The 50,823-nt window shown below is 68.7% G+C and carries 41 protein-coding genes and 1 riboswitch (1 of these 42 cut by a window edge); of the genes, 25 read left to right on the plus strand and 16 right to left on the minus strand.

Annotation, left to right across the window (positions count from 1 at the left end; all coding sequences use genetic code 11):
- From JWP54_RS04375 to JWP54_RS04405, 7 genes are all read left to right on the plus strand, one after another.
- Positions 1 to 614, plus strand: partial view of an ABC transporter substrate-binding protein gene (locus JWP54_RS04375; RefSeq protein WP_297367792.1) — the end only. It extends 907 nt beyond the left edge of the window; the window shows 614 of its 1,521 coding nt (coding positions 908-1,521); its start codon lies beyond the left edge, outside the window; the stop codon is at positions 612 to 614.
- Between the two features lie 101 nt (positions 615 to 715).
- Positions 716 to 1,657: an ABC transporter permease gene (locus tag JWP54_RS04380; RefSeq protein WP_297367795.1), complete on the plus strand. Its 942-nt coding sequence runs from the start codon at positions 716 to 718 to the stop codon at positions 1,655 to 1,657.
- A complete protein-coding gene (locus JWP54_RS04385) occupies positions 1,654 to 3,513 on the plus strand; it encodes a dipeptide/oligopeptide/nickel ABC transporter permease/ATP-binding protein (protein WP_297367798.1) in 1,860 nt (619 codons plus the stop codon). The genes JWP54_RS04380 and JWP54_RS04385 overlap by 4 nt, the downstream gene beginning before the upstream one ends.
- Positions 3,510 to 4,364 carry an ABC transporter ATP-binding protein gene (locus tag JWP54_RS04390; protein ID WP_297367801.1) on the plus strand — a complete coding sequence of 285 codons (855 nt, stop codon included), beginning with the start codon at positions 3,510 to 3,512 and terminating at the stop codon, positions 4,362 to 4,364. The genes JWP54_RS04385 and JWP54_RS04390 overlap by 4 nt, the downstream gene beginning before the upstream one ends.
- 154 nt (positions 4,365 to 4,518) lie before the next feature.
- Positions 4,519 to 6,993, plus strand: coding sequence for a beta-glucosidase (locus tag JWP54_RS04395; protein WP_297367804.1), 2,475 nt, complete (start codon positions 4,519 to 4,521; stop codon positions 6,991 to 6,993).
- Between the two features lie 8 nt (positions 6,994 to 7,001).
- Complete coding sequence (locus tag JWP54_RS04400) at positions 7,002 to 8,570, plus strand: glycoside hydrolase family 43 protein (protein ID WP_297367807.1); 1,569 nt, start codon at positions 7,002 to 7,004, stop codon at positions 8,568 to 8,570.
- 164 nt (positions 8,571 to 8,734) lie between these two features.
- Positions 8,735 to 10,075 (plus strand): APC family permease, encoded by a 1,341-nt coding sequence (locus JWP54_RS04405; protein ID WP_297367810.1) that lies wholly within the window; start codon positions 8,735 to 8,737, stop codon positions 10,073 to 10,075.
- Between the two features lie 99 nt (positions 10,076 to 10,174).
- On the opposite strand, the gene JWP54_RS04410 is transcribed toward JWP54_RS04405, so the two are convergent.
- Both JWP54_RS04410 and JWP54_RS04415 read right to left on the minus strand, forming a co-directional pair.
- Entirely contained in the window at positions 10,175 to 10,642 is a 468-nt protein-coding gene (locus JWP54_RS04410; RefSeq protein ID WP_297367812.1) for a GNAT family N-acetyltransferase, read from the minus strand.
- 6 nt (positions 10,643 to 10,648) lie between these two features.
- Positions 10,649 to 11,461 carry an aldo/keto reductase gene (locus JWP54_RS04415; protein ID WP_297367929.1) on the minus strand — a complete coding sequence of 271 codons (813 nt, stop codon included), beginning with the start codon at positions 11,459 to 11,461 and terminating at the stop codon, positions 10,649 to 10,651.
- A gap of 197 nt (positions 11,462 to 11,658) precedes the next feature.
- On the opposite strand from JWP54_RS04415, the gene JWP54_RS04420 reads away from it, so the two are divergent.
- Complete coding sequence (locus JWP54_RS04420) at positions 11,659 to 12,261, plus strand: NADPH-dependent FMN reductase (RefSeq protein ID WP_297367815.1); 603 nt, start codon at positions 11,659 to 11,661, stop codon at positions 12,259 to 12,261.
- A 152-nt stretch (positions 12,262 to 12,413) separates the two neighbouring features.
- Here the strand turns inward: JWP54_RS04420 and JWP54_RS04425 are convergent, their stop codons facing one another.
- Positions 12,414 to 13,424: a LacI family DNA-binding transcriptional regulator gene (locus JWP54_RS04425; protein WP_297367818.1), complete on the minus strand. Its 1,011-nt coding sequence runs from the start codon at positions 13,422 to 13,424 to the stop codon at positions 12,414 to 12,416.
- 258 nt (positions 13,425 to 13,682) lie between these two features.
- Here JWP54_RS04425 and JWP54_RS04430 point away from each other — a divergent pair, with 258 nt between their 5' ends.
- From JWP54_RS04430 to JWP54_RS04455, 6 genes are all read left to right on the plus strand, one after another.
- Positions 13,683 to 14,990, plus strand: coding sequence for an ABC transporter substrate-binding protein (locus JWP54_RS04430; RefSeq protein ID WP_297367821.1), 1,308 nt, complete (start codon positions 13,683 to 13,685; stop codon positions 14,988 to 14,990).
- A 74-nt stretch (positions 14,991 to 15,064) separates the two neighbouring features.
- A complete protein-coding gene (locus tag JWP54_RS04435) occupies positions 15,065 to 15,949 on the plus strand; it encodes a carbohydrate ABC transporter permease (protein WP_297367825.1) in 885 nt (294 codons plus the stop codon).
- A gap of 3 nt (positions 15,950 to 15,952) precedes the next feature.
- Entirely contained in the window at positions 15,953 to 16,864 is a 912-nt protein-coding gene (locus tag JWP54_RS04440) for a carbohydrate ABC transporter permease (protein WP_297367828.1), read from the plus strand.
- 6 nt (positions 16,865 to 16,870) lie between these two features.
- Positions 16,871 to 19,537 carry a family 78 glycoside hydrolase catalytic domain gene (locus tag JWP54_RS04445; RefSeq protein WP_297367830.1) on the plus strand — a complete coding sequence of 889 codons (2,667 nt, stop codon included), beginning with the start codon at positions 16,871 to 16,873 and terminating at the stop codon, positions 19,535 to 19,537.
- Positions 19,538 to 19,572: 35 nt separating this feature from the next.
- Positions 19,573 to 20,613, plus strand: coding sequence for a family 43 glycosylhydrolase (locus tag JWP54_RS04450; protein ID WP_297367833.1), 1,041 nt, complete (start codon positions 19,573 to 19,575; stop codon positions 20,611 to 20,613).
- A 120-nt stretch (positions 20,614 to 20,733) separates the two neighbouring features.
- The gene (locus JWP54_RS04455; RefSeq protein ID WP_297367835.1) at positions 20,734 to 21,663 is read left to right on the plus strand and encodes an aldo/keto reductase family oxidoreductase; all 930 of its coding nucleotides are present in this window, start codon (positions 20,734 to 20,736) and stop codon (positions 21,661 to 21,663) included.
- 11 nt (positions 21,664 to 21,674) lie between these two features.
- Here JWP54_RS04455 and JWP54_RS04460 read toward each other — a convergent pair whose 3' ends face one another.
- The 3 genes from JWP54_RS04460 to JWP54_RS04470 form a co-directional block, all read right to left on the minus strand.
- On the minus strand, positions 21,675 to 22,388 hold the full coding sequence (locus tag JWP54_RS04460) for a GAF and ANTAR domain-containing protein (RefSeq protein WP_297367838.1): 714 nt from the start codon (positions 22,386 to 22,388) through the stop codon (positions 21,675 to 21,677).
- Entirely contained in the window at positions 22,385 to 23,080 is a 696-nt protein-coding gene (locus JWP54_RS04465; protein WP_297367841.1) for a GAF and ANTAR domain-containing protein, read from the minus strand. The genes JWP54_RS04460 and JWP54_RS04465 overlap by 4 nt, the downstream gene beginning before the upstream one ends.
- Positions 23,081 to 23,201: 121 nt before the next feature.
- Positions 23,202 to 24,095: a DUF808 domain-containing protein gene (locus JWP54_RS04470; RefSeq protein ID WP_297367844.1), complete on the minus strand. Its 894-nt coding sequence runs from the start codon at positions 24,093 to 24,095 to the stop codon at positions 23,202 to 23,204.
- A 270-nt stretch (positions 24,096 to 24,365) separates the two neighbouring features.
- Here JWP54_RS04470 and JWP54_RS04475 point away from each other — a divergent pair, with 270 nt between their 5' ends.
- A complete protein-coding gene (locus JWP54_RS04475) occupies positions 24,366 to 25,175 on the plus strand; it encodes a nucleoside hydrolase (protein WP_297367847.1) in 810 nt (269 codons plus the stop codon).
- A 29-nt stretch (positions 25,176 to 25,204) separates the two neighbouring features.
- Here JWP54_RS04475 and JWP54_RS04480 read toward each other — a convergent pair whose 3' ends face one another.
- Positions 25,205 to 26,647, minus strand: coding sequence for a helix-turn-helix domain-containing protein (locus JWP54_RS04480; RefSeq protein WP_297367850.1), 1,443 nt, complete (start codon positions 26,645 to 26,647; stop codon positions 25,205 to 25,207).
- Positions 26,648 to 26,829: 182 nt separating this feature from the next.
- Here JWP54_RS04480 and JWP54_RS04485 point away from each other — a divergent pair, with 182 nt between their 5' ends.
- The 6 genes from JWP54_RS04485 (at position 26,830) to JWP54_RS04510 (ending at position 36,575) form a co-directional block, all read left to right on the plus strand.
- Positions 26,830 to 28,716, plus strand: coding sequence for a phosphoenolpyruvate carboxykinase (GTP) (locus tag JWP54_RS04485; protein WP_297367854.1), 1,887 nt, complete (start codon positions 26,830 to 26,832; stop codon positions 28,714 to 28,716).
- Between the two features lie 264 nt (positions 28,717 to 28,980).
- The gene (locus JWP54_RS04490; protein WP_297367857.1) at positions 28,981 to 30,180 is read left to right on the plus strand and encodes an ROK family protein; all 1,200 of its coding nucleotides are present in this window, start codon (positions 28,981 to 28,983) and stop codon (positions 30,178 to 30,180) included.
- Between the two features lie 131 nt (positions 30,181 to 30,311).
- A complete protein-coding gene (locus tag JWP54_RS04495) occupies positions 30,312 to 31,673 on the plus strand; it encodes an extracellular solute-binding protein (RefSeq protein ID WP_297367860.1) in 1,362 nt (453 codons plus the stop codon).
- Positions 31,674 to 31,781: 108 nt separating this feature from the next.
- The gene (locus JWP54_RS04500) at positions 31,782 to 32,627 is read left to right on the plus strand and encodes a carbohydrate ABC transporter permease (RefSeq protein ID WP_297367863.1); all 846 of its coding nucleotides are present in this window, start codon (positions 31,782 to 31,784) and stop codon (positions 32,625 to 32,627) included.
- A 4-nt stretch (positions 32,628 to 32,631) separates the two neighbouring features.
- Complete coding sequence (locus JWP54_RS04505; protein ID WP_297367884.1) at positions 32,632 to 33,492, plus strand: carbohydrate ABC transporter permease; 861 nt, start codon at positions 32,632 to 32,634, stop codon at positions 33,490 to 33,492.
- 14 nt (positions 33,493 to 33,506) lie between these two features.
- Positions 33,507 to 36,575, plus strand: coding sequence for a glycoside hydrolase family 38 C-terminal domain-containing protein (locus tag JWP54_RS04510; protein WP_297367887.1), 3,069 nt, complete (start codon positions 33,507 to 33,509; stop codon positions 36,573 to 36,575).
- 76 nt (positions 36,576 to 36,651) lie between these two features.
- On the opposite strand, the gene JWP54_RS04515 is transcribed toward JWP54_RS04510, so the two are convergent.
- The 4 genes from JWP54_RS04515 to JWP54_RS04530 all read right to left on the minus strand — a co-directional run bounded on the left by JWP54_RS04515 (position 36,652) and on the right by JWP54_RS04530 (position 42,209).
- A complete protein-coding gene (locus JWP54_RS04515) occupies positions 36,652 to 38,502 on the minus strand; it encodes an ABC transporter ATP-binding protein (protein WP_297367932.1) in 1,851 nt (616 codons plus the stop codon).
- 143 nt (positions 38,503 to 38,645) lie between these two features.
- Positions 38,646 to 38,873, minus strand: a complete 228-nt coding sequence (locus JWP54_RS04520; protein ID WP_297367889.1) for a hypothetical protein — start codon at positions 38,871 to 38,873, stop codon at positions 38,646 to 38,648.
- A gap of 191 nt (positions 38,874 to 39,064) precedes the next feature.
- Complete coding sequence (locus tag JWP54_RS04525; protein WP_297367891.1) at positions 39,065 to 40,420, minus strand: MFS transporter; 1,356 nt, start codon at positions 40,418 to 40,420, stop codon at positions 39,065 to 39,067.
- A gap of 127 nt (positions 40,421 to 40,547) precedes the next feature.
- Positions 40,548 to 42,209 (minus strand): ATP-binding protein, encoded by a 1,662-nt coding sequence (locus JWP54_RS04530; RefSeq protein ID WP_297367892.1) that lies wholly within the window; start codon positions 42,207 to 42,209, stop codon positions 40,548 to 40,550.
- Between the two features lie 125 nt (positions 42,210 to 42,334).
- Here JWP54_RS04530 and JWP54_RS04535 point away from each other — a divergent pair, with 125 nt between their 5' ends.
- The gene (locus JWP54_RS04535; protein WP_297367895.1) at positions 42,335 to 42,721 is read left to right on the plus strand and encodes a response regulator transcription factor; all 387 of its coding nucleotides are present in this window, start codon (positions 42,335 to 42,337) and stop codon (positions 42,719 to 42,721) included.
- Here the strand turns inward: JWP54_RS04535 and ribH are convergent.
- From ribH to JWP54_RS04560, 5 genes are all read right to left on the minus strand, one after another.
- Positions 42,699 to 43,172 (minus strand): 6,7-dimethyl-8-ribityllumazine synthase, encoded by a 474-nt coding sequence (ribH, locus tag JWP54_RS04540; protein WP_297367897.1) that lies wholly within the window; start codon positions 43,170 to 43,172, stop codon positions 42,699 to 42,701. The two genes, JWP54_RS04535 and ribH, sit on opposite strands and share 23 nt — an antisense overlap.
- Positions 43,169 to 44,431, minus strand: a complete 1,263-nt coding sequence (gene ribA / locus JWP54_RS04545; protein ID WP_297367899.1) for a GTP cyclohydrolase II — start codon at positions 44,429 to 44,431, stop codon at positions 43,169 to 43,171. The genes ribH and ribA overlap by 4 nt, the downstream gene beginning before the upstream one ends.
- Positions 44,428 to 45,099, minus strand: coding sequence for a riboflavin synthase (locus tag JWP54_RS04550; RefSeq protein WP_297367902.1), 672 nt, complete (start codon positions 45,097 to 45,099; stop codon positions 44,428 to 44,430). The genes ribA and JWP54_RS04550 overlap by 4 nt, the downstream gene beginning before the upstream one ends.
- Positions 45,080 to 46,177, minus strand: a complete 1,098-nt coding sequence (gene ribD, locus JWP54_RS04555) for a bifunctional diaminohydroxyphosphoribosylaminopyrimidine deaminase/5-amino-6-(5-phosphoribosylamino)uracil reductase RibD (protein ID WP_297367904.1) — start codon at positions 46,175 to 46,177, stop codon at positions 45,080 to 45,082. The genes JWP54_RS04550 and ribD overlap by 20 nt, the downstream gene beginning before the upstream one ends.
- Before the next feature lie 114 nt (positions 46,178 to 46,291).
- A riboswitch (FMN riboswitch) is annotated at positions 46,292 to 46,423 on the minus strand.
- A 73-nt stretch (positions 46,424 to 46,496) separates the two neighbouring features.
- Positions 46,497 to 47,471 (minus strand): sugar-binding transcriptional regulator, encoded by a 975-nt coding sequence (locus JWP54_RS04560; RefSeq protein ID WP_297367907.1) that lies wholly within the window; start codon positions 47,469 to 47,471, stop codon positions 46,497 to 46,499.
- A gap of 173 nt (positions 47,472 to 47,644) precedes the next feature.
- Here JWP54_RS04560 and JWP54_RS04565 point away from each other — a divergent pair, with 173 nt between their 5' ends.
- The 3 genes from JWP54_RS04565 to JWP54_RS04575 all read left to right on the plus strand — a co-directional run.
- Positions 47,645 to 49,381 (plus strand): glycerol-3-phosphate dehydrogenase/oxidase, encoded by a 1,737-nt coding sequence (locus tag JWP54_RS04565; protein WP_297367910.1) that lies wholly within the window; start codon positions 47,645 to 47,647, stop codon positions 49,379 to 49,381.
- Positions 49,382 to 49,491: 110 nt separating this feature from the next.
- Positions 49,492 to 50,256 (plus strand): MIP/aquaporin family protein, encoded by a 765-nt coding sequence (locus JWP54_RS04570; protein ID WP_297367914.1) that lies wholly within the window; start codon positions 49,492 to 49,494, stop codon positions 50,254 to 50,256.
- 50 nt (positions 50,257 to 50,306) lie between these two features.
- Positions 50,307 to 50,823: FGGY family carbohydrate kinase (locus JWP54_RS04575; protein WP_297367918.1), on the plus strand; the 517-nt coding region annotated here is incomplete at its 3' end.

A 50,823-nucleotide genomic window follows, 5' to 3' on the forward strand; every position in this document is an offset into this window, starting at 1 on the left:
CAATGCTCACGGCCGTCGGCGAAGGACTCGGCACTCCCACCAGCCAAATCTTCCCGGACTCCTCGGCCGCCTACGACGCGGACCTCGACGACCGCTACGCCTACGACCCCGACGAAGCCATCAAGCTGCTGGACGAAGCCGGTTACGGCGACGGCCTCACCCTGGAAATGCCCAGTACCTCGCTCGGCAACCCGGCCGTCTTCACGCTCATCGAGCAGCAGCTGAAGGATGTCGGCATCACGGTGAACTACACCGACGCCGGCAACAACTTCATCGCCGACATCCTCGCCCCCAAGTACGGGGTCACCTGGATGCAGCTGCAGCAGGACAACGACTGGGCGCTGATCAACTTCGAGCTCACCCCGAACGCGTCCTTCAACCCCACCAAGTACCAGGATCCGACCGTCGACGCACTGGTCGCGACCATCGGCACCTCCACCGGTGACGAGGCGGATGCGGCGCTCAAGGAACTCAACGCCTACATCGTCGAGCAGGCCTGGTTCGCCCCGTGGTACCGCGTGCAGTCCAACTACGCGACGGATGCCCAGACCGAGGTCGAGACCCAGGTCGGCAACGCCTACCCCTACCTCTGGAACTTCACCCCCGCCTCCTAGGTAGTCCGGCCGGGCCGCGCGAACCTGCGCGGCCCGGCCCACCGGCCCACCCCACGGGCCGGTTCCCTCTCACACGGGTTGAACAACAGTCAGGAACAACGGTGTTCAGATTCATTCTCCGGCGGCTACTCTCGGGCGTCGTCCTCCTCTTCGTCATCTCCACGATCGCCTTCGCCTTGCTCTACATCGGTGGGGGTGACATCGCCCGCCGCATTCTGGGCCAGTCGGCGACCCCCGAAACTGTGGCGCAAAAGGCGGAGGAGCTCGGTCTCAACCGGCCGCTCTACGAGCAGTACTTCGACTGGCTCGCCGGCGCCGTGCAGGGCGACCTCGGCGCCTCCTGGTTCACCGGGCAGCTCGTCACCGAAGGCATCAGCTCCCGACTGGCCGTCACGCTTTCCCTGGTGATCGGCGCGACCCTCCTCACCGCGATCGTTGCCGTCACGCTGGGCGTCTGGGCCGCGATCCGCGGCGGCTGGGCCGACAAGGTGGTGCAGGGCGTGTCCATTCTCGGCTTCGCCATCCCGGGGTTCCTCATCGCGCTCGGCCTGGTGACCCTCTTCGCCCTCAACCTCAAATGGTTCAAGCCCACCGGTTACACCCCGTTCACCGACTCGCCCGTCGGATGGCTGTCCACCGTCACGCTGCCGATTATCGCGTTGGCCATCGGCGCTATCGCCGGTGTCGCCCAGCAGGTGCGCGGGTCGGTCGTCGACGCGCTCCGCCAGGACTACGTGCGCACCCTGCGCAGCCGTGGCCTCTCGTTCAACCGGGTGGTCTTCAAGCACGTGCTGCGCAACGCCGGCGGCCCCGCCCTGGCGGTGCTGGCCGTCGGGTTCGTCGGACTCTTCGGCGGCGCGGTCATCGTTGAACAGATCTTCGCAATCCCGGGCCTTGGGCAGGTGGGCGTCCAGGCCACCACCCAGGGCGACATCCCCATGGTGATGGGACTGGTCGTGGCTACCGCCATCATCGTCGTTGTCGTCAACCTGCTCATCGACCTGCTCCAGGGCTGGCTGAACCCGAAGGTGCGCCTCTCATGATCGATCTCACTCCCACCACGGTCGCTCCCGCATTGCCGCCGGCCGCCCGCCGGTCGCTGCTCTCCCGGCTGCTGCGCAACCCCGTCGGCCTGGCCACCATCGGGTTCCTGGTGCTGCTGGTGCTCAGCGCCGTCTTCGCGCACCTGATCGCCCCGCAGGACCCCAACGACGCGTCGATCCAGGACGTGCTCGGACCGCCCGCTGAGGGGCATCCGCTCGGTTTCGACAGCTCAGGCCGTGACGTGCTGTCGCGGCTCATCTTCGCCGGCCGGTTCAGTCTCGCCGGCGCGGCCCTGGCCCTGGTCATCGCCCTCGCAATCGGTGTCATCGGCGGCCTGATCGCCGGCTACTACGGCAAGTGGTTCGACTCGGTCTCCTCCTGGCTGACCGGTTTGCTGATGGCCCTGCCCGGCATCGTCGTGCTGCTGGCCGCCCGCTCGGTTCTCGGTCCGTCGATGTGGCTGTCCATGATGATCTTCGGCGTGCTGCTCTCGCCGGCATTCTTCCGCCTCGTCTACGCCTCGGTCACCGCGGTGCGGGGCGAACTGTACGTCGACGCCGCCCGGGTCGCCGGGCTCAGCGACACCCGCATCATCGGCAAGCACATCCTCACGGTGGTGCGGGCGCCCGTCATCATCCAGTCGGCCATGGTTCTCGGCATCGCCATCGCCATCCAGGCCGGACTCGACTTCCTGGGTCTCGGCGACCAGTCGATCCCCACCTGGGGCACCATGCTGAACGACGGGTTCCGCCAGCTCTACAAGGAGCCCACCCTCATCCTGTGGCCGAGCATCGTGATCGCGCTCACCTGCGTCGCTCTGACCTTGCTGGCCAACACCATCCGGGACGAACTCGAACGCAGCACCAAGGCCAAGCGCCGCCGCCGGCCGCCGCTGCGTCCGGTGGACGTGAACAAGACGGCGGCGTACACGCACGCCGAAGACCTGGCCTCCTCCGGTCGTACCGGCGAGGTGCTGCTCGACGTGCGTGAGCTCTCCGTCGGTTATGACCAGCCCGACGGCACGGTGAAAACCGTCGTGCACGACGTGTCCCTGGTGGTGCGCCGTGGTGAAGTGCACGGCCTGATCGGGGAATCCGGGTCCGGCAAGACCCAGACCGCCTGGTCGGTGCTGCGCCTGTTGCCCGAAGGTGGTCGCATCACCGGTGGATCCATCTTCTTCGAAGGCGCCGACCTCGCGCTCGAGCCCGAGAAAGAGATGACGAAGATCCGCGGGAAGAAGATCGCTTACATCCCGCAGGAACCCATGTCGAACCTCGACTCCTCGTTCACGATCGGCAGCCAGCTCGTCGAGCCGATGCGGGTGTGCCTGGGCCTGTCCAAGAAGGAGGCCACCGCGAAGGCGCTGAAGCTGCTCGAGCGGGTCGGCATCCCCAACCCCAAGCGCACGTTCGCGGCCTACCCGCACGAGGTGTCCGGCGGAATGGCCCAGCGGGTGCTCATCGCCGGCGCCATCTCCTGCGACCCCGACCTGCTCATCGCGGATGAGCCCACCACCGCCCTGGACGTGACCGTGCAGGCCGAGGTCCTCGACCTGCTGCGGGAACTGCAGCGCGAACTGAACATGGGGGTGGTGCTCGTGACGCACAACTTCGGCGTGGTCGCCGACCTGTGCGACCGGGTGTCGGTGATGCGTGACGGCCGGGTGATCGAAACCGGCCCGGTGCGCTCCATCTTCACGCAGGCGAAGCATCCGTACACCCAGTCGCTGCTCGCCGCGATCCTCGAAGACGGCGCCGCTCGCGGCGACCTTGACGAGAGCACCAGTGCGGCCGCCGCCGCCCAGCACGACACCGTCGCCGCCCAGAACGCCGTAAACATTGGAGCGAAGTCATGACCGAGCCTCTTCTCGACGTCAAGGATGTCGTGGTCGAATACCCGATCAAGGGCTTCCGCAAGGAGCCGTTCAAGGCGCTCAAGGGGGTCTCGTTGGACATCCGTGCCGGCGAGACGGTGGGCCTGGTCGGCGAGTCCGGATCGGGCAAAACCACCCTCGGCCGGGCCGTGCTGGGCCTGGCCCCGGTCACCGGCGGCGAGATCCTGTACCGGGGGAAGGACATCGCCCACCTCGGCCGCAGCGAGCGCCGAGCCCTGTCCAGCGAGATCCAGGTGGTCTTCCAGGACCCGTACACCTCGCTGAACCCGAGCCTCACGATCGAGCAGATCCTGGTGGAGCCGCTCACCGTGCGCAAGGTCAGCAAGAAGGATGCCTCCAAGCGGGTGCTCGACCTGCTCGACCAGGTGGGACTGCCCAGCACGGTCGCCGACCGCCTGCCCCGGGAGTTCTCCGGCGGCCAGCGCCAGCGCATCGCCATCGCCAGGGCCCTGGCCCTTGACCCGCGCCTGATCGTCTGTGACGAACCCGTGTCGGCGTTGGACCTCTCCACCCAGGCCCGGGTGCTCGACCTGTTCAAGGACATCCAGGAACGTACCGGGGTGGCCTACCTGTTCGTCTCGCACGACCTCGCCGTGGTGCGGCACCTCAGCCACCGGGTCGCCGTGATGTACCACGGCGAGATCGTGGAATGGGGAGCCGGCGACCAGGTCACCAGCGCCCCGGCCCACCCGTACACGCAGAAACTGTTCCTCGCCGCCCCGGTGCCCGACCCCGACCGGCAGGAGCAGCGCCGCGCGGTCCGGCAGCGGCTGATGGACGAACAGGGCGCCACCCAGGCCGGCGCCGCCTGACCCGCCCCGCCGGCCCGCCCCGCCGGCCCGCCCCGCCGGCCCGCCCGCCGGCAACTGTTCCCCGTGCGGACGACTGCACCCGGTATGCCGGGACCAATTGTCCGCACGGGGACCCCTTCTCTCCGATACCGATTCCCACGAAAGCGATAGCACCATGACGATTTCCTCCGCGCAAGACACTGCGGTCACCACGCCGGACCCCCGCCTCACCGCCCTGCTCGAGCAGCTCACCCTCGACGAGAAGGTGCTGCTGCTCACCGGCCGGGACTTCTGGACCACCGCCCCGATCGAGAAGATCGGGCTGCGCCGCATCCTGGTCTCCGACGGGCCCAGCGGTGTGCGCGGTGAGGTGTGGGACGAGCGGTCCCCGTCGCTGAACCTGCCGTCCTCCACCGCGCTGGGCGCCGCCTGGGACCCGTCGATCGCCCGCCGGTACGGCAACGTCGCCGCCGTCGAGGCCCGCCGCAAGGGCGTTGACGTGGTGCTCGGCCCGACCATCAACCTGCACCGCTCCCCGCTCGGCGGCCGACACTTCGAGGCGTTCAGCGAAGACCCCGTCCTCACCGCGAAGCTGGCCGCCGCCTACGTGACCGGCGTGCAGGAGAACGGGGTGGGCGCCACCCCCAAGCACTACATCGCCAACGACTTCGAAACCGACCGGTTCACCGCCGACGTGGCCGTCTCCGACCGCGCCCTGCGGGAACTGTACCTGCTCGCGTTCGAAGAGGCCATCACCGAAGCGCACGCCTGGCTGGTGATGAGCTCCTACAACTCCGTGAACGGCGCCACCGTCACCGAGAACGACCTGCTGGAGACCCCCCTGAACTCCGAGTGGGGCTTCGACGGCGTCGTGATCAGCGACTGGACCGCCGTGCGCAGCGTCAACAGCGCCCGGTTCTCGCAAGACCTGGTCATGCCCGGTCCGGCCGGCCCGTGGGGCGACGCCCTCGTCGCCGCCGTCATCGCCGGCGAGGTGGCAGAGGCCGCCATCGACCGCAAGGTACTGCGGCTACTCACCCTGGCCGCCCGGGTGGGGGCGCTGGCCGGCTTCGAGCCCGCCGTCGCCGAGCCCGTGGTCGTCGAAGACGGCATCCGTTTCGCCAAGGAAGCCGAGATCGCCGGCAGCGTGCTCGTGACCAACACCGGGCAGCTGCCGTGGGTCGCCGAGTCCCTCACCAAGGTCGCCGTGATCGGGCACAACGCCCGGTTCGCCCGCACCCAGGGCGGCGGCAGCGCCACCGTGCTGCCCGAACGGGCGATCGCCCCGCTGGACGGCCTGATCAACGCCCTGCCGAACGCCGAGGTGACCTACTCGGTGGGCGCCGTCGTGCAGGAGGGCATCGCCGAACTGCCGCTGACCAGCATCGTCAATCCGCACACCGGCGAGCCCGGCGCCCGGGTGCGCTTCCTCGACGCTGATGGCGGTGAACTGTTCACCGAGGACCGTCGCGCCACCGCGCTGGTCTGGTTCGGCGGCGACGCTCCAATCGCGGCCTCGAAGGTGCTGGAATTCAGCACGACGTACACCCCCGACGCCACCGGGGAGATCCTGCTCGGCTTCGCCAGCGCCGGCAACGGCCGGATCCTCGTGAACGGCGCCCTGCTGCACGAGGAGAACGTGGTGCCGGTAGGCACCGACCTGGGCGCCGCGTTCCTGTCCCCGCCCTCGGCCTCCGTGGCCGTGCAGGTGACGGCGGGCGTGCCCATCGAACTCGTCGTGGAGTACGACATCCCCGCCGAGGGGGCGCTGATGGGCGCGCTGTCGATCACCATCGGCATCGAACCCGACCTCTCCAACCCTGACGGCCTGATCGAGGAAGCCGTCGCCGCAGCTGCCGCCGCCGACGTGGTGGTGCTCGTGGTGGGCACCAACTCCAAGGTCGAGTCAGAGGGCTACGACCGCAGCAACCTCGACCTGCCCGGCCGGCAGGACGACCTGGTGCGCGCCGTGGCCGCGGCCAACCCGCGCACCGTCGTGATCGTCAACTCCGGGTCCCCGGTGCTGATGCCATGGCGGGACGACGTGAGCGCCATCCTGCTCAGCTGGTTCGGCGGCCAGGAGTACGGTGACGCCGTCGCCGCCATGCTGCTCGGCGAGGCCGAGCCCGGCGGACGCCTGCCCACCACCTGGCCGAGGACCCTGGCGGATGTGCCGGTGTCCAACGTCACCCCCGACAACGGGGTGGTGCGGTACGACGAGGGCATCCACATCGGCTACCGCGCCTGGTTGAAGGCCGGCACCGAACCGGCCTACGCCTTCGGTCACGGCCTCGGCTACACGACCTGGTCGCTGGACGGGCTGAGCCTTGACGACGCGTCGCTGCCGAAATCCGGAGCCGCCACCGCCACGGTCACACTCAGCAACACCGGCGACCGCGCCGGCAAGCAGGTCGTGCAGGTGTACGCCTCCCGCGCCGGCTCCGCCATCGACCGGCCGGTCCGATGGCTGGTCGGCTTCGCGCCGGTCACCGCCGAGCCCGGCCAGACCGTGAGCGTCGACATCAGCGTGCCGGAGCGGGCGTTCGCCGACTGGCAGGACGGCTGGCACTACGAAACCGGCGAGTACCTGCTCGAGGCCGGCACCAGCGTGACCGAGCTGCCCCTGTCCGCCACCGTCACCCTGAACTGAGGCTCGCGATGACCGACACCATCCGTACCGTGACCGCTGGGCCCGCCGAGGCCGGCACCGCCTGGCCCAATCCGCTGATCGCCGGGTTCTACCCCGACCCCAGCGTCGTGAAGGTGGGCTCCGATTACTATCTCGCCACCTCCACGTTCGAGTACCTGCCCGGCATCCCGGTGTTCCACAGCACCGACCTCGTCACGTGGACCCAGCTGGGCCACGTGGTGGAGCGGCCCGGCCAGCTCGCCTCGGCGCACGTGCCGACCCTCGGCGGCGCGTGGGCGCCCACCATCCGGCACCGGGGTGGCGTGTTCTACGTCGTGGTGACGGATGCGATGGGCCGCGGCATGCTCATCTTCTCCGCCACCGACCCGGCCGGCCCGTGGAGCGACGGCACTCTCATCCAGGGCATCCACGGCATCGACACCGACCTCGCCTGGGACGAGGAGGGACTGGCGTACATCACCTACTCGGGACTGGACGTGACCAGCGGCGACGCGCCGACCGGCGAGCACAAGGGCATCCTGCAGTTCACCGTGGACCTGGACACGGGCGTGCCGCTGTCGAGCCCCGTGTCGGTGTGGTCGGGCACCGGGCTGAAGTTCCCCGAGGCCCCGCACCTGTACCAGCACGGCGAGCACTGGTACCTGCTCATCGCCGAGGGCGGCACCGAACGCGGGCACGGCATCAGCGTGGCCCGCGGTGACCAGCCCTACGGGCCGTTCACCGCGGGGCCCGAGGTGGGCGGTCCGATCAACCCGATCCTCTCCGCCCGCAGCACCAGCCGGCCGATCCAGAACACCGGCCACGGCGACCTCGTCGAGACGCCGGACGGCGGCTGGGCGCTGGTGATGCTCGGCATGCGGCCGACCGGCATGACCCAGGCGTTCTCCGCGCTCGGCCGGGAGACGTTCATCACCAGCGCCCGTTGGGAGAACGGCTGGCTCGCGGCGGACCCGGTGATCCTGAACCCGCGAATCGGCGAGACCCTGTTCACGGATGACTTCACCGGCGAGGCGCTGGCCCCGGAGTGGATCGCGGTGCGGCGCTACCCGGCCGAGGTGGCCACCCTGGCCGGCGGGCGGCTGGTCCTGGCGGGCGAGCGCACCACCCTCGACGCCGAACAACCCGTGCTCGTCGGTGTGCGGCAGCGGAACCCCTGGTCGAGCACCTCGGTGCGGGTGGAGCCCGGCTCCGGCCTCGGCGGCCTGGGCGTGCGCTACGACGAGGACCACCACTACGAGATCGAGGTGGGCGACGGCATCGTGACGGCCCGCGCCTGCGTGGCGGGCATCCGCCAGGAGTGGACCACCAAGCTGGCGCCGGAGCTCGTTGTGGACGGCGCCGTCACTCTCGGTCTCGACACGGTGCCGCCGGATGCGACGTCGATGCTGTCCGGCCTGACCAGCGACCTCGTGGTGCTCAGCGTGGGCACCGGCGCGGCACGGGTGGAGCTGGCGCGGGTGGACGGCCGCTACCTCTCCCAGGAGACCGCGGCCTCGTTCACCGGCCGCGTCCTCGTGCTCTACGCGGTACGCGGCGAGGTCGCCTTCGCCGCCTTCCGCTACTCCGGCACCGAGTAAGCTCCCGCCCGTTCTCGCAACTGTTACCCCTGCGGACAAGTGGTCCCGGCACACCGGGACCACTTGTCCGGTACGGGCGCAGTCGCGTCCAACCCGGACTCGCGTGTCCGACCACACGGGATGCACCGCTCGTATTGATGCACCGCTCGTATTACGGTGTCGGAATGACAAACCAGAACACGAGCACTGACCCGCATGAAGGGGCAGCACCGACACGACCAGCACTCAAACGCGACATCTCCGGCAAGATGTTGTACCTGTTCATTCTGGGCGACGTGCTCGGGGCGGGCATCTACGCGCTGGTGGGACAGATCGCCGGTGAGGTGGGCGGTGTCACCTGGGTGCCGATGCTCGTCGCGCTGGCCCTGGCCCTGCTCACCGCGGCGTCGTACGCCGAGCTGGTGACGAAATACCCCCACGCGGGTGGTTCCGCCGTGTTTGCGGAACGGGCGTACAAACTGCCGTTCGTCGCGTTCCTCGTCGGCTTCTGCATGCTGTCGGCCGGCGTGGTCAGCGCCGCCGGCCTGTCCCTCGCGTTCGCGGGCGACTACCTCGGCACCTTCATCGACATCGACCCGGTGCTCGGAGCGGTGCTCTTCCTCGCCGTCGTCGCGGCGCTGAACGCGCGAGGCATCAAGGAGTCCGTGCGGGCCAACCTGGTCATGACGGTTATCGAGACGACCGGGCTGGTGCTCGTTGTGGTTGCGGTCTCGGTGATGTTCTCCGGCGGCGGCGGGGACCTCTCCCGGGCGGTCCAGTTCGAATCGGGCGCGAACCCCGTGATTGCAGTTTTCGGCGCTGCCCTCCTGGCCTACTACTCGTTCGTGGGCTTCGAGACCAGCGCCAACGTGATCGAAGAGGTCAAGAACCCGTCCCGGGTGTACCCGCGGGCGTTGTTCGGAGCGCTGGCGACCGCCGGCATCCTGTACGTGCTGGTGGGCACGGCCGCCTCGGTGGCGGTGCCGGCCGCGGATCTGCAGGACTCCACCGGTCCGTTGCTCACCGTCGTCCAGGCGACCGGCGTGGCCATCCCGGCCTGGTTGTTCAGCCTGATCGCGTTGGTCGCGGTGGCGAACGGCGCCCTGCTGACATCGATCATGTCCAGCCGCCTGGCCTACGGCATGGGCACCCAGGGGCTGCTGCCGTCGGTGTTCGCGAAGGTGCTGCCCGGCCGGGGCACGCCGTGGGTCGCGATTCTGATCACCACGGCCCTGGCGATGGTGCTCACCGCCACCGGAAGCATCGCGACTCTGGCGGAGACAGTGGTGCTGCTCCTGCTGCTGGTGTTCCTGAGCACCAACATCGCGGTGCTGGTGCTTCGGAGGGACAAGGTGGAGCACGAGCACTTCCGCGCCTGGAGCGTGCTGCCGGTGCTGGGCGCGCTGTCCTGCCTGGTGCTGCTCACCCAGCAGAGCGGCGAGGTGTGGCTGCGCAGCGCCATCATCATCGCCGTCGGTTGCATCCTCTACGCCGCCACGAAGCTGACCCGCCGCGCCCGCGCCTGACGCGGCTCCATTGTCCGCGAGAGCGGTGCTGCGGTCACCTCCGCACACGGGAAGCAACCGTCTCGCCGCTCTCGCGAGATGCCAACCGGGGTGGGTGGGCTATTGCGGGGGAAGCGGGAGGCACATGAAGACGCTGTGCGGGTCGAGCGTGTAGTCGGCGAAAGGCGGGCAAACGGAGAACCCGTGCCGGCCGTAGAGCCGCCGGGCCGGTGCGAAGAAGTCTTCGGCGCCGGTCTCCAGGTAGAGGGTCTCGAGCCGGCGGTGCCGGGCCTCGGCCAGAATCCGGGCGAGGAGCATCGCCGCGATGCCCCGCCCGCGCGCGGCGGGGGTGGTGCGCATGGACTTGAGCTCGCCGTCGTGGCCGGCCAGTTCCTTCAGCGCACCACAGCCCAGCAGTACCCCGTCTTCGCGGGCGGTCCAGAAGGTGATACCCGGCGCGGACAACGCCGAGTGGTCAAGGGCGTGCACGCTGTCGGCGGGCGAGGTGGCGAACATGTCTGCCAAGTGCTCGTCGAGCAGCTGCCGCACATCCGCCCGGGCCGGGTCGTCCCGCGCAATGTCGACCACGGCCGGTCAGTGCCCGGACACGTCGGAGTCGACGCCGACGCCCGGACCCTGGTCGAGGGCGCTCAACGCCTCGACCTCGGCTGTCGCCAGGCTGAAATCGAAGACGTCCAGGTTCTCGCGCAGCCGGCTGGGGGTCGCGGATTTCGGGATCGCGACCAGGCCGAGGTCCAGGTGCCACCGCAGCACGATCTGCCCCGGGGTCTTGGCGTACTTCTCGGCAAGCCCGGTGATCAGCGGCTCGGCGAGCAGGGTGTTGCCCTGGCCCAGCGGGCTCCACGACGTCGTGACGATGCCGTGCTCGGCGTTGTAGGCGCGCTGGTCGCCGCGGGGGATGTACGGGTTGATCTGGATCTGGTTGACCGCCGGCACCACATCCGTTTCGGCCCATAGCCGCTCAAGGTGCGCCGGCTTGAAATTGGAGACGCCGATCGAGCGGGCCTTCCCCTCGGCGAGCAGCTTCTCGAAGGTGCGCCAGGTCGACACATACAGATCACGCGCGGGCAACGGCCAGTGCATCAGCAGCAGGTCGACGTAGTCCAGGCCAAGCCGGGCGAGCGATGCGTCCAGGCCGGCGATGGCCTTGTCGTTCCCCTGATAGGTGCCGTCGAGCTTGGTCGTGACGAAAAGCTCCTCGCGGCGCAGGCCACAGTCGCGGATGCCCCGGCCGACGCCGGTTTCGTTCCCGTATTTCGCCGCGGTGTCGATGTGCCGGTAGCCCAGCTCGACGGCGGTGACGATCACCGGCGCGACCTCCGCGTCGGTGAGCGGCCAGGTGCCCAGGCCCAATCGCGGGATTGTGTGGCCGTTGTTGAGGGACATTTCTGGTGCAGTCACGAAGTGCCTTTCCGCTGGTGCGTTCCGACGGCATCACGAGTCGCCGCAGTCGGCAACGCCGACTCTTAAAAATAGCCGAGGCGCGCACCGGCCAGAGGTGATAAACCAATATGGGCGGAGTTCGCCAGGACCAGGCCCGCCCGAGTTACCGATTCGTTGACAACCCGGAAGGAAATCGAACCATGGCCACCTTCAAGATCGGCTACCTGGTGGGAAGCCTCGCCAAGGACTCCATCAACCGCACGCTGTCCACCGCGTTGATCAGGCTCGCGCCGCCGGAACTGGACTTCACCGAGATCCCGATCCGGGACCTCCCGCTGTACAGCTCGGACTACGACGCCGACTACCCGCCGACCGGGCGGATGTTCAAGTCGCTGATCGAGGCATCCGACGGCCTGCTGTTCGTGTCGCCCGAATACAACAGGTCGATCCCCGGCGCGCTCAAGAACGCCATCGACTGGGGCTCCCGGCCCTGGGGGGCCAATTCGTTCGCCCGCAAGCCCACCGGAATCATCGGCGCCTCCCCGGGCGGCATCGGCACCGCCGTGATGCAGTCCTCCATGCGCAGCGTCCTGAGCTTCCTCGACGCCCCGCAGCTGAACTCGCCGGAGGCCTACATCCAGTTCAACGCCGACGTGTTCACTGCGGACGGCGAGGTCACCAACCAGGGCACCAGGGCCTTCCTGGGTCACTACATGGAGGAATACTCCGCGTTCGTGCAGCGGGTACTGGCCGCGAACGCGCCCGGGCACATCGGTGACGAACACCCGGATTCGCGCAAGTAGCCGCGCCCGGCAGGTCGACCACGTCGGGATTCCGCCTCCGAAACCGACAAGCTCTCCTCGCAGCCGCCGGGTTCGAACCGGCCGGGCGCGCCCTCGCGCAGGACCCCGATTCGCGCACGGCCCACGCCCCGGCCGGGCGGCTGAACCCTGGGTCAGTCCCGGCGCCACGCCTCGCCGAGGGAGCTGCGTCGCGGAACCAGATCCGGTTTGATGACGACGGTCTGCTTCGCGGTCGAATGCCCGCCGCGGATCTCCTCGATCAGGAGCTGCGCGGCCACCCGGCCCATTTCCTCACCGTGCTGGCTGATCGTCGAGACCGGGATGGCGCTCTCCGACGCAAAGTGGTTGTTGTCGTAGCCCACGAAGGCCAGATCGGTGGGCACTTCATAGCCGGCCTTGCCATCGAGAACCTGGATCGCACCGACGGCGAGGAGGTCAGAGGCGGCGACGACGCCGTCGAAGGTTCCCGGGGCCCGGGTCAGAATCTCCTGCCCCGCCTGCCGCCCGTGGGAGATCTTGAGCGCTCGCGTCTGGATGTGCTCGAGGCTCACCCCCGGGCTCGCCGCCACGGCGGCCCGCGCACCGGCGAGACGCTGGGCGACGGCGGTGAGCATCAGCGGTCCGCCCAGGAAGACCAGCCGTCTGCGTCCAAGGCTGATGAGGTGGCGGGCGGCCTCGTAGCCGCCGTGGACCTCGTCCGCGACCACGCCGGAATAGCTCCCGGATTCCGATTCGTAGTTCACCAAGACCAGGGGAGTGCTCCGCAGCAGCGAGTTGGCCTTGCGGGTGAAGGCCGAGTCGAGCGGGGCCAGCAAGACGCCCGCCACCCTGGACTCCTCGAAGAGGCTGATGTTCATCGCCTGTTTTGCCAGGTCCACATCCGAGTTCGCGATGAGGAGGTTCATCCCGTGCTCCCGCACGGTCGACTCGGCGCCCCGGGCGATGTCGACGAAGAACGAGTTGCTGAGGTCCGCCAGCACGATGCCGATGGTATTGCTGGTTCCCGCCGCCAGTGAACGGGCGGCGTCGTTGCGGATGAAGCCGAGTTCGGCGATCGAGGCCATCACCTTGCGCCGCGTGCCTTCCCGGACTTTCTCCGGGTTGTTCAAGGCATTCGAGACGGTGCCCAGGGCCACGCCGGCGTGCCGGGCGACGTCCGCCATGCTCGGGGCGGACCTCCCGGGCTCTCTCCGCGCCTGTGCCACAGAACTACCCCTGCTCTCATCGACGAGTCCGTCGCTGCTCGAATACTCCCACGTTCCGCGGCCGTTCCGCCCGCGAACTAAAATGAAGCGTTCCAAAACGTAACAAGAAAAGGTTGACAGATGTAGGGCCCCGCGCCTAAGTTCCCAGATGAATCGCTTCAATCCTGGAGCTTCGCACTTCAAGGAGGAATTGTGATCACAGCACCGAACTCACGAATGAGGCGTATCGCGCCCCTCGTGGCCGTCCTGGGAGCGGGAGCGCTCCTGCTCACCGGTTGCGGCCCCGCCGGCGGCGACGCCACCGCCGGAAGCGGCAAATTCACCTACCTCGGTCAGACCGAGAACACCACCATCATCGGCACGCTCAAGACGCTCGCGACCGACCAGTGCGCAGCCGAGGAGAAGGCCGCCCCGCTGACCGCCGACAAATCGGCCGGCCCGCAGTTCGACCAGAAGCTCCAGCTGCTCGCCGGCCAGGACGCCCTGTCGAACATGTTGATGGCCGCCGGTACCCCCTCGCTGATGAAGCAGTTCATCGATGCGGACCAGCTCGTCGACCTCTCGGCGGAGCTCGACGAGCTCGGCGTCTCCGACAAGATCCTGCCCGCGGCGGAATCCACCATCAAGGCGCTGTACGGCGAGGACACGCTGTACTCGCTGCCCACCGAGTTCAACATCGAGGGCTTCCGGTACAACAAGCAGATCCTGGCCGACAACGGCATCGAGGCTCCGGCCACCTGGGATGACCTCGTCGCGGCCGCCGCGACTCTCGACGGCGCCGGCGTGCAGCCGTTCTCCGCGGCCGGCAAGGACGGCTGGCCCATCACCAGGCTCGTCGGCGACTACATCGCCCGTGACCTGGGCCCCGACGCCCTGCAGGCCGTGGCCGACGGTGACGCCAAGCTCACCGACCCCGAGTACGTCAAGGCGGCCGACGAGGTCGCCGCCCTCGGCGAGGCCGGCTACTTCGGCGAAGCGATCGGCTCGATCGACTACAACGCCGCCATCAAAGAGTTCCTCACCGGCAAGTCCGCCTTCTTCTACATGGGCAGCTGGGCGCTGGCGAACTTCAACGACGAGGAACAGAACGCCATCGGCGCCGACAACATCGGCTTCGCACCGTTCCCCGGCGTCGAGGGCGGCCAGGGCGCGATCGACCAGGTTCCGGCCAACGTCGGCGTTCCGGTCATGTTCGCGAAGAAGGGCTTCGGTGAGAGCCAGGCGGCCTGGCTGAAGTGCATCGTCTCCAACTACGGCGACGCCGTGCTCAACGAGAGCGGCGTGGTGTCCGGGTTCGCACTCGACAGCCCACCCGCCGGTCTGCCGGAAACGACCCAGATCGTGCAGCAGCAGATCCAGGATGCGCCGTCGAGCATCCTCTGGTTCGAGGCGCTGTTCACCTCCAAGGGCACCAGTGTCAGCAGACCAATGGCGGTGGGCTTGCCAGCGGCAGCCTCAGCGGAGCCGAGTTCAAGAAACTCGTCCAGGCAGCCAACGACGAGGGGTGATTCCTCGCCCTCGTAGTACGGGGGCGCGGTGTCCGCGCCGCGCCCCCGCTCCTTCCCCGCTGCCCCGGCAGCCAACAGACGGAAAGAACCATGGAAAGAGTCCTCGGCGACAAGCGCGCCATCCTGATCCTTCTCGGGCCGGCCCTCGTGGTCTACTCGCTCATCATGCTCGTCCCAATCGTCTGGTCACTCGGCTACACGGTCCTGGACGGCAACCCGATCGTCGGCTTCACCTTCAACGGCTTCGGCAACTTCATCAAGTTCTTCCAGGACCCCGCGGCCTGGAGCGTCATCTGGTTCACCGTCCGGTTCGCGATCGTGATGACCGTGCTCCAGGTCGGCGCCGGCTTCGGGCTCTCCCCGCTCTACGTCTTCTGGTTGAAGAGGTCGTCGTCGGCGATCCGCACCATCATCTTCTTTCCGATCGTGCTGCCGACCGTGGCCGTCGCGCTGCTGTTCCAGCGACTATTCGAGGCCGCCCCGACCACCGGGCCGGTCAACTCGTTCCTGGGCCTCTTCGGCATTGAATCGATCGACTGGTTCGGCACGCCGGATGCGTCGTTCTGGATCCTGCTGCTGATGGGCCTGTGGCAGTCGATGGGTTTCTACGGCGTCCTGCTCTACGCCGGCCTGCTCGACATCCCCGAGGAGATGCTCGAGTCCGCCCGCCTCGACGGTGCCGGCGGCTGGAAGCTCATCCGCACCATCGTGCTGCCGCTCTCGCTCCCGGTGCTGCTGTCGTCGCTGATCTTCAGCATCAACGGCACCCTCAAGGTCTTCGACAGCGTCGTCGCCCTGACCAACGGCGGCCCGGGCAACGCCACGACCCCGCTGACGGTCTACATGTTCCAGACCTCGTTCACCTACGGGCAATACGGCTACGGCAGCACGATCGCCCTGATGCTGACGATCCTCTGCCTGATCTTCACCATCTTCATCTTCCGGTCCACGCGCCGCGACGTCACGAAGGGCTGACCCATGACCACGCAGACCATTTCCGTCCCGAGCGCTGCGACGCGACGCCAGGGCCGCAGCACCGTGCCACGCAACCGGAGGACCACGCCCCGCCAATTCTTCTCCCGCCTGCCGATCCGGGTGTTCCTGGCGATCCTCCTGGTCATCGTGGTCTACCCGATGCTCTGGATGTTCCTCGGCTCCTTCAAGACGCAGAACGAGTTCCTCAATGAGCCGTTCTGGACGCTTCCGCAGTCCTGGTCGCTCGACAACTACGTCTCGGTCTTCGACAGTGGCTTCGGCACGTACATCCTCAACAGCATCATCGTGGTGTTCCCGTCCCTCGCGGTCATCCTGATCGTCGGCGTGGCGGCCGGGTTCGCGCTCGAGGTGATGGTGTGGAAGGGCCGCGGCACCGTCCTGCTGCTCTTCCTGGCCGGCATCATGGTGCCCACCCAGATGAGCATCCTGCCGCTGTTCACGATCTACTTCCGCACCGGCCTGACCGGCAGCTACTGGCCGATGATCCTCACCTACATCGCCACCGGGCTGCCGCTGACCGTCTTCATGATGGCGACCTTCTTCCGGTCGGTACCGCGCGAAATCTTCGAAGCGTCCACGCTGGATGGTGCACGCATCCTCCGCTCCTTCTGGGCGGTCGGGCTGCCGCTGGTGAAGAACGCGATTTTCACCGTCGGCCTGGTGCAGTTCTTCTTCCTCTGGAACGACCTGCTCATCGCGCTGACGTTCACCAACAGCGATGCCCTCCGCACCATCCAGGTCGGGCTGCTGAACTTCACCGGCCAGTACGGCGCCGTGCAATACGGGCCGACGTTCGCCGCGATCGCGGTCAACGTGCTGGGAACACTTTTCATCTACCTCTTCCTGAACCAACAGGTCATGAAGGGCCTCACCGCCGGATCGGTCAAGGGATAACGACACATGAGCACCACAACAGACATCACAACAGGCACCACGACCGCCATCAGCGAGATCTGGCTGGAGAACCGCCGGGGCGGGTCCACCCTCGGCATCGGCGAGAGCCGGCCACGCGTCTCCTGGACGACAGCGAGCCTTGAGCCGATCGAGTCGATCGACCTTGAGCTCACCCGCGCGGACGGCAGCACCCAGCAGCACACCGAAGCGGGCGCACCGAACCGCCTTCTCGACTGGCCGTTCGCCCCGCTGGCCTCCCGTGAAGCGGTGACCCTACGGCTCCGCCCGCGCAGTGACGCCGGCACGCCCGCCGCCTGGAGCGCACCGCTTCCGATCGAGGCCGGGCTGCTCGAACGCACCGACTGGGCGGTCCCGTTCGTCGCCCCGTCGACCGCGGAACCACAGGGAACCCTCCGGAAGGGGTACCTGCTCCGCGCGGAATGGGATGCCGCCGACCTCGGCATCACCCCCGGCGCGGTGCAGCGGGCGCGGATCTACTCCACGGCCCACGGCGTCTACGAACTCGCGCTCAACGGCCGGTGCGTCTCCGACGATCTCCTCTCCCCGGGCTGGACCAGCTACAGCCATCGCCTGCGTTACCAGACCTACGACGTGACGGATGCGATCCGCTCCGGCCGGAACGCCATCGGGGTCTGGCTGGCCGACGGCTGGTACCGGGGCCGGATCGGGTTCGAGGGTGGCCTCTGGGACCTCTACGGGCAGGATGCCTCCGTGCTGCTGCAGCTGGAGCTCACCCTCCTCGACGGTACCGTGGTGTCCGTGCCCCTGACGGACTCCTGGCGGTCGAGCGACTCGCCGATCACCGAGGTGGGCCTCTACGAGGGGGAGGCCTACGACGCCCGGCTGCTGCCCGCCGGGTGGAGCGAGGCCGGCTTCGACGCCACCGGGTGGACCGCGCCCACCCGGCTCGAGCTGGCCGCCTTCCCGGCCCAGCTTGAACCGCCGACCGGCCCAGCCGTGCGGGTGACCGAGGTCCTGACGCCGGTCAGCGTCGAGGCCGTCGCGGGCAACCGCATCCGGCTGGACTTCGGCCAGAACATCGCCGGCAAGCTCCGCATCCGGGTCGCCGGCGACGCGGGGCACGTGGTGACGTTGCACCACGCCGAGGTCCTCGAAGACGGCCTGCTCGGCGTCCGGCCGCTCCGCTCTGCGGTGTCCGTGGACCGGTACACCCTCGCCGGGGACGGCCTCGAAGAGTGGACCCCGCGGTTCACCCTGCACGGCTTCCGGTACGCGGAGGTCGAGAACTGGCCCGGCGGCATCGAGACCGTCGATGTGGAGGCCCTCGTCGTGCACACCGACATGGAGCGCACCGGCTGGTTCGACAGCTCGCACCCGGGCCTGAACCGCCTGCACGAGAACGTGGTGTGGAGCATGCGGGACAACTTCGTCGACCTGCCGACCGACTGCCCCCAGCGGGACGAACGGCTCGGCTGGACAGGCGACATCCAGGTCTTCGCGCCCACGGCGCTGCGCCTGTTCGGTGTGCACGGTACCCTCACCGGCTGGCTTCGCGACGTGGCCTACGAACAGGTCGACGAGGGGCACGTGCCCAATTTCGTGCCGTGGGTCGATTGTGGTTTTCCCAACTTCCCCACCGCCGCGTGGGGCGATGCCGCGGTCATCGTGCCGTGGGAGATGTACCGGCACGACGGTGACACCCGCATCCTCGCCGACCAGTACGCCAGCATGCGCGGCTGGGTGGACCTCGTCGACGATCTGACCGGCCACACCGGACTGTGGAACACGGGCTTCCAGCTCGGCGACTGGCTCGACCCGACCGCGCCGCCGGAGAGCCCGGGCGACTCCCGCACCGACAAATACCTCGTCGCCACGGCGTACCACGTGCGCACCGCCCGGCTCCTGGCCGAGACCGCGGCGATCCTGGGCAAGGATGCCGACGCTGCGCACTACCGCACGGTCGCCGAGCGCGCCACCGCGGCGTTCCAGGCCGAGTACATCGCGCCGAACGGGCGGGTGGTCAGCGACACCGTCACCGCCATCGCCGTCGCCATCGTGTTCGAACTGTTCGCCACCGAGACGCAGGTCGCTCGGGCGGGGGAGCGTTTGCTGCACCTCGTCAAATCGGCGGACTTCCACATCAGCACCGGTTTCGTGGGCACGCCCATCATCTGCGACGCGCTCGTGCGGGCCGGCGGGATCGACGCCGCCTACCACCTGCTCCTGCAGGACGAACTGCCGTCCTGGCTCTACCCCGTGAGTATGGGGGCGACCACCATCTGGGAGCGCTGGGACAGCATGCTTCCCGACGGGTCCGTGAATCCGGGGGACATGACCTCGTTCAACCACTACGCCCTGGGCGCGGTCGCCGACTTCATGCATCGCGTCGTGGCGGGGCTCGACTCCGCGGAACCGGGCTTCGCCCGCTTGCGGATCGCCCCGCAGCCCGGCGGCGGACTCACGCACGCGTCGGCCCGGCACCAGACCCCGTACGGCACGGCCTCCTCCCGGTGGCACCGGGACGGCGGCACCTTCACCCTCGAGGTCGTCGTGCCGCCCGGCTCCACCGCCACGGTGGTGCTGCCCGGCGGCGGCGACGTGCACGAGGTCGGCGCGGGCGCGCACTCGTTCACCACGACGTTCCGGGCCCCGGCCGACGACCCGGCCAAGCCGCCGTACAGCCGGTGGTAGAGATGTCGATGACAGCATCCGGAAAAGGACCAGCAATGCAGCACTCCATCCGCCCCGGCCAGCCGTGGCTGGACACCAACGGCGAACGGATCCACGCCCACGGTGGCTCGATCCTCGCCGTCGACGGCGTCTTCTACTGGTACGGGGAGAACAAGGAACGCACCCAGCCCGGCAACGGCGTCTGGCACTGGGGGATGCGCTGTTACTCCTCCACCGACCTGTACAACTGGGAGGACCGGGGGCTGATCATCCCGCCGGTGCCCGAGGACCCGGAGAACCCGCTACACCCCGCCCAGCTCGCCGACCGGCCGCACATCATCCACAACGCGCGCACCGGCAAGTACGTCTGCTGGGTCAAGGTGATGCAAAGCAACATTGAGCAGATGTCGAGCGTCTTCACCGCCGACGACATCCTCGGCCCGTACGAGCTCGTGCGTAGCGGCATCCGGCCGCTGGGCATGAACGCCGGCGACTTCGACCTCGTCGTCGACCCGTCCGACGGCAAGGCGTACTACTACTTCGAACGCGTGCACAGCGAGCTGATCTGCGCCGACCTGACCGACGACTACACGGATGTCACCGGCTACTATTCGACGCACTTCCCGCGCCGCCAACCCCCGTTCGTCCGGGAGGCGCCGGCCTACTTCCTCCGCAACCAGCGGCACTACCTCATCACCTCCGGCACCACCGGGTACTTCCCCAACCAGTCGGAGTCGGCCGTCGCCGACAGCTACCACGGTCCCTGGACGGTGATCGGCAACCCGCATCCCGCTGATGAGTCGAATACCTCCTACCGCTCGCAGCTGTCGTCGATCTTCAAGCACCCCACCAAGAAGGACCTCTACATCGCCCTCGGCGACCGCTGGATGGTGGACCCGCCGGCGGACCTGCCCGACATCCCCGCCCTGTTCGAGAAGATGTTCCGCCCCGGCACGGACCACAGCGAGTGGGGCGCGATCGACCTGCCCGACCCTGACACATCCATCGCCGACTATGTCTGGTTGCCGATCCGGTTCGACGGTGACGACGTGTTCATCGATTGGCATGACGAATGGCGCATCGAGGACCACGCCTGACCCACCCGCTTATTGAACTACGGCGCTTCTGAATCGCATCGTCGATGCGTGTTGTACTTCTCGAGCGCGCCTGAAGTACGGTGAATGACGTACCCCACCCGTCCGGAAAGGACCCGCCCCGTGAAGACCTTCACCATGCCCGGCACCGATATCGTCGCCCCGAACGTCCTGCTCGGCCTGATGCGGATCGCCGAGAAATCCGACGATGAGGTCCGGGAGCTGGTGCGCACCGCCCGCGACGCGGGCATCGACTTCGTCGACCACGCCGACGTCTATGGCAACGAACGGCACGGCTGCGAACGCCGCTTCGCCGAGGCGCTGCAACTGACCTCGTCCCAGCGGGACGAGATCACCATCCAGACCAAGACCGGGATTCGCGAGGGCTACTTCGACTTCTCCTACGAGCACATCCTGGCGTCCGTGGAGGGGTCCCTGACCGCGTTGCAGACGGACCGCATCGACATCCTGCTGCTGCACCGTGCCGACGCGCTCGTCGAGCCCGACGAAGTCGCCCGTGCGTTCGACGACCTGGAGGCCGCCGGCAAGGTGCGCGCCTTCGGCGTCTCCAACCACACGCCGCGCCAGATCGACCTGCTGCGCACGTCGGTGCGGCAGCCGATCGTGGCCAACCAGCTGCAGCTCTCGATCACCCACTCGCCGATCATCGCGCAGGGAATCGCGGCCAACATGGTCGCAGAGCCGCAGTCGATCACCCTCGACGGCGGCGGGATCGTGGATTACTGCCGGCTGCACGACATCACCATCCAGGCCTGGTCGCCGTTCCAGGCCGGCTTCTTCACCGGGGTGTTCCTCGGCTCGCCGGAGCACCCCGAACTCAACGCCGTTCTCGACCGGCTCGCCGCCGCCTACGACGTGCCCACCATCGCCATTGCCACGGCCTGGATCACCCGGCACCCGGCGCAGATGCAGGTGGTGCTGGGCACCACCAGCCCCGAGCGGGTCGCCGCGGCCGCGCTGGGCTCGGATCTGGTGCTCACCCGGCCGGAATGGTACGAGCTGTTCCGCGCCGCCGGGCACATCGTTCCCTAGCCCTGGTGGCGCTACAACCGGATCTCACCGGAGACAAGCTGCCGGGCGACCATGCTCAGCGGTGTCTGACGGGCGCGGGCATGCCCGCGGATACAGGCGAAGGCCTCATCCATGGAGAGCTTTTCGGTCTCCGCGACGACCCCCGTGGCCTGCTCGATGATGATGCGCGTGGAGAGCGCCTGCTGCAGTTGGTCGCGGATCGTCGAGGCGTCCCGGATGGTGCGCTCCTGCAGGATCCCGATCGTCGCCACATCCGCCAGGGCCTGCGCGGCCCGGACGTCGAACGGGTCGATCTCGCCGCGCTCGTTGCGCATCAGGTCCAGGGTGCCGATGGTGCTCCGGCGCAGGCGCAACGGGATAGCGTACACGGAGTGGATGCCCCGGGTCCTGGCAGTGGAGGTGAAGTCGGGCCAGCGCTCGGAGTCCACGCCGATGTCGGGCACGGACACCACGGCGCGGGCGCGGAAGGACTCCAGGCAGGGCCCCGCGTCCGCGTCCAGCTGCATGATCTCCACCAGGGCGTTCGCCTCGCTGGTGGAGGCGACGACCTCCAGGTCGCCGTCCGGATTCGCCAGCAGGATCCCGGCGGAGTCGACGTCGAGCAGGTCGTGACAGTACTCCACGAGCGACTGCAGGAGTTCCAGCACGTCGTAACCGGCCACGAGAGTGTCCGCCAAAGTGGTGAAGGCGTCGAAGAGTGCTTCGGTGCGCGTCGTCTCGATCACGGCGTCTCCTCGCCGGTCTCCCTGAGGGTGCCGAACCGGATGCGGCGTTCAATGATGTCTTCCGCGACGTCCCGCATCGGGCGATTGTCGGCGAACGCCCTGGCCTGGATGATCAGGTACGCGTCGTCCGCCTTGGTCCCGAGCTGGGCGAGAACCATGCCCGTCGCCTGATGGATCAGCCGGCGCGAGAATGTCGTCGTCTCGCCGGGTTCGCCGCCGCTGACGGCGTGCCGCAGCAGGATCCGGCTGACGATCGCGGACAGGGCCATGGACTGCTTCTGTTGCAGGTCGGTGAGTTGCATGGGAGTGCTGGAGTACAGGTCCACGGCACCGATCTCCAACGGCCCGAACATGAGCGGGAACGCGAAGATCGCCGCGATGTTCTCCTCGCGGATCCCGTCCGAGAAGGCCGGCCAGGTTTCGCTGGACGCGAAGTCGGGCTCGAGCACGGGCGCCCTGGTGATCAGGGCGTCCCAGCACGGGCCCTCACCGAGGTCCAACTGCAGTTCGTCCACCCGCCCGGCCCGAGCATCCGTGGCGGAGATCGTCTCGGCACCCAGGAGCGAGCCGAAGGTCGAAATCGAGGCGCCGCTGACCGGAAGGAACCGCACGAACGGGCGAGCCAACTCGTCGATTCTCCCGCCGGCCTCGGAGAGGACATCGGATGCTGTTTGGAAGGGGTCGGCCGTCATCGCTCCACCTCATCTCGTTCCTTTTTTCGCCAGAGTACTCGTCGAAAAGAGACGATCCAAGAACTTGACAATCAGAGAATGGTGTTTGTTCGCGGCGTCATCCGCGCCGACGGGCCCGACGTCAGTGCGCGGCGGCGCCCGGCTGGTTGCGCCCCCGGAGGCGCGAGATCCCGAGCACGACTCCGACGATGATCAGGCCCAGAACGAGACCGATCACGGCGGACATCGCCGTGTCGGCGACCCAGACGACGACGGGCCCGGCCGCTTCGACCGCGTGCGTCACGGTGTGCAGCAGCTCGTACGGGCCGTGCCAGAACGTCTCGGCCAGGTTCGCGATGACCAGGTGGCCGCCCACCCACAGCATGGCGACCGTGCCGATGATGCCGATCAGCCGGAACACGGCGGGCATCGACCGCACGATCCGGGCGCCGGTGCGCCGGATGCGCCGCGCCGGGTTCTTCATCAGGGCCAGTCCCATATCGTCGATCTTGACCAGCAGCGCGACCGCGCCGTAGACCAGCGCGGTCATGCCGAGGCCGATGACGACCAGGGCGCCGAGCGTCATCCAGATGCCGAAGTCGGGATCGAGGCTCGCCAGCGCGATCAGCATGATCTCGGTGCTGAGGATGAGGTCGGTGCGGATGGCGCCGAAGATGAGCCTCCCCTCGTCCCTGGCCTCGGTCTCGTCGGCGGCGTGGTGCACGCCGAACCATTCGGTGACCTTCTCCGCACCCTCGAAGCACAGGTAGGTGCCGCCGAGGATCAGCAGGAAGGGCAACACCCAGGGCGCGAATGCGGACAGGAGCAAGGCGAGCGGGATGATGATGATGAACTTGTTGAACATGCTGCCCAGCGCGATCCGCCAGACCACGTAGAGTTCGCGCGCCGGGGAGAGCCCCTGGACGTACTGCGGGGTGACGGCCGCGTCGTCGATGACAACGCCGGCGGTCTTAGCGCTCGCCTTGAGGGCAGCGGTAAGAATGTCATCGACTACGGCGAGCAAGCCGACCGACATCTGGTTCTCCTCGGATCAGGGGCCGTCGGCCAGGGGCAGGGCGACGGCAATGGTGTTCCAGAATACCGTGCGGCAGCAGCCGCCGGGATCGTTCCCGAGCTTGACCAGCCTCCCATCCAATGGAATACAGGATCGTCGCGGCAACGACTGTGACGCATCGTTGACGTGGGATTACGTCCGAACGCGTGACGTTTCCGAGATGTCGTCCATCGAGGACAGCGTCGTCCCGCTCAGGAGGACCACATGATTCACGTCGCACAGCGATGCCGGGTGCTCGTCGACAACGACTGGGCAGGCGATCCCGACGGTCTCGTTGCCCTGGCGCACCACGCCCTGGTGCCGACGAACCGGATCGTCGCGGTCACGAGTTCACTGACCAGCCCGATGTTCGGTGATCCGACGGGGGAAGCCGAGCGAGGTGCGGCCCTCGCAGCAGAGCTGTTGCACTCGCTCGGGCACGCCTCTGTACCGATTGCGGCCGGCCCCGACACCCGTTTCGGAGGTCGGGGCCGTGCATCCCGTGCCGCCGGCGCCATAGTGGATGTTGCGCGGTCGGAAGATGAACTTCCGCTGTTCGTCGTCTGCGCGGGCCCCCTCACCAACATCGCAGATGCCCTCTCCCTCGATGCTGGTATCGCCGAGCGGTTCACCCCGGTGTGGGTCGGCGGCTCGTTGTCTGGGGAGTGGGAATATAACGAGCAGACCGATAGCGAGGCCGCGCGTTTCGTCCTGGCCCACCCTGGCCTGCACATCCGGCAGGTCCCGGTCGAGACCTATCGCCGGTTGGCGATCTCCATCGCGGAGCTGCGTCTATCGCTGCGCAGGTCGGGAACCGTCGGGCGCTGGCTGTGGAATGTATTCGAGGTGCTGGATCTGCCGGACAGCGTTCAACTCGGCCCGATGTGGTGCCTCGGCGACAGCGCCCCGCTCGTGGCGACAGCGATTGATGATCCCGGCGCATCGCTCACACCGATCGACGGTGAACCCACCAGGACCGTCTACAGCAACCTCGACACGAGGCTTGTGCTCGGTGACTTCTTCGCACTGCTCGCTGGAGTGGACGGCTCTGCCAAGCCCTGACGCGTCCGGGCAGCCGATACTCGGTCGGCCTACTGGTCGGCGTGCGCCTCGAGGAACTCGTACACCTCGGTGTCGTCGACCCCGGGGAAGGTGCCGCTGGGCAACGGGGAGAGCACGTGCGCGTGCAGCCGGGCGCTCGGCCAGGCCTTGTCATTCCAGCGGGCTGCGACCGCGCCGGACGGCCGACGGCAGCAGGATTCGTCGGGGCAGCGGGACACCGCCCGCTGGGTGGTCTCCCGGCCGCGGAACCACTTGGCCTCCGCGAACGGAGCGCCGACACTGATCGAGAACTCGCCATCCGCTGTGCTGCCGGTCTGGGTGGCGCACCAGAAGGTACCTGCCGGGGTATCGGTGTACTGGTAGAACTCGGTGGTGCGGTTGGTGTGGGTGAACGCGCTGCGGGCGCTCCACTGCTTGCAGACCAGCTGGCCCTCGATCGACCCGGTCACGTCGGCCGGCAGCGGCAGGCCGTCGTTCTCGTAGCCCTTCTGCAGGGCGCCGTCGCCGGAGACGCGCAGGAAGTGCACGGTCATGTCCAGGTGCTCCGTGGCGAGGTTGGTCAGTCGCAGCGCCGCCGCCTCGTGGGTGACCCCGAACGCGTCGCGCAGGTCTTCCACCGACAGCACCCGTTCCCGCTTGGCGGTCTGCAGGAACGTCCGGGTCGCCTCCAGCGGCATCAGGCAGCAGGCCGCGAAGTAGTTGATCTCCAACCGCTGCCAGAGGAACTCGGCGTAACTGCCGGGCCGTTCGTGCCCGAGCAGCCGGTGCCCCATCGCCTGCAGCGCCATCGACCGCAATCCGTGCCCGCCGGGGATCGACGCCGGCGGCAGGTAGATGCGGTGGTTGGCCAAATCGGTCACGGACCGGGTGGAGTGCGGCAGGTCGTTCACGTAGATCAGGGTGAAGCCGAGCTGCTCGGCCATCACGCTCACCTCGCGGTGGGTGAGCGCGCCCGACACGTGGCCGGATGCCCGCACCCGCTCCTCGGCGAGCTTCTCGATGTCGGGCACGTAGTTGCCGCGCTCGCGCATCCGCTCGCGCAACTCGGTGTTGGCCCGGCGGGCCTCCTCGGGTGTGGCGATGGCCTCGCTGGCACGGCGGGCGAGCTCCCGGTGCAAACCGACGAGGGACTCGATCGCGGGCAGCGGGGTGCCCTTGGTGACCTTCACCTGGGGCAGGCCGAGCGCCCCGTAGAGCGGGTTCTTCTGCGCCCGGGCCAGCTCGATCTCCAGGGCTGCGCGGGTGTTGGGCGCTTCGCCGCTGAGCAGCTCGGCCAGCGGCACCCCCAGGGCCTGCGCCAGCTGCTGCAGGGTGGAGAGCTTCGGCTCGCGCCGGCCGTTCTCGATCAGCGAGAGCTGGCTGGCCGCCAGGCCCACCCGCTCGCCCAGCTGGTCGAGAGTGAGCGCACGCTCGCTGCGAAAATGACGGATGCGATGACCGAGGGTGACCAGGTCTGAGGCCGGCGTTGGCATTCCTTAAGCATACGTAAAGAACAGTGATTCTTAACGGCCATTTTTTGGGATAGGGCGCGGATCCGGGGCGCATTCTTAATGCACAGGGCGAAATTAGCGCTCCTGGAGCCACATCTCAGCCCGCGGTCCGCCGCCGGGAGTATTTTCGCCAGTGCAGACCGCATCCCGAGGAAGGCCAGACAATGACCGTCACCCACCCCGTTCGCCGCGCCACCCGCTCCACCGGCGCCCACGCCGCCGCCACGACGGTCCCCACCGGGTACGGTGCGCCCACCGGGTCCACCGACCCCGCCCTCCAGGCCTGGGTCGACGAGATCGCCCGCCTCACCAAGCCCGACGCCGTGGTGTGGTGCACCGGCACCGCCCAGGAGGCCGACCGGCTGGCCAAGCAGCTCGTCACCGAGGGCAAACTGATCCGGCTCAACCCGGAATGGCGGCCGGGCAGCTACCTTGCCCGCACCAGCCCGTCCGACGTGGCCCGGGTCGAAGACCGTACCTTCATCTGCTCCACCTCCCGCGATGACGCCGGCCCCACCAACAACTGGGCCGAGCCCGCACAGATGCGCGGCGAGCTCGACGAGGTCTTCGCCGGCAGCATGCGCGGCCGCACGCTCTACGTGGTGCCGTTCTCGATGGGCCCGCTCGGCGGCCCGATTTCCCAGCTCGGCGTCGAGCTCACCGACTCGCCCTACGTCGTGCTGAACATGGGCATCATGACCCGGATGGGAACCGCCGTCCTCAAGCTGATCGAGGCCGGCACCCCGTGGGTGCGCACCGTGCACAGCGTGGGCTTCCCGCTCGTCGACGGACAGGGCGTCCGCCGGCCGGATGTCACCTGGCCCAGCAACGACACCAAGTACATCGTGCAGTTCCCCGAGGACCGCGAGGTCTGGTCGTTCGGCTCCGGCTACGGCGGCAACGCCCTGCTGTCCAAGAAGTCGTTCGCGCTGCGGATCGCCTCGGTGATGGCCCGGGACGAGGGCTGGCTGGCCGAGCACATGCTGCTGATCAAGGTCACCTCGCCGGAGGGCGGCACGTACCACGTGGCGGCCGCGTTCCCCTCGGCCTGCGGCAAGACCAACCTGTCGATGCTGCAGCCCACCATCCCCGGCTGGAGCGTGGAGACCATCGGCGACGACATCGCCTGGCTCCGGCCCGGCGACGACGGCCGGCTGTGGGCGATCAACCCCGAGGCAGGGTTCTTCGGCGTCGCCCCCGGCACCGGCGAGACCACCAACCCCACCGCCGTGCAGACGGTGTGGGGCAACACCATCTTCACCAACGTCGCCCTGCGCGACGACGGCGACGTCTGGTGGGAGGGCCTGACCGACACCCCGCCGGCGCACCTCACCGATTGGGAGGGCAATTCCTGGACCCCCGACAGCGGCCGGCCCGCCGCGCACCCCAACTCCCGGTTCACCGTGCCGGCGGCGCAGTGCCCGTCGATCGCCGCCAGCTGGGAAGACGTCGGCGGGGTGCCGATCGACGCCATCCTGTTCGGCGGCCGCCGTGCCACCAATGTGCCGCTGGTGGCCGAGGCCCGCAGCTGGAAGCACGGCGTGTTCATGGGCGCCACCATCTCCTCGGAGAAGACCGCCGCCGCCGAGGGCACCGTGGGGGAGCTGCGCCGGGACCCGTTCGCGATGCTGCCGTTCTGCGGCTACAACATGGCGGACTACTGGGCGCACTGGCTCCGCGTCGGCAAGGACCTGGGCACCAAGGCGCCCGCGATCTTCCAGGTCAACTGGTTCCGCAAGGGCGAGGACGGCAGCTTCCTCTGGCCCGGCTTCGGCGAGAATTCCCGCGTGCTCGAGTGGATCATCCGCCGGGTCGAAGGGTCGGCTGCCGCCGTCGACACCCCGATCGGGCGGATGCCGGTGGCGGGCGGCCTCAACGTGGCCGGCCTCGACGTGGGCGAGGACGCCCTCGAGCAACTGTTCCGCATCGACCCGGCCTCCTGGCTGGCCGAGTGCGACCTCACCGAGGAGCTCTTCGCCCGATTCGGCACCCGGGTGCCGCCGGCCCTCCGCGCCGAGCTCGCCAGCCTGCGCTACCACCTCGCCGACTAGCGCTGTCCGCCCGCGTAGCGGCGCCGCACCCGCGCATCCCGTCGCGCGGGTCGTGCGCCGTTACGCGGGTGGCGCGCCACCCGCGAAGTGGCGCGGCACCCGCGCAGCGCGCGCACGCTCCCTCGGCGGAGGCGCCCCGCCCGCGAAGCGGCGCGGCAGTCGACACGACGGAATAGGATTCAGTCATCCCGAGGCGAGCGATGAGGTGAATCCGTGGTTCCAGCAGGCGAACCGGGAGCGCGGCGCGGCACCAATCTGCCGCGGATGGGCGATTTCAACACCGCCGTGGTCCTCGACGCTATTCGACGCTCGGCCAGCGGGCTCAGCCGGGTGGAATTGGGGCACACCACCGGCCTGTCGGCGCAGACCATCTCGAACATCTGCCGCCGATTGCTCGACCGGGACATGGTGGTCGAGGCAGGCAAGGCGGGCATCGGGCCCGGCAAGCCGCGCACACTCTTGAAGCTCAATCCCGGCGGGGTCTTCACCGTGGGAGTGCACCTCGACCCGGCGGTCATGACCTTCGCCGTTCTCGATCTGACCGGTGCCGTTGTGCACCGCTCGTGCCGCGCGACACCGGCGGTCAGCGACCCGGATCTGCTCATCAGCCACATCTCCGAGGAGATCGAGGAACTGATCCTCGGGTCGGGGGTGGACCGAGCGAAGATCGCCGGGCTCGGCGTCGCGACGCCGGGACCGATCGATTTCGACCGGGGGACCGTGATCGATCCGCCGCACCTTCTCGGTTGGCACCTGGTTCCGCTGCGGGATGCCCTGGCCCGGGCGACGGGTCTGACGGTGTTCGTGGACAAGGACGTCACCGCGGCCGCGGTGGCGGAGATGTGGGTCGGCGGCCCAAGCGGCGTCGGTAGCTTCGTCTTCTTCTACCTCGGCACCGGAATCGGGGCCGGTCTTGTGCTTCGAGACGAGGTCGTTCGCGGGCGCTCGCACAACTCCGGTGAGATCGGCCACGTCATCGTCGACCCCTCCGGTCCGCTCTGCGGCTGCGGGTCCCGAGGGTGCATCGCCGTGACCTGCACCCCGCAGAGCATGGTTCTGGAGGCGGAGCGCGCCGGGGTCCTGCCCGGATCGAGCATCCACCCCCACGCCCACGAGACCGACGAACGGTTTTCGGCGCTGTGCACCCTGGCCGGGGACGGCTCCGCGGCGGCGGCGGCCATCCTGGACCGCTCCGCCGGCCGGGTCGCGAAGGCGGTGTCGGTGATCACGAACCTGCTCGACGTCGACCGGGTGGTGTTCGGCGGACCGTATTGGACCCGGCTGAGCGCACTGTACCTGCGCCGGATCCCCGGCCTCCTCGACGATTTCACCGTGGCCAGGAGCATCCACCGCATCGACGTGGTCGGCACGGGCGTCGGCGAGGACGTCGGCGCCATCGGGGCCGCCTGCCTGGTGCTCGACCACGCGCTCGCCCCCCGAGCCGCGCGTCTGATGCTCGGCTAGTTCCAGGCCGGTAACGGTACCCGCCGGCCCTTGTCGAATATATCCATTCGATTTAGTATTTCGGTATGCCGCCTGCCGGTAACTGCGCCGGTCAGCGTTTTGGGGGGCACGAGCTGGAGCAAAGGAGCACCATGCATCGCAACGCTAAATTAACCCTGTCCGTTGTGGCGGCAACCTCGATGGTCGCCCTTTCCGGCTGTACAGCTGCCGGGGACGACGGCGGAGGCGACAGTCAATCCCTGAAGATCGTGTACCAGAAGACCGATTCCTTCACGGCCCTGGACACCCTGTTCACCAAGATCAAGCCGGAGTTCGAGAAGGCCAATCCGGGCGTCACCGTCGACCTCGAGCCGATCCAGGCCAACGACGACGACTACTCCACCAAGCTCGCCCTCTCGCAGAAGTCGGAGGAGACGGCACCGGATGTCTTCTACGAGGACACCTTCTGGCTGCGCTCCGACATCGATGCGGGCTACCTGCTGAACATCGACGACCAGCTCGCCGAGTGGGATGACTGGTCCCAGTTCAACGAAGGGGCCAAGGCCGCCGGGATGGGCGATGACGGCAGCGTCTACGCCGTCCCGCTCGGCACGGACACCCGGGCCATCTGGTACAGCAAGCCGGTCTTCGCCGCCGCGGGCATCGAGCTGCCCTGGCAGCCGACGACCTGGGACGATGTCCTGACCGCAGCGCGCGCCATCCAGGACACCCAGCCCGACGTGGTGCCGTTCAACATGTACGCGGGCAAGGGCACCGGGGAGGGCACAGTGATGCAGAGCTTCTACGAACTGCTCTACGGCACCGGCGACACCCTCTACAACGAGGACGACCAGAAATGGGTGGTCGGTTCCCAGGGGTTCAAGGACTCGCTCGAGTTCTTGGAAACCCTCTACGCGGAGAAACTCGCCCTCGACCCCTCCGAGGCGCTGGATCCCAATGTGTGGAAGAAAGTCTTCGGCGAGCTGTTCCCTCAGGCGAAGCTCGGCGGCACTGTCGAAGGGTCATACACCCCGTCGTTCTGGCAGACCGGGGGCGCCTACGAATGGCCGGCGTACACCGAGGACATGGCCGTCGCCGCGTTCCCGACCCAGAATGGTGAGGAGCCCGGGGGCGTGAGCATGTCGGGCGGCTGGACCCTGGCCGTGGGCGCGAAGACCGCGAACGCCGACCTCGCGTTCGACTTCCTCGCCTTGGCCGTGAGCCAGGAGAACGCCCTCTGGTACGCCATCAACAACTCCCAGATCGCGGTCCGTACGGATGTCGCCAGCGAGGACACCTACCTTGCCGCAAACCCGTTCGTGGCCGACGTGACGAAGTTGGTGGATGTGACCCACTACCGGCCGGCGACGAGCGACTACTCCAAGATCTCCGCTGAAGTGCAGGCGGCCACCGAGGCCGTCATCACGGGGCAGATGAGCGTGGAAGAGGCGGCGGCCGCCTACGATACCGCCGTGGAGGGCATCGTCGGGGCCGACACGGTCACCTCGAAGTAATCGATGTCAGCCGACACTGTTTCCCGCCCGCCTCGAGATACCGTGACCGGGCCGGGGCCTTCGGGCCCCGGCGCCCGGGGACGGCCCAGGGGCCGCACCCTGCGACGGATGCTTCCCCTGGCGCCGGCCGTGATGCTGCTGGCGATCTTCCTGCTCGGCCCCGTCATTTGGTCGTTTTACGGTTCCTTCACCGACGCTGCCCTCAGCGGCAGCAGCGCCCAGGACCCCCAGTGGGTCGGCCTGGACAACTACCTCACCCTGTTCAAGGACCCGGTCTTCCCGCTCTCGCTGTGGCTGACCTTCGTGTTCGTGGTGGCCTCCGCGATCATCGGGCAGAACGTCCTGGGCCTGGGAATCGCCCTGCTGATGAACCGGGCCAGCACGGTGGTCAGCGCGGTGGTCGGCACCGCCGTCGTCGCGGCGTGGGTGCTGCCCGAGATCGTGGCCGCGTTCGTCGCCTACGCCTACTTCAGCAAGGACGGCACCTTGAACCAGGTGCTGGCCGCGGCGGGGATGACCGGACCCAACTGGCTGTACAGCTTCCCGATGCTCTCGATCATCCTGGCCAACGCCTGGCGGGGCACCGCGTTCTCGATGATGGTCTACCGGGCGGCCCTGAACGATGTGCCGGTGGAGGTGACGGAGGCGGCCATGATCGACGGCGCCGACGGAATCAAACGCCTCACCTGGATCACCATTCCGATGATCAAGAACAGCATCGCCACCAACCTGATGCTGATCACCCTGCAGACCCTCTCGGTGTTCACCCTGATCTGGGTGATGACCGCGGGTGGGCCCGGCAACGAGAGCACCACCCTGCCGATCATGGCGTTTCAGGAGGCGTTCAAGTTCGGGGACATCGGCTACGGCACCGCCATCGCGACGGTGATGCTGCTCATCGGGGCGGCGTTCTCCCTCGTCTACATTCGGGCGCTCCGCCCAGAGAAGGTCTGAGCCGATGACCGCCACCACCTCCACACGCACCTCGGTCGCGTCGCCGCGGGAGGCAACCGCCGCGATCCTGGCCAACGTCGTGCTCGTCGTCATCGCGCTGTGCTTCCTGCTGCCGTTGGCCTGGCTGATTCTGGCCTCCCTCGACGTGAAGGCCACCTACCAAACCCAGATACCCGACCAGCTGTCCCTGGCCAACTTCGCGGCCGTCTTCAATCCAGAACTGACGTTCCGGCCGCTCTGGAACAGCCTGTTGCTCTCCGGCGGCGCCGCGGTGGTCACGGTGCTGGCCTCCGTGCTGGCCGCCTACCCGCTGTCCCGATACGCCATGCGGTTCAACAAGCCGTTCATGTACGGCGTCCTGTTCGGCACGTGCCTGCCCATCACCGCGATCATGGTGCCGGTGTACAGCCTCTTCGTGCGGCTGAACCTGCTGGATTCGATCCCGGCGACGATCTTCTTTCTGGCCGCGACATCGCTGCCGATGGCGATCTGGATGACCAAGAACTTCATGGATTCGGTGCCGGTGAGTCTGGAGGAGGCCGCCTGGGTGGATGGGGCGTCGGCGATGAACGCGCTGCGGCGAATCGTGGTCCCGCTGATGCGGCCCGGGCTCAGTGTGGTGTTCATCTTCGTGTTCATCCAGGCGTGGGGCAACTTCTTCGTGCCGTTCGTGTTGCTGCTCTCCCCGAGCAAACAACCCGCCGCGGTGAGTATCTACAGCTTCTTCGGACAGTACGGGGCCATCGCCTACGGACAGCTCGCGGCGTTCTCCGTGCTGTATTCCGTGCCGGTGATCCTGCTCTACGTCCTGGTTTCCCGCGGCATGGGCGGGTCCTTCACCATGTCAGGCGCGATCAAGGGTTAGAAAGCGGTCCAGGAATGCATGATGACAGCGCACTCGTCGAGCTGCGGATCAGCCGGTTCGTCCGCGAACGGCTGCGCCCCGCGATCAACCGGGCCACGATGCCGTTGACCCTCGAATCCTGGGATGCGCCGGGGGAGCCGGTCCCCTTCGCGGACGCGGTGGGCCAGGATTTCACCCCCTTCGGCACGGGCCGGCGCTGGGGCCGCCCGTGGGGCACCACCTGGGTGCACGTCACCGGGACGGTGCCGGCGGACTGGGTCGTTGACGACGACGTTCGGCTCGAGCTGGTGGTCGACCTCGGCTTCAGTTCGGCGACGCCGGGCTTCCAGGCGGAGGGGCTGGTCTTCGCCCCGGACGGGGTGATCCTCAAGGCCATCTCGCCCCGTAACCGGTCCGTGCCGCTGTCCGATGAGCCCGGCCAGCCGGTCGACCTCTATCTCGAGGCCGCGGCCAACCCCGACGTCACCTCCGGATTCACCTTCGTCGCCACTGACAAGGGCGACCTGGCCACCGCCGGGGACAAGAACCTGTACACGCTCCGGCGGGTCGACCTCGCGCTGCGGGACGAGACGGTGTGGCAGCTGCTGGCGGACTTCTGGACCCTCACCGGCCTGATGCGGGAGCTGCCCGCCGGCAGCATTCGGCGGGCGGACATCCTGCGCGCCCTTGAGCGCTGCATCGACACCGTGGACCCCGACGATGTGGCCGGCACGGCCGCCCGGGGCCGGGCCGCCCTCGCGGACGTGCTCGACCGGCCCGCCAACGCCAGCGCCCACCGCCTGCACGCCGTCGGGCACGCGCACATCGACAGCGCCTGGCTCTGGCCGGTGCGGGAGACCGTGCGGAAGGTCGCCCGCACCTTCTCGAACGTGCTGGCCCTCATCGACGCGAACCCGGACTTCGCCTTCGCCGCGTCATCCGCCCAGCAATACGCCTGGCTGAAGGAGTTCTACCCGGAATTGTTCGCTCGGGTGAAGGTGCAAATCGCGGCCGGTTCGTTCGTACCGGTCGGCGGGATGTGGGTGGAGTCGGACACCAATATGCCCGGCGGTGAGGCGCTGGTGCGGCAGTTCGTGGCCGGCAAACGGTTCTTTCTGACCGAGTTCGGCATCGAACCGCTCGAGGTGTGGCTGCCGGACTCGTTCGGCTACTCCGCGGCGCTACCGCAGATCGTCGCCCTGGCGGGGTCCAAGTGGTTCCTCACCCAGAAGACCTCCTGGAACGAGACCAACCTGATGCCGCACCACACCTTCCGCTGGGAGGGCATCGACGGCACCCGGATCTTCACGCACTTCCCGCCCGTCGACACCTACAACGCCGAACTGTCGGGGGAGGAGCTGGCCCGCGCGGAGCGGCAGTACGCGGAGAAGGGCGCGGCGAACACCTCGCTGGTGCCGTTCGGCTTCGGCGACGGCGGCGGCGGCCCCACCGAGGAGATGATCGCCGCCGCCCGCCGCACCGCGTCGCTCGAGGGCTCACCGACGGTGGAGCTCTCCACCCCGCGGCGGTTCTTCGAAACCGCGGAGGCCGAATATCCTGACCCGCCGGTCTGGTCCGGGGAGCTGTACCTCGAGTTCCACCGGGGCACCTACACCTCGCAGGCCCGCACCAAGCGGGGCAACCGGCGCAGCGAACACCTGCTGCGGGAGGCGGAGCTCTGGGCCGCAACGGCCGCGGTGCGCACCGGCGCCGAGTACCCCTACGACCTGCTCGAGCGCACCTGGCACACGGTGCTGCTGCAGCAGTTCCACGACATCCTGCCCGGCTCGTCCATCGCCTGGGTGCACCAGGAAGCCGAGCGTAACTACGCCGCCGTGGCCGACACCCTCACCGACCTGATCGAGTCCACGGTGCGGGGACTATGCTCCGCCGGCGACGCCACCGTGCTGCTGAACGCGGGACCGTTCGCCCTGGCCGGGGTGGCGGGGCTGGCCGGTGCGGATGCGGCGCCCCCGAACCCGGCGGCGCCGGCCGGAACCGTCACGGTGACGCACACCCCCTCGGGGATCGTGCTCGACAACGGGCTCGTGGCCGTGACCATCGACGCGAACGGGCTGTTCAGTTCGGTGTGGGACGTGGCCGCGCACCGGGAACTGGTGCCGCTGGGCTCACCGGGCAACCTGCTGCAACTGCACCGGGACACCCCCACCCAGTGGGACGCCTGGGACATCGACGAGCACTACAAACGCAACACCGTCGACCTGGCCGCCGCAGAGTCGGTGGAAGTGGTCCTGGACACCGCCGACCGGGCCGTGGTGCGGGTCGCCCGCGCGTTCGGGTCCTCCCGGGTGGTCGAGAACATCACCCTCCGGGCCGGCTCGCCCGCGATCGACCTGCACTTCGACCTGGACTGGCACGAACGGCAGAAGCTGCTCAAGCTAGCGTTCCCGCTCGACCTGAACGCCGACCGGGCCGCCTCCGAGATCCAGTTCGGGCACGTCTACCGGTCCACCCACACCAACACCTCCTGGGACGCCGCCCGGTTCGAAACGGTGGCGCACCGGTGGGTGCACGTGGGTGAACCCGGCTACGGGGTGGCGGTGGCCAACGACTCCACCTACGGCTACGACATCGGCCGCTCGCCCGATGGCGCCGGCCGGTCCGCAACGACGGTGCGTCTGTCCCTGCTCCGTGCGGCGGTGTTCCCCGACCCGGCCGCCGACCAGGGCCGGCATGAACTGCGGGTGTCGTTGCGGCTGGGGTCGGGCATCCCCGAGGCCGTGGCCGAGGGGTATCGGCTGAACCTGCCGGTGCGTACAGTGACCGGCGTGGCCGACCCCGTAGTCGAACCGTTGCTGCGGGTGGACAACCCGGCCGTGGTGATCGAGGCGGTCAAGCTCGCCGAGGACCGGAGCGGTGACCTGATCGTGCGGCTCTACGAGGCGCACGGCAACCGGTCGACGGCCCGGCTCATCCGGCATTTCGAAGCGACGGATGTGGTCGAAACCGACCTGCTGGAAAGAACGCTGGCCGAACCCCGGGTGGAACTGGCCGCCGGGGCGCCCCTGCCGGTGGAGCCGCACGCGCTCACCCTGACCCTGCGCCCCTTCGAGATCGTCACGTTGCGATTCATCCGCCCCTGAAACCTTGCGAGAGCGGTGGTGTGGTTCCGGGGCGGAGGTGACCACAACCCCGCTCTCGTGGAAGGAACGGCGCGGGTTAGACCAGCAGCTGGTGCTTGGCCAGGTCGCGGTACAGCGGCGTGGAAACGACCAGTTCGGAATGGGTTCCGGTGCCGACGACCTCACCGTGGTCGAGCACCACGATCTGGTCGGAATCCACCACGGTCGACAGGCGGTGCGCGATCACGATCAGGGTGCGGTCCATCGCCACGGCGTCGATCGCCTCGCGCATCAGCTGCTCGTTCATGCCGTCCAGGCTGGAGGTGGACTCGTCCAGCAGCAGGATCGGCGGGGCCGCGAGCAGCGCCCGGGCGATCGCCAGCCGCTGGCGCTCGCCGCCGGAGAGCTTGACGCCGTCCTCGCCGACCGCCGCGCCGAGGCCGGCCGGGTCGCGGTCGAGCACCTCGCCGAGGTTCACCGCGTGCAGCACGACCACGCACTGCTCGTCCGTGGCGTCGGGGCTGGCCAGGGTGAGGTTGTCGCGCAGTGAGCCGGCCAACACCGGGGCGTCCTGCTCCACGTAGCCAATCTGGCCGCGGAGTTCCTCGCGGTCCAGGCTCCGGATGTCGAGGCCGCCGAGGCGCACCACGCCGGAGTCGGCGTCGTAGAACCGCTCGATCAGCGCGAGGATGGTGCTCTTTCCGGCCCCGGACGGACCGACCAGTGCGGTGCGCAGGCCTCGCGGGGCGCTGAACGACACCCCGCGCAACACGGGGGTCTGCGCGGCCGGCGTGGTGGCGGCGGGGGCGTTCAGCTGCTCGCCGGTGGAAGCATCCGTCGTGGCCAGCGCCGTCGGGGCGTAGGAGAAGCGCACGTCTTCGAACGCGATCGCGGGTGCCTGCGGGTTGACCTTGGCGTTCGCGGCGCCCACCACCATCGCCAGCGGGGCGATCTCCCGGTCGAACTGGTCCTCACTGGGCAGGTCGATGATCTCCTGGATACGGCCGAGCGCGCCGAGCGCCGAGTTGATCGAGGTGATCGCGCCGAAGAACTGGCCCAGCGGCATGATCATCATGAACAGGAACAGGATGAACGCCACCAGGTCGGCGACGGTGATGCTGCCGGCGGCGACGCGGAAACCGCCGACGCCGAGCACCACGAGCAACGACACCTGCAGGGCGATGCCGGCGATGGGCACGACCAGGGCGGAGACCTTGGCGACCTTGATGCCCATCTGCCAGGCGCCCTCGGCGTCCTTCTCCACCACGGCGATCTCCCGCGCTGTTGCGTTCGCGGCGCGCACCGTGCGCACGGCGCTGATGGCCCGCTCCACACTGGCGGCCAGGTCGCCGACCTTGGTCTGGGCGGCCAGGCTGGCGGTGCGGATGCGCTGGGAGAGCAGCACCACGGTGACCACCGAGACGGCGATCACCAGCACGGTCAGGCCCAGCAGCACCGGGTCGATGATGAGCATCGCGATGATGGCGCCCACGAAGGTGAGCGAACCGCCGATGGCCTCCACGCCGCCCTGGGTGAGTACGGCGCGCAGCAGGGTGGTGTCCGAACTCACCCGGGAGACCAGGTCGCCGGTGCGGCGGGCGTCGAACTGGCTGATCGGCAGGTTCAGCATCCGCCCGATGAGGCGCTTGCGGCTGGAGAGCACCACGCCCTCGCCGGTGCGCTGCAACAGGTAGTGCTGGTAGCCGCTGATCAGGGCGGAGATCACCACCAGCGCCACGAGCGCGGTGACGATGTTGTCGAGCGGGTCGCCGGCCTCGACGAGGGTGATCACCTGGCTGACCAGCAACGGCTGGGCCAGGCTGGCGGCGGCGCCGAGCACGCTGAGCACGATGACCACGCTGAGCACGGCCTTGTGCTCGGTCAGGTATGGCAGCAGCTGTTTGAAGGAGGCCCGCGGACCCTCGACGGACGCGCTCCGGCGCCCCAGCCGGGAACGGGGCTTGGGGGCGGGGGTGTCGCTCGACGCGGAGGGAGGGGTGTTGGACCCGGAGGTAGTCGTACTCACTCCCCGAGTTTAACCGCCGCAGACGGGCATCCGCGTGTGCCGCGCACCGCGCCCGGCGGGCCGAGTCAGTCCTTCCGGCGGCTGCCGCCGTATTTCTTGTGCACGGCCTGACGGGAGACCTCGAGGGCCAGCGCGATCAGCTGCCAGGAGGTGTTCGCATTCCGGGCCCGACGCACGGCCAGGGCTTCGGCCCGGTCGAGCTCGCGGCGCTGCGCCTTGATCGCCCGCAGGGTGTCGATCGGGTCGCGCGAGCCGGCGTCGCCGAGGAGGGTGCGTCCAGTGTCATCCAACATGCCGTCAACCGTAGTTGACACTCGGCGCTGGTGTCAACCCACGTTGACATCGCTCGGAGTGTCTCCGCGAACGCGGGTCAGGCGCCGGCACGCGGGCGGCGCGCCACCCGCGCAACGGCGCCGTACCCGCTCAGCTCGAAAAATGGCGGGTGCGGCGTCGGATGCGTGGTTCGCGGGGCGGATGTTGCGGGTCAGCGCTCCAGGTCGAGGTCCCGGGTCTCGCGGCTCAGGTACAACGCCACCAGGGTGATCAGGCCCATCACCGAGAGGTAGATGCCGACCCAGAACGGGCTGCCCTCACCGAGGGTCCACAGCCACACGGCGATGAATGGGGCAACGGCCGCGCCGAGGATCGAGCTCATGTTGTAGGCGAACGCGGAGCCGGTGTACCGCACCTGGGTGGGGAACAGCTCGGGCAGCAGCGCGCCCATCGGGCCGAAGGTCATGCCCATCAGGGTGAAGCCGAGGATCAGGAAGATCATCACACCGAGGAAGCCGGCGCCCAGCAGCGGCACGAACAGGAAACCGAACACGACGATGCCCGCGGTGACCCAGAGCAGCGTGCGGCGGCGGCCGAACTTGTCGGCCCAGGGGCCGGAGGCGAGGGTGAAGATGCCGAAGAACACCACCCCGCCGATCATCATCAGCACGAACGTCGTGTAGCTGTAGCCCAGGCCCGCCACCGGCGCATCCGTCGCGGCGCGGCCGTAGCTGAGGCTGAACGTGGTCATCAGGTAGAACAGCACGTAGGTGGCCAGCATGATGAACGTGCCCAGGATGAGTTCCCGCCAGTTGGTCTTGAACACCGCGGCCAGCGGCAGCTTGGCGACCTTCTTGGTGGTGACGATCTTGGTGAACGCGTCGCTCTCAACCAGGCGCAGGCGCACCCAGAGGCCGACGATGACCATGACGGCGCTGAACAGGAACGGCACCCGCCAGGCCCACTCGAGGAACGCGTCAGACGGCCGGGTCGGGTCGTCGGAGGGCAGCAGCACCGCGATGAGCAGGAACAGGCCGTTCGCGATGATGAAGCCGAGCGGGGCGCCGACCTGCGGGAAGGTGCCGTACCAGGCGCGCTTGCCCGTGGGGGCGTTCTCCGTGGCGACCAGGGCGGCACCACTCCACTCGCCGCCGAGCGCGAATCCCTGGGCGAGGCGCAGGATGACGAGCATCGCGGGGGCGAGCCAGCCGACCATCGCGTAGGTGGGCAGCAGGCCGATCAGGAACGTCGCGATGCCCATGGTCAGGAGCGCGCCGACCAGGGTGGCCTTGCGGCCCTTCTTGTCCCCGAAGTGTCCGAAGAACAGGGCGCCGAGCGGGCGGGCGACCATGGCGGCGCCGAACACCGCGAAGGAGGCCAGGAGGGCCGCGGTCTCGTTGCCGGAGGGGAAGAACAGGTGCGGGAAGACCAGGACCGCCGCGGTGGCGTAGACATAGAAGTCGTAGAACTCGATCGTCGTGCCGATGAGGCTGGCGAGGACGACGCGACTGCGCGGGTTCGTGGGCGCGGGGGCGACGGACGTGGCCGCCGCGGTGGATGCTGACATGGGGAAAGGCGCTCTCGAATAGAGGAAGTGGGAGGGTGAGTGGCGGCGCGGGGCGGCGGTCAGTCGTCCGGGGCGGCGGGTTCGCTTCAGGAAAAGAGGTCGGCCGCTTGTGGCGGCCTGATTCACTTTACCTTCGAGCCCCGGCACCCGGCGAATCCGACGGAGCGGCCGCCGGGTCGACGACCGGCATCCGCCGGGGCAGGCCCACCGTCGCGTGGGTTCCGGTGCGGCCGTCGGACTGCAGGTCGATGGTGCCGCCGAGCCTGTCGACGAGACCCTTGGTCAGGGGCAGCCCGAGGCCGGTGCCCGGGAGGGATTCGGCGCTGGCCGACCGGTAGAAGCGGTCGAAGACCCGCTCGATCTCCGTCGATGGGATGCCGATGCCGTTGTCGCTGACCGTGAGCAGCACACCGTCGCCGTCCGGGTCGCCGGAGCAGCCCACCCAGACCTGCCCGTCGGTGGGGGTGAACTTCACCGCGTTGGAGACCAGGTTGGTCACGATCCGGCGGAGGTCGGCGGCCGAGCTCTGCAGCGTGAGCGAGCCGTCGCCGAACTCGGCGGCCAGGGCCACTCCCGCGGTCTGCGCCAGCGGGGCCAGCTCCTCCACGCACTCGGATACCAGCGCCCGCAGGTCGACGAGCGCGGCCTCGTGGGTGTCGGTCTGGATGCTCATCCTGGAGAGATCGAGCAGGTTCTCCACGAGCTGCGCCAGCCGGTGCGAGTTGCGCACGATCACCCGGGTGAACCGGGCCTGGTCGGGGTCGAGGTCGGTGTCCTCCAGCTCTTCGGCATACCCCAGGATGCTGGTGATCGGCGTGCGCAGCTCATGGCTGACCGACGAGACGAAGTCGTCCTTCTGCCGGTTCAGGTCGCGCAGGGCGTGCACCACATCGCGTTCCCGGTCGAGCAGGTCGTCGCGTTGCGCGAGCTCCGCCGCGAGCAGCAGCACGGATGCGGCGTAGGTGAGCAGGAAGATCTGCACCAGGTAGCCGGTGGTGGAGGTGTCGTCCTGGCCACCGGTGAAGTAGCCCACTCCCAGGGAGGTGAAGGCCGAGGCGACGATCGCCGATCCGCACAGCTCCCAGCTCACCACACGAATGCCGAAGCGGAACGCCGCCCACGTGAGGAGCGGCAGGATGAGGAAGGACAGGGGCAGCGACTGGCCGGGCCCGCAGGCCACCACCAGGACCAGGCCCATGACGCCCACCTGGATCAGCAGCTCGGCGCGTCGTGCCGGGTTGATCCGGCGGCGGCGCACGAGGGCAAGCGGCACGATCACGAAAACCGCGAACGCGTGGGAGGGGATCACCGTGAGCAGCACGGCACCGAAGGAGCCGGTTCCGGCGGCGGCCACCGTGGCACCGGCCAGCACGCCGAGGACCACGGCGCCGCAGAGCACCCCGATGGTGAACCGCAGCACCTCACGCACGGTGTCGAGCCGGGTCGCTTCGTCGCGGTTGGCGACGATCCGGGTGACCACCCACGCCTCGAGCGCGTTCGCCAGGCCGAACCCCAGTGCGACCGGCAGCGGGCGGCCGCCGCCGAGGTTCGCCGCGACGCAGGCCAGGCCCACCAGCACGGCGACCAGCCAGCGCTCGCGCCGTTTGGACACGCACAGGGCGAGCACCGCGGCGGCCGCGGCCGGCCACCAGACCGCCATCCCGCTTCCGGTCGGCGGTGCCATCAGCGCGGCCAGGCCCAGGCCGTACACCAGCACCAGCAGCAGGGCGATCGCGGCGAGGCGCCAGCGGCGTGGTGCCGCCCACAGCGACGCGACGATGCTGTTCATCGGCGTGGTTTCTCCCCCGTGCACTCCTGCCGCGGCGCGGTTGGATATTGTCAACCTAGCGTGTGGTGTCCCTATTACAGGTGACAGGCGCGAAAGATCAAACGGTGAACCAGGAGATATGACGGATGGCTCGGATACTGATCGTCGAAGACGACGAAGACGTGAGGGCCCTGATCGCCCACAAACTGCGCCGGGCCGGGCACGACGTGTCCGAGGCGGGTGACGGTGAGCAGGGCCTCGCGGCCGCCCGCGCCTGGGCGCCGGAGCTGATGGTGCTGGACTGGATGATGCCCAAGCTCACGGGCATCGAGGTGTGCGCGCAGATCCGCGCCGACACGTCCGTGCCGCAGCCGCGCATCCTGCTGCTCACCGCGAAGTCGCAGGAGCGTGACATCGCCCTGGCCATGCAGAGCGGCGCGGATGCGTACCTGATCAAGCCGTTCCGCGCCAACGACCTGCTCGAGCGGGTCACCGCCCTGCTGGGAGTGCCTAGCGGGCGCGCAACTGCCTGAGCACGGTCGCCGTGGACAGCGCCGCCGTGGCGGCCTCCTCGCCCTTGTCCTCTTTCGAGCCGGGCAGGCCGGCCCGGTCCAGGCCCTGCTGCTCGTCGTCGAGGGTGAGCACCCCGAAGCCCACGGGCTTGCCGGTGTCCAGCGCCACCCGGGTGAGGCCATCCGTGGCCGCCGCCGAGACGTACTCGAAGTGCGGGGTGCCTCCGCGGATGATCACGCCGAGCGCCACCACCGCGTCGGCGCCACTGTCCAGCGCCACCTTGCTCGCCACGGGCAGTTCGAAACTGCCCGGCACGCGCACCAGGGAGAACGTGGCCCCCGACGCTTCGAGCACCCGGGTGGCCCCGGCGATGAGACCGTCGGTGATCACGTCGTGCCAGCGGCCGGCGATGATCACCACCTCCAGTCCGGTGCCGTCGACGTCGATTTCGGGGGAGCCTGCTCCACTCATAGTGCGAGTCCTTTCACGATCTGGTGTGCGCTGATGTCATGGCCCATGCGGTCGCGCTTGGCCGCCAGGTAGTCCTCGTTGTGGCTGCCGACGCCCACGATCAGCGGCACCCGTTCGGTGACCGTCACGCCGTGCGCTTCAAGCTGGCGCACCTTCTCCGGGTTGTTGGTGAGCAGCCGCACCGAGGTGAGGCCGAGTTCGTCCAGGATGGCGGTGGCCGCGCCGTAGTCGCGGGAGTCCGCCGGTAGGCCAAGCGCGAGGTTCGCGTCGAGGGTGTCCAGGCCGTCCTCCTGCAGTTTGTAGGCGCGCAGCTTGTTGATCAGACCGATGCCGCGGCCCTCCTGGCCGCGGAGGTACACGACCACGCCGCCGTCCTGTTCGATGGTGTCCAGTGCGGCCTGCAGCTGCGGGCCGCACTCGCACTTGAGCGAGCCGAACGCTTCACCGGTGAGGCATTCGGAGTGCACCCGCACCAGGGCGCCGTCCTGCGGGGTGCCGGAGACGATGGCGACGTGGTCGGCGCCGGTCATCCGGTCCCGGTAGGCGCGGATCTGGAAGGCGCCGTGCTCGGTGGGCACCGTGGTCTCCACCTCGAAGTCCACTCGCGGCGACTCGCGGATCGCACTGACCGAGGCGAGGTCGTCGTCGCAATGGAACTTCTGCAGGTAGTCGATGAGGTCGGCGATGGTGATCACCGGCACGCCCTCGCGCTCGCCGAGCACCAGCAGGCCGGGCAGGCGCATCATCTCGCCGTCGTCGGCGACGATCTCCGCGATGCCGGCCACCGGGGTCAGCCCGGCCAGTTTCATCAGGTCCACCGCAGCCTCGGTGTGGCCGTCGCGCTCCCGCACCCCGCCGTCCACGGCTCGCAACGGCAGGATGTGGCCGGGCCGGTTGAGACTGGCGGGGGTGGAGGTGGGTTCGGCGAGCACCCGCAGGGTGTGTGCCCGGTCGGCGGCCGAGATGCCGGTGCTCAGGCGGTCGGCGGCGTCCACGGTGACCGTGTAGTTGGTACCGCGCGGATCCTCGTTGTTGAGCACCATGACCGGCAGGTCGAGGGTGTCGGCGATGTCGTTGGTCATCGGCGCGCAGATGAACCCGGAGGAGTTGCGCACCGTCCAGGCGATCCACTCCTGGGTGGCCAGTTGGGCGGAGATGATCACGTCGCCCTCGTTCTCGCGGCCTTCATCGTCGGCGACGATGACGGGCTTGCCGAGCCGGAGTGCCTCCAGGGCGGTGGGGATGTCGGCGAGGCTCATGGGGTGCTCCTTAGAACTGCGGATGGTTCGGTTGAGGCGGCGCTGGCGGCGGCGGGCGTGCGCGCCGCGAGGGCCAGCATCCGTTCGACGTGCCGGGCGATGATGTCGGTTTCGAGGTTCACCCGGTCGCCGGGGGTGAGGCCGCCGAGGGTGGTGGCCGCGAGGGTCTCGGGAATGAGCGAGACCTCGAACCACTGATCGGCCGCTGCGGCGGGGGAGATGTTGCTCACGGTGAGGGAGACGCCGTCGATGGCGATGGAACCCTTGTCGACCACGAGCGGCGCGAGGGTGTCGCTGAGGCTGAACCGCAGCACGCGCCAGGCGTCGCCGGGAATGACGGAGAGCACCGTGCCGGTGCCGTCGATGTGGCCCTGCACGATGTGCCCGCCGAGCCGGCCGCCCACCAGTGCGGCCCGCTCCAGGTTGACCGGGGCGCCCTCGGCGGCGCCGGCCAGGGTGGACATGGTCAGCGTCTGCGCCATCACGTCGGCGGTGAAGGTCTCGGCGGTCTGGTCGACCACGGTGAGGCACACGCCGTTCACCGAGATGGAGTCGCCGTGGCCGGCGCCATCCACCACCAGCGGGCCGCGGATGGTGAAGCGGGCGGCGTCCGCGGTGTGCTCGATGCGCTCGAGCGTGCCGAGCTCCTCAATGATTCCGGTGAACATGCGTATCCTCTGCGGTTGTGGCGGCCGGGCGGTGCCCGTCGGTCGGGGTGGTCTGGGTCTGCGGCTGGGCGGCCCGGTCGGCCGGGGCGGTCTCGGCCGGCCGAGCGACGAGCAGGATGTCGTCGCCGAGCGGCAGCAGCTGCTCGATGCGCAGCCGGCGCTGGGCGTCGATGCCGGTCACGCCGATGTCGCCGAGCGCGAGCCGGTCGCCGCCGAGGAGGGTCGGGGCCAGGTAGACGAGGTACTCGTCAACCAGGCTCGCGCGCACGAACGCGCTGGCCAGGGTGGGGCCGCCCTCCACGAACACCCGGCGCACGCCGCGCTCGCGGAGGCCGGCCAGCACCTCGGCCACGTCGTGTTCGGCCACGAACCACGGGGGTAGCGGATGCCGGTGCACCGCCGCAGACGCGGGAATCGGCCGGCGCCCCACCACGACGGGGCGCGGCTGGTGCGGCAGCAGGCTGCCGTCGGCCGCCCGTGCGGTGAGGGAGGGGTCGTCGGCGAGGGCGGTGCCGGTGCCCACCAGGATCGCGTCGGCGGCAGCGCGGCGTTCGTGCACGTCCTGGCGGGCGGGCGGCCCGGTGATCCAGCGGCTGGACCCGTCGGCGGCCGCGGCCCGGCCGTCGAGGCTGGACGCCCATTTCACGGTGACGAACGGCCGGCCGAGGCGGGCCGAGACCAGCCAGTCGGCCAGGAAGGCCTGGGCCTCGTCGGCGAGCAGGCCGCCGGTGACGTCGACGCCGGCCGCGCGCAGCCGGTCGGCGCCGCCGGAGGAGTTCTGGCCGGGGTCGGCCACGGCGTAGACCACCCGGCCGATGCCGGCGTCGATGAGGGCGAGGGCGCACGGGCCGGTGCGGCCGGTGTGGTTGCAGGGTTCGAGGGTGACGACGGCGGTGGCGCCACGGGCGGCGGCCGCGTCGAGGTGGCCGAGCGCATCCACCTCGGCGTGGCAGGTCCCGGCGCCGCGGTGCCAGCCTTCGGCGATGATGTCACCGGCGGGACTCAGGATCACGCAGCCGACGCGTGGGTTCACGCCCTCGGCGGGGCCGTTGGCGGCCAGGTGCAGGGCTCGACGCATGGCGTCTTCTAGCCGGTGCTGCTGGTGCATTCCCTGTCCCGTCGTTATGACGCTCTCCGGGAGGGGGATTTCGCGGGCGCGAAAGCCGTCGACGGTCCACGAGTGACCATCGATTCTTAGCTCCTCCCATCCGGACTTTAACCGTCGGTGCTGGAATTTCACCAGCTCAACCGGGACCCAGACTTCGGGTTCCAGCTCGCGGACTTTCACCGCCGGTTCGGATTCTCACCGACCCCGGAGCACGTTTCTATCTTCAGTTATATCTCAACGTGCACCCGCGTGATGTATTCCCGGCGTAACTTGACGTCGTTTCAGTTCTTCAGACGGATGCGACCAGGGCCCTGGCTGTGCTTTCGTCCACGAAGAGATCGGTGATCAGCTCGGCCCGCAGGGCGCCGCGGAGGCTCGGCAGCTTGGCCGCGCCGGACACCACGCACAGCCGGCGCGGCGTCTGCCGGAGCACGTCGAAGTCCGGGCCGGTGCCGCGGGCATTCAACGGGATTCCGTCGGTGGAGCCGTCGGCGCGGAAGAAGATGGTGGCGACGTCCCCCACCACTCCGGCGCGGCTGAGCGAGGCGTAGTCCGGCTCCTCGAGGTACCCGCCCGCGTACACATGGCTGGGCACCTCGGAGAACGGTGAGCCCAAGCCGAACAGGGCCACGTCCATCCGGGCCTGCATCGCGAGCAGCCGGCTGACGCTCCGCTCCCGCCAGAGCGCTTGCTTGGTGGCGGGGCTGTCGAAGAATGCCGGCACCGGGAACTGGTGCACATGCGCGCCGAACGCGTAGCCGAACCGGCCGAGGATCTCGCTGGCGTAGCCGAGGCCGGTGGTGCGCATGTTGCCGGCGCCGTTGAGCTGGATGATCTGCGACCCGTGGGTCTGCTTGGGGGTGACGTGGCGGCTGATGGCGTTCATCGTGGACCCCCAGGCGATGCCCATGACCATGTTCGAGTCGAAGAACTGACCGAGAATCCGTGCAACCGACAGGGCCACCCGCTCCAATCTGTCGACATCCGTGGCGTGGTCCGGCACCGGCACGACGTGCGCGGTGATCGAGAAACGCTCCTGAATCAGCAATTCGAGGCGGCTCGGCGCGTCCAGGGGGGAGCGGATCTGGATGTCGACCAGACCGGTCGCGCGGGCGTGACTGAGCAGGCGGGACACCGAAGAGCGGGACGTGTGCAGCTCGTGGGCGATGGCATCCATCGTCAGGTCCTGCATGTAGTAGAGGTGGGCCGCCGTGAGGGCATCGCGCACCCGGTCGGACTGCGCTGACTCGTCGACGAGGCTCACAGCCCCTCCTTGCACGTTTGTTCACTCGGCTTGACCGGATGTGTCGGTCTGCTCAAGCTTGATTAATCCATATCGATGGCCCCCGGCACAAATCCGGCTGGGCTCTTCGTGCGAATTCGCCCAGAGGCATCCGTCGCCGCCTCGAACGAAGAACGAAACAAAGGTAGTGAACAGTGCAGTCCTTCCCCCTCTCCTCACCCGCTGATACCGCTCGCGCAGCACTGGCCGAGCGTCCCACCGCGAAGGTGCTCATCATCGGCGCCGGCATCAACGGCATTGCCACCTTTCGCGATCTCGCGCTGCAGGGCGTCGATGTCACGCTGGTCGACCGGGGCGACTTCGTTTCCGGTGCCTCCGCGGCGTCGTCGCACATGATCCACGGCGGCATCCGCTACCTGGAGAACGGTGAATTCCGGCTCGTCAAGGAATCGGTCACCGAGCGCAACGGCCTGCTGAAGATCGCTCCGCACTACGTGAAGCCGCTGAAGACCACGGTGCCAATGTTCTCCGCGCTCTCCGGCGTGCTCGCGGCGCCGCTGCGCTTCCTCACCCACAAGCAGGGCACGGCGCAGGAGCGCGGCGCACTGCTGATCAAGGTCGGCCTCGTGCTCTACGACTCCTTCTCCCGCGACGGCGGCTCCGTGCCCAAGCACGAGTTCCACGGCCGCAAGAAGTCCCTCGAACGACTGCCGCGGTTGAACCCCGGGCTCAAGTACACGGCCACCTACTACGACGCGTCGATGCACGACCCGGAGCGCCTCGCCCTGGACGTGCTCCGCGACGGCCTCGACACCGGCCCGCACGCCCGCGCCGCCAACTACGTCGAAGCGGTGGGCATGGATGCCGACGGCGTGCGCTTGCGCAACACCGTCACCGGTGCGGAGTTCAGCTTCGCCGCCGACGTGGTCGTGAACACCTCCGGCCCGTGGACGGACCTGACCAACTCGGCGCTGGGACAGGCCAGCACCTACATGGGCGGCACCAAGGGCTCGCACATCGTCCTGAACCACCCGGAGCTTCTCGCGGCCACCGGCGGCGGCGAGATCTTCTTCGAGAACAACGACGGCCGGATCGTGCTCATCTACCCGCTGGCCGGCCGGGTGCTCATCGGCACCACCGACCTCGAGCACGACATGAGCCAGCCCATCCGCACCACCGAGGACGAGATCGACTACTTCTTCGAGCTGGTCAAGCACGTCTTCCCCGATATCACCGTCGACCGTTCGCACATCGTCTTCCGGTTCTCCGGCGTCCGCCCGCTGCCCCGGCACGACGACGAGGCGCCCGGCTTCGTGTCGCGGGACTACCGCATCGAGTCCAGCCCGCTGGGGTCTCGCCCCGGCACGCTGCTCAGCCTGGTCGGCGGTAAGTGGACCACCTTCCGCGCCCTCGCCGAGCACCTCAGCGGCGACATCCTGACCCTGCTCGGCCTGCCGCGCACCGTGTCGACCGTCGGGCTGCCCATCGGCGGCGGTAAGGACTTCCCGGCCACACCGGCCGCGCTCACCGTCTGGCTCGCCGCGCACGGCGACGAGATCGGCCGCCCCCGCGCGCAGGCGCTGCTGACCCGGTACGGCACCCGCGCCGGTGCGGTCATCGACTTCCTCTGCGCCGAGCCGGATGCGCCCCTCGCGCACAATCCGCTGTACACACGCCGGGAGATCGAGTACCTGGCCCGCGAGGAATCGGTCACCCACCTCATCGACCTGCTGCTGCGCCGCACCAGCCTCGCCTTCGTCGGCGGGCTCAGCCTGCCGCTGCTCGACGAGCTGGCCGGCATCCTGGCGGCCGTGCTCGGCTGGGACGCCGACCGGGCGGCCGCCGAGGTGCGGCAGGCCGGCGCGGAACTGGACGAGGTGCACGGCGTGGACCTCGGTCTCGCCACCGCGGACGCACTGCCGGCGCTCTAACCGACAACTTTTTCGAAGAGGGGGCGGGGGATATCCCCGCCCCCCATCAACGCACGACGGCGTGCGCGATCTTTTGTCGTGGGCGCTGCAGAACCAATTGAAAGGTCAACGTGGACAATCTCGGTGTTGTATTCCTCTCGGAGGTGGTGGGCACGGCCCTCCTCGTCCTCCTCGGCTGTGGCGTGGTCGCCAACGTCGCACTCACCAAGACCAAGGGCTTCGGCGCGGGCTTCCTGATGGTCACCATCGGCTGGGGCCTCGCCGTCTACGCCGGTGTCATCGTCTCGTACAACTCCGGCGCGCACCTGAACCCCGCGGTCACGCTCGGCCTGGTCGCCTCCGGCGCCACCGAGTTCGGCCTCGATGTGCCGGTGAACCCGCTCTCCATCGCGGTGTACCTCACCGCCGAGATGATCGGCGCGATCCTCGGCGCCGTCGTGGTCTGGCTGGCCTACAAGCAACACTTCGACGAGGAGCCGGAGGCGGCGAACAAGCTCGGCGTCTTTTCCACCGGGCCGGCCATCCGCTCGTACGGCTGGAACCTGGTCACCGAGATCATCGGCACCTTCGTGCTGGTGCTGGTGATCATCGGCTTCAGCGACGGCCGCCAGGGCGCGACCGGGGGTATGGCCGCCCTCGGCGCCCTGCCGGTGGCGCTGCTCGTGATCGTGATCGGCACCTCGCTCGGCGGGCCGACCGGCTACGCCATCAACCCCGCCCGTGACCTCGGGCCGCGCATCGCGCACGCCCTGCTGCCCATCAAGGGCAAGGGCGGCTCGGACTGGTCCTACGCCTGGGTTCCCGTCGCCGGCCCCATCATCGGCGGTGTGCTGGCCGGCTGGGCCTCGCTGGTGCTGCTGCCCATCCTCGCCTGACCCCATCTTTCGATTCGTCTGCCAACCCGTCCCAACACAGGAGTTCCGACATGAGTGACACGTATATCTTCGCCATCGACCAGGGCACCACCAGCACCCGCGCCATCATCTTCGACCACTCCGGGTCGATCGTCTCCACCGGCCAACTCGAGCACGAGCAGATCTTCCCCCGCGCCGGCTGGGTCGAGCACGACCCCGTCGAGATCTGGGACAACACCCGCCAGGTCATCGGGCAGGCGCTCTCGAAAGCGAACCTCACCCGGCACGACATCGCCGCCGTCGGCATCACCAACCAGCGTGAGACGGCGCTGGTCTGGGACCGGACCACGGGCAAGCCGGTCTACAACGCCATCGTCTGGCAGGACACCCGCACCGACGCCATCTGCCAGCAACTCGGTGCCCTGGGCGGCGGCCAGGACCGCTACAAGGCCAAGGTCGGGCTGCCGCTGGCCACCTACTTCTCCGGCCCGAAGGTCCGCTGGATCCTCGACAACGTCGACGGCGCCCGGGAGAAGGCGGAGGCCGGTGATCTCGTGTTCGGCAACATGGACACCTGGATCGTCTGGA

The sequence above is a fragment of the Cryobacterium sp. genome (assembly GCF_025463825.1).
In the GTDB taxonomy this organism is placed as follows: Bacteria; Actinomycetota; Actinomycetes; order Actinomycetales; family Microbacteriaceae; genus Cryobacterium.

Excerpts from the sequence above, each read along its gene's own strand:
- JWP54_RS04425 (WP_297367818.1), bottom strand. The coding sequence starts at position 13,424 with ATGGCGGACGTCGCCCGGCACGCCGGCGTGGCCCTGGGCACCGTCTCG.
- JWP54_RS04420 (WP_297367815.1), top strand. The coding sequence starts at position 11,659 with ATGGCCACCTTCAAGATCGGCTACCTGGTGGGAAGCCTCGCCAAGGAC.
- JWP54_RS04495 (WP_297367860.1), top strand. The coding sequence starts at position 30,312 with ATGCATCGCAACGCTAAATTAACCCTGTCCGTTGTGGCGGCAACCTCG.
- JWP54_RS04480 (WP_297367850.1), bottom strand. The coding sequence starts at position 26,647 with ATGCCAACGCCGGCCTCAGACCTGGTCACCCTCGGTCATCGCATCCGT.
- JWP54_RS04430 (WP_297367821.1), top strand. The coding sequence starts at position 13,683 with ATGAGGCGTATCGCGCCCCTCGTGGCCGTCCTGGGAGCGGGAGCGCTC.
- JWP54_RS04395 (WP_297367804.1), top strand. The coding sequence starts at position 4,519 with ATGACGATTTCCTCCGCGCAAGACACTGCGGTCACCACGCCGGACCCC.
- JWP54_RS04525 (WP_297367891.1), bottom strand. The coding sequence starts at position 40,420 with ATGTCAGCATCCACCGCGGCGGCCACGTCCGTCGCCCCCGCGCCCACG.
- JWP54_RS04535 (WP_297367895.1), top strand. The coding sequence starts at position 42,335 with ATGGCTCGGATACTGATCGTCGAAGACGACGAAGACGTGAGGGCCCTG.
- JWP54_RS04390 (WP_297367801.1), top strand. The coding sequence starts at position 3,510 with ATGACCGAGCCTCTTCTCGACGTCAAGGATGTCGTGGTCGAATACCCG.
- JWP54_RS04405 (WP_297367810.1), top strand. The coding sequence starts at position 8,735 with ATGACAAACCAGAACACGAGCACTGACCCGCATGAAGGGGCAGCACCG.
- JWP54_RS04450 (WP_297367833.1), top strand. The coding sequence starts at position 19,573 with ATGCAGCACTCCATCCGCCCCGGCCAGCCGTGGCTGGACACCAACGGC.
- JWP54_RS04445 (WP_297367830.1), top strand. The coding sequence starts at position 16,871 with ATGAGCACCACAACAGACATCACAACAGGCACCACGACCGCCATCAGC.
- JWP54_RS04400 (WP_297367807.1), top strand. The coding sequence starts at position 7,002 with ATGACCGACACCATCCGTACCGTGACCGCTGGGCCCGCCGAGGCCGGC.
- JWP54_RS04485 (WP_297367854.1), top strand. The coding sequence starts at position 26,830 with ATGACCGTCACCCACCCCGTTCGCCGCGCCACCCGCTCCACCGGCGCC.
- ribD (WP_297367904.1), bottom strand. The coding sequence starts at position 46,177 with ATGCGTCGAGCCCTGCACCTGGCCGCCAACGGCCCCGCCGAGGGCGTG.
- JWP54_RS04530 (WP_297367892.1), bottom strand. The coding sequence starts at position 42,209 with ATGAACAGCATCGTCGCGTCGCTGTGGGCGGCACCACGCCGCTGGCGC.
- JWP54_RS04385 (WP_297367798.1), top strand. The coding sequence starts at position 1,654 with ATGATCGATCTCACTCCCACCACGGTCGCTCCCGCATTGCCGCCGGCC.
- JWP54_RS04440 (WP_297367828.1), top strand. The coding sequence starts at position 15,953 with ATGACCACGCAGACCATTTCCGTCCCGAGCGCTGCGACGCGACGCCAG.
- JWP54_RS04435 (WP_297367825.1), top strand. The coding sequence starts at position 15,065 with ATGGAAAGAGTCCTCGGCGACAAGCGCGCCATCCTGATCCTTCTCGGG.
- JWP54_RS04550 (WP_297367902.1), bottom strand. The coding sequence starts at position 45,099 with ATGTTCACCGGAATCATTGAGGAGCTCGGCACGCTCGAGCGCATCGAG.
- JWP54_RS04490 (WP_297367857.1), top strand. The coding sequence starts at position 28,981 with ATGGGCGATTTCAACACCGCCGTGGTCCTCGACGCTATTCGACGCTCG.
- JWP54_RS04505 (WP_297367884.1), top strand. The coding sequence starts at position 32,632 with ATGACCGCCACCACCTCCACACGCACCTCGGTCGCGTCGCCGCGGGAG.
- JWP54_RS04510 (WP_297367887.1), top strand. The coding sequence starts at position 33,507 with ATGCATGATGACAGCGCACTCGTCGAGCTGCGGATCAGCCGGTTCGTC.
- JWP54_RS04520 (WP_297367889.1), bottom strand. The coding sequence starts at position 38,873 with ATGTTGGATGACACTGGACGCACCCTCCTCGGCGACGCCGGCTCGCGC.
- JWP54_RS04470 (WP_297367844.1), bottom strand. The coding sequence starts at position 24,095 with ATGTCGGTCGGCTTGCTCGCCGTAGTCGATGACATTCTTACCGCTGCC.
- ribH (WP_297367897.1), bottom strand. The coding sequence starts at position 43,172 with ATGAGTGGAGCAGGCTCCCCCGAAATCGACGTCGACGGCACCGGACTG.
- JWP54_RS04500 (WP_297367863.1), top strand. The coding sequence starts at position 31,782 with ATGCTTCCCCTGGCGCCGGCCGTGATGCTGCTGGCGATCTTCCTGCTC.
- JWP54_RS04465 (WP_297367841.1), bottom strand. The coding sequence starts at position 23,080 with ATGACGGCCGACCCCTTCCAAACAGCATCCGATGTCCTCTCCGAGGCC.
- ribA (WP_297367899.1), bottom strand. The coding sequence starts at position 44,431 with ATGAGCCTCGCCGACATCCCCACCGCCCTGGAGGCACTCCGGCTCGGC.
- JWP54_RS04415 (WP_297367929.1), bottom strand. The coding sequence starts at position 11,461 with ATGTCCCTCAACAACGGCCACACAATCCCGCGATTGGGCCTGGGCACC.